Source organism: Longicatena caecimuris (genome assembly GCF_004341945.1).
GTDB lineage: Bacteria > Bacillota_I > Bacilli_A > Erysipelotrichales > Erysipelotrichaceae > Longicatena > Longicatena caecimuris.
The window spans coordinates 115,344-173,014 of record NZ_SMBP01000003.1 but is presented as its reverse complement, the minus strand read 5'-3'; the positions used below and the strand labels follow the sequence as shown (position 1 = coordinate 173,014).

Genomic DNA, 57,671 nt, shown 5'->3' with positions numbered 1-57,671 from the left:
TCATGCTTTTTCAAACCATCAATGACCTTTTGAAAAGTTTCCCATCCCTCATGAAAGGATGTAATATGCGCATGATCGGCATAGCTGAAATACAAAGAAGTTCGTTCATTGCGAAATGCAATCGTTTCTGCATAATTCAGTTGGATGACGTTGTCTTTTACCGTATCATCAATATGAATATCATAAGACATACCATCGTCAAAATACAGTTTTACATCTTCCTTGCCAATGGTGATTTCATCACTCAATGAATTTTGTTCAATTTCCTCGCTACTTGCATCAACAAAACGAAAATCACGTAATTCAAAGATTAACGTAGTGACACCCGCAGCTAATAATGTCATCCCAATGATAAAGGATACTAGAAAACGTTTCATTTCATTACCCCCTTTTCCATAATACACGATACATGGCAGTAAGGAAGGCACTTACTAAAATAATACCACCGATAACGATGAAGTAAGCGCCAAACAAGGTCAGTCCTTCTAAACTTAAGATGACCATTGCGCCAAGGGCACAACATAATCCCACCATGATACCGATGACTGGTATCATCATCAAACAGAAGAAAATTTTCATAAGCACAGAAACCAGACTGCCAACGCCTTCACCTATACTATCACTTTCCCGATGAACGGATTGATATTGATCTTGTTCAAATTCAGCTTGTTCTTTGTCCTCTTGTTTCTGATAAGGATGTTCTTGATACTGTTCTTTCTGATAACTAGCATCTTTTGTTTCATCATAGATGGTGTCTTGGGCATGTGAGCGATTCATTTTATGCACACTATCTTTAAAATCATCAAAGACTGATTTACTATTAGGATTTTTTTGACGGTAACGTTGTACACGTTTGCCAATCAGATTAACGAAAACAACAATAAACAGTACAATATAAGCAATACTGATGATCAATTCCCAAATATGTGCTAATACATTACCTATTCCAAAGCCGATCAATGAATGTAAGAGTTCATAACCTAAACTTGATACCAACGCAAACGGAATACGTAAAATAAGCAATAAAATTAAAATCGTTAATATTTCAAAAACCAAACGCACAACATCTTCAACATCTAAGGATGTAAATGATCCTAAGAAACGTTGGAAGCCTTCAAACAAATCATCCATAAAGCTGTTAAACTTATGATCAAAACTGTTATTCACTTGTTTGGTATTGATTTTATAAGCATCCAGAATTTCATTCACCAATTCATCAATATCCCCAAAATCTTCAATTGCCTCAGCTTCCGTTTTCCCTTCCTGTACCTTCATTTCAATATGCGTGCGATATTCATCTATGATATCTCTGCGTTCGCGTTCATTAATGACCTGTAGTTTACGGTCTAAAATGCGAAGAAACTCATCTTTCGTCATACGTTTCACTCTCCTTAATAAAGTTATTCACGGTTTCATGGAAGGCATTCCACTCTTTAAGCAATAATCTTCCACGTTCTTTTCCTAAGCTTGTGATGCGATAATATTTGCGCGGAGGTCCTTCGCTCGATTCTACCAGATATGTTTCAAAGTAATGTTCATTGGTCAAACGTTTTAACAAAGGATAGATTGTTCCTTCATTAACATCTATTACCTTGCTGACCTCAGATACCAATTCATAGCCATACATGTCTTTTTTATAAACCGACAATAAGACGATCAGTTCCAATACCCCTTTCTTAAACTGGGTGTTCACTGGCATCACCTCCTACTATTATGATATACCTACTACTTGGTATTGTCAAATACTAAATTTAATTTAATACTAAGTATTACCTATAAGCAAAGAACTATGACAATAGTGAGTACACATATTTAAAAAGAAAAAAAGGAAGTAAGAAATCATTGATGGATGATTTTAAACTTCCTATTTGTCTGTGATTGAGTAAAATCGTTACAATTTTCTAAGAACTTTACTTTTTACTAAAATACCAGCATGCTTCTATTTGATCATCAAAAGTTTCAAAATCCCAAAGGACATTGCTGCGAATAATGCTGTTAGGATCCTTTACTTTGATTTTTCCTTTTTCAATACCGCTTAACACAATGTAATGCCCATTTGTTGTGAACACACCTTTTCCCATACTACAGTTAATAGGATATCCTTATCTTAAACGTAAATAAATACTACCTTTATCCGTACCCATAACATGTGCCTTCACTCCAAAAGCACTACCGCCTTCACTAATCAAATCCCAACTACTGCCAATGCCATTCACATAATAATGATGTTTTTGGGCATACTGGGCAACCGTATACGGCGTGATATCCGTTCTACTCGTTAAACCTGCTATCACCATCGTTAAAGCAGTATCTTCATGAGGTTTCTCATACTGCACTGCCTTTCTGCTTCTTATGTAAAAATTAATGTTGCGGTATTTGCCTAAAATAATTTTACCTTTTTTCATCTTGTAATACAAGTCTAGCCTTTTTTATACCTAAACTACCATATTCAATAAAAAAACAACAGATATGCTTACCTGCTGCTTATTGTGTATTGGTACTACCAAAGCCTCCATTACGTTTTGCTGCGACCTCATCATCCTCTGTAATACCAAATGGCAAGAAGATTCCCTGTAAAAATCCTTCTCCTTGTTTCATATACAAGGTTTTATCTTCCTTAGCATCATTGGTTATTTTCGCGAAAATATGTCCTTCATTATCTGAATAAAAATAATCGCTATCTACGATACCAACGGTATTGTTTAATTGCAGACGATATTTAAACCCCAGCGAACTTCTTGGATATAAAGATAAAACCCATCCTTCCTGCATTTCAGCACGTATTCCTGTTGGAATCTTAATCGTTTCCCTAGGATGTAGGGTGAAACTGATAGGAGCATAAAAATCATAGCCGGCAGAACCTGCTGTTGCTCGTTGTGGCAGCCTTAACGTGTCATAGATATTCTGAATTTCAACACTGTTACTGCCAGCAAAGGTGTCTTTCCAGTCCTTTTCAAATTGTTGAAAGCTTACTTTATGAAATTTCGCAATTCTTTGCATAGTCCTCTCACCTCATATTTTTACGTCTTAAATTATAACATACCTTGCGCTTGCTGTCAGTCAAAAAAGCATTCTAGCGCCTTGTTTGATAACGCAAAATGATACAATTTTATGATACTATATGATTCAAAAATTCAAAATAATCATTTGCTTCCTCATGGATATTGGCTTCTTTTGTAGCTTTCACCGCAATCCATGTGCTTTCATAATCAAGGATAATGAGAGGCAAGCGCTATCTTTAAATCCTTTGATCGTTATAATACTTCACGCAAAAAAGTCGTTTCTGCTACAAAACAGCAACGACTTTTATATTTTAGGTAGCCAAGCCATCCTCTCTATGAAGCAATACACGCTCTTTCTCTTCTTGGTATTGAACAGTATATAGTTTATGATAGTGCCCTCGCAGTGCCATCAATTCCGCATGGGTGCCCTGCTCAATAATGCGACCATGGGACAAGACAACAATGATGTCCGCATGCACAATGGTCGATAAACGATGGGCAACAACAAAACTGGTGCGCTTTTCTAATAGCTTTGTAATCGCATGTTGGATAGCTTTTTCACTTTCTGTGTCAATAGAACTAGTGGCTTCATCAAGAATAACAATACTTGGATTAGCCAAAATAGCTCTGGCAAAACTAATCAATTGCTTTTGTCCGGTCGATAATAAATCGCCGCCTTCCCCCACCTGACTTTCATAGCCTTTTTCCATCTTCATGATAAATTCATGGGCATGGATTTGTTTTGCAACAGCAATCACTTCGGCATCGCTTGCTTCCGGTCGGCCATAGCGAATATTATCGGCAATCGTTCCTGAGAATAAATTCGGTGTCTGCAGCACATATCCGATATGAGAATGCAGCCAGCCAACGCTGCGGTCGCGATAATCATGACCATCAATAGCAATATAGCCTTCTTTCGGTTCATAAAAACGACAAAGCAAATTCACAATCGTACTTTTCCCCGAACCGGTTTCCCCGACAAGGGCTACCATCTGCCCTTGTTTTACCTCTAAATTAAAGTCCTTTAAGATGGGCTCATTTGGAAGATAAGCAAAACTCACATGATGAAAAGCTACATCTCCTAACAATGGTTCATACGCTTCTTTATGCTCATCCAACAACGTTCCATAAATCTTTCTGACGCTTTCTTTATCCTGTATCGCAATTGGTTCTTCTAACAAGGCAACGACACGTTCCGCACTGGCTTGTGCCATTTGAATTTCTGCCAAGACTCTGGCAATTTGTTTCAACGGATCAAAAAATAATTGAGCATAATTGATAAACATCGCTAAGGTACCAAACTGAATCGTATGCAATAAAACTTGCTGTCCACCGATATAAAGCAGCATAGCGATCACTAAAGCACTGCATAAATATACGACAGGTTGAAAGATAGCATTGATACGCAAGGCAGACATGCTGTAACGTTTCATATCCGCTGTCTTTGTTTGAAATTCGCGAAAGTTCTGTTCTTCAATTGCCAAGGTCTTCGTTGTCTGCGCACCGTTAATGCCTTCGGCAAAAGCGGCTGTTATCTTGGAATTCGCTTTTCTAGACAATCGCTGTGCCTTTAATATCCTTCTTTGAAAATATAGTGATATTAGCCATAATAGCGGCACCATGATCAATACCGCTAAGGCCATTTGCCAATTCACGATCAGCATGACGATACTAATACCAATCATCACAAAAATGCCCCATACCACATCGACAAAAGCCCAAGCTAACGTTTCAGCCAAACGGGCCGTATCGGAAGTAATTCTTGCCATCAGCCAGCCATTGGCTGTTTTATCAAAATAAGAAAAGGTTTGGTTTTGCAGCTTTTCAAAACAAAGCAGGCGCAACTGCTTTCCATAATCACTTTCAACTCTTGCCGCAAATCGAAAGAAGAGATAAACTAACAGACATTGCAGGATGATCATGGCGGCATAGATTGCTATAAAATTGCCTAAACCTGCGGCACTATGTGCATCATCGACATACGTATTGATGGCATGACGATTTAACATGGGCATGATGACATCGCTGATAGCCAAGGCGATATTAAATAGGATTAAGAAAACTAAATGTTTTTTATGCTTCCATAAGAGCTGAAACACATATTTCCATGTATGCGCATCAAACACATCACTTTTGAATTCTTGTTCTTTCATCTCCATCGCTTTCACCTCCTTCATTTTGCAATTCATAAATACGTTTATAAAGACCTTCTTGTTGGATGAGTTGGGCATGCGTTCCCTGCTGTGTGATTTGACCATCCTCCAACACAATGATGAAATCTGCTTTTTTTGCAGAAGAAATACGATGGGTAATCATCAGCATAGTGAGTTCCTGCTGATAATCATCCAGAGCTTCTTGAATCATGCGATCGGTTTGTGTATCCAAAGCAGAAAGCGAATCATCGAGGATGATGATGGGACTTTTTGCCAACAAGCAGCGGGCAATGGCAACACGTTGTTTCTGTCCCCCGGATAAGGTAACACCTTTTTCCCCTACCATGGTTTCATAGCCTTCATCAAACTGTTCGATATCCTTATGGATACTTGCCATACTGGCAGCCTTATGCACATCACTGTGGCTTGCTTTTTCTGATGCCACATGAATATTTTCATAGATTGTTTTGGAAAACAAGAATGGCTCCTGTAAAACAATCTGAACATGACGACGCAGCCAGTTCTTAGAAATTTCCCTTAATTCCACACCATCAATGCGAATGCTTCCTTCATGGTATGCATAGATACCACTTAATAGCTGCACCAAGGAAGATTTACCGCTTCCCGTAGGTCCCATGATGGCAACCCGACTGCCTTTTGGTATTGTAAAACTGATATCCTTTAAGGTATCCTGCGCGCCATCTGCATAGCGAAAGCTTACATGCTCAAATTGAATGTTACCATGAATTTCGGGCGTATAACCACTGACAAGATCTTCACATGGCTCCTCCAATACTTCCTGCACACGTTTCACAGAAACACTCACCTTACCTAAATCAGATAAGATACGTCCAAGCTGTCGAAGTGGCCAAACAATGGTAGATTCATACATTAAAAAGACAAAGAACGTACCGGTCGTGATTTCTCCTTGCAAAGCCATGAAGATACCTCCAGCAATCATCAAAAGGATCTGCAGCTGTCCTAACAAATCGGTACTGCTCCAAAATAATGCAAGTGCATGCATCAAATCAAAATATTTTTTGGCGAATGCTTCATTGCTGGATGAAAATTTAGCAATCTCTCGTTTTTCCTGATGAAATGCTTTTACAACACGAACACCATTGAGATTTTCCTGCAATACTGTCGTCATTGTACTTTCCGCCAAATCACACTCTAAAAAGATCTTCTTAGCTTTTGAAAAGAAGATATAACTGGCTAACAGAATAAAAGGAATTAAACAAATCGACAATAAGGTTAGTTTTACACTGCGGCGAAATAAGATCAACGCAGCAATGGTCGCATTTAAAATAGCAAACAACATCTCGGATAGCTGGGTCGCAAAAAAGCGGCGAATGGTTTCAATATCAGAAGTGCTGCGCTGTATCAAGTCACCGCTGTCACGGCTTTTATGATAGGCAAAAGGCAGTTTTTGCAAATGATCATACATGGCGTTACGAATATTTAAAGCCAGTGTTTCTGCCACGTTGCCACTATGCAAACTGCGTCGATTGATGGCAAGCGCAACAATGATGTAAGCTGCCACGATCATACAAGACCAAATCCATAAATTATCCTGCAACACCTGCATACCCCCATAAGCATCAACTAGATTTTGCAGAAACGCATTGTCAAATGGTACTCCCTGAATCACATTATCTACTACAAAGGATATTAGCAAAGGTGCTAGCAACATACACAATGCATACAATGCCACATCCACTACCAATAACAATAGTTGATAACGATAAGGACGCATATACGTCCATAAAAATTTTATAGTTTTCATTTTCTCACCCCTTCGTGTACAAAAAAACAGGCGTCATGTGCCTGTCATGGTTAAAGGTTTCTTGTTAAATATCCATATTGTGCTGCTTTGCATATGCCTGCAAAGCCGTCGCAATCTGATCTGGACATGAGGTCGCCTTCATGCCACAGCGCACTCCATGGAAAGCCTCCATAACTTCACTGATCTTTTTATCTTTCAAAATGCGGGAAATTCCCAGTAAATTGCCGGCACAGCCACCAACGATCTTAACGTCACGAATAATATCGCCATCCATGGTAAATGTCATTTGCTGTGAGCATACTCCCTTTGGTCTATATACAAATGTTTCCATCTTTATGTCCTCCTTTTTTACCTTTGTAATCGTATTAACACTTGATTAGCAAGCAATGCCATACATAAGCCGGTTGGTATACCAAGCAAAATTAAGACAGGCAGAATGGCCTGCATAAAAAATTGCTGATATATATACGTAATCGCGATGACTTGTCCAATAGCATGAAAACTACTGCCGGCGACACTGACACCATAAATGCTCATCGGTGTATACCGCTTTGCGATAATGCATGCAACACAGCTTAATAACGTTCCACACAGGGACAACCAAAAACCTGTCCCAAATAGCACACCTCGCAATAAAGATGCCAATAAAACACGCATCAGATTTACTTCCAACATGACTTTTTCATCAAACAAGTACAAGGCTATCAAACCAACGATATTCGCTAAGCCCAGCTTAAAACCTGGAATAGGAACAGGAATGGGTATCATCGATTCAATCATGTGAAATAAGATGCTGATAGCAATCAACATGGTAATAGTCGTCATTTTCTTAGTTTTGCTCATCATTGAATCACCGTATCTATGTCTGCTTCCTCATCAGATGCAGAACGTATCTCTACAACAATATTATTCGGCAGACAGACGATTGGACGATTAACGTCATCCACCCATCCTTGGATAGAACAAAGATGATAAGGGGATGTTTCTTTTTCCACCCGCACTTTTTCATCCTTTACTTCTACCTTTACAGGTCCTAATGTACCTTTTACTTCATATACATGATCTAATGACAAACGTTTTTGTAATACCACTTTATCTTTATAACTGACGACGACTTCTTTCACGCTGCCTTGATTCTGATAGGCATACCATAACGAAGGGACATACAACAAGCATGAAATTACTACGATGAGTCCAATAAATATCTTATCTGCTTTGTTCATAAATTCCTCCATTATTTTATATTATACTCATAAGATTTCACATTTGCAATCGCTTTTTGTACAGCTGTTTATGATTATCATCGTATAGATTGCCCTTAATAGACAGTACCATTCTAAATAACGCTTAAAAATGATGCAGAATATGTAGGTAGAACATGGATAAAAAAGAAAATCACTTATTATATATCAAATCATCCTATGAAATTCCTTTTATTGAATTCCTTTATCACATATTCAATAAATTAAAACCATCCAGTAATGAATATAAAGACACAGCTTCCTATTACGTGTATGAAAACTCTTATTTTAATGACTATCCTTATGCCGGGAATATAATCTAAATAGTGAAACAGTAACTTTAAATTCGGGCGATGTCATCGTTATTGCGAATGCCAGAATCAATAAGAAATAAACTTCCATGCTTGAAAAAAGTGATGCCCTATACGAATATAGGAGCATCACTTTTTATTTAGCATTTGCCTTAGCATCGGCGATTGCTTTTACAAACCCTTCAACACTAATGGTGCAGCCGCTGATAACATCTGCGTTAGCTGCTTTTCCATTATCTTTTAATTCCAACTTTTCAATACCATGTTTAGCTACGTAGTTTTCAAAGAATTTCACTTGTTCATTCCATTCTTTGCCAATACCGCTTGCTGTTTTCATATGATAGTCAGCGCCAAGTTCTTTTTTTGTCTTGTCTTTGTCTTTCGCGGTTTCATCAATGGAAACCTTACTGATTTTACCATCTTTTAAAGTTACTTTAGCCGTTGTCGTTTCCCCGTTTGCATTTGTATAAGTTCCTGTTCCCTCTTTCTGCTCGCTTTTGGCACAACCGCTCAACAGCATGCATACACCAAGCAGTAACACTGTTATTTTTTTCATTCTTTCGCATCCTTTCTGCTTAATTTTAGTGTTACCGCTTTTTGTGCAACCATACATCCTGCCATATGCGCTACTACCATAAAACTATAAACCTAGGCATTGTTTTAGTTTACGCTTAAAGATAACATTATGAATTCGTTAAAAAAACAGATAGTCCAGTTTTATGAGAACTGTACTATCTGTCGGTTGTTTATTTCTTTGCTGCAGCTTCTGCATCTTTAGCTGCTTGCATCAGATTTGTGATGTTGATGGTGCATCCTGCCAATACATCGTCATTTTTAGGGTAGCCTTGATCTGTTAATTCGACCTTATCGATACCGTTTTTAACAATGTACTTTTCCAAGAATTCTACCTGTTTATTCCATTCTTTTTTGATTTTGCTGTGTGGCTTCATGTTGTAGTTAGCACCAAGCTCTTTTTTTGATTTGCCATCCTTTGTCTCATCTAATGTAATAGACTCAACTGCATCGCCTTTTACTGTGATTTTAGCACTTGCATAATCACCTTTGGCATCTTTTGCTGTTTCGGCAGATCCCGTTTTTGCTTCTTCGCTGCTACCGCACGCCGTCAGCATAAACAATGCTGCCAGTAATACTGTCAGTTTTTTCATGTTCATTATCTCCTTTTCTCTTTCTGGTAAATCGTTCATTACGACTTAGAAGAAATATTCCCTCTTTACCAAAGATATTTTAACAAAGGTAAGGATATACGTCAATTGATTTACTAACATTTTCACAAGCAAAAATTACCATTTTCTTGTATGTCGTGATGACCCTGTGATTTTATCTTTTGCAAATTGCTTGCCGCAGTTATTTAAAACTCCATAATCGCATGGATTGCTCGCTTCCAGCCGTTTAAATGAGCAATGCGGTTTTCTTCCTCCATCATCGGTTCAAAAATGCTGGCAACTTGAAATTGCTTACGGATATCATCCTGATGTTTCCAAACACCGACGGCTAAACCTGCCAGATAAGCCGCTCCTAATGCGGTCGTTTCACTGATGGTTGAACGAATTACTTGCGTATTTAGAATATCACTTTGAAATTGTAAGAGGAAATCATTACGACTAGCACCGCCATCTACCTGCATCTTTTTAATGGCTAAACCACTGTCCTCTTGCATAGCAAATACGACATCACTGGTTTGATAAGCTAAAGATTCTATGGTAGCACGTATGATATGCTCTTGCTTTGTGCCTCTGGTTAATCCTAAGATGCCCCCTTTTACCTGTGGCTTCCAATAAGGCGCACCTAACCCGGTAAAGGAAGGCACTACATAAACACCATCACAATCATTTACTTGCTTGGCTCTGCTTTCACTTTCACTGCTGCTGGAAATGATAGCCAAACCATCTCTTAGCCACTGAATAGCAGCTCCGGCCACAAACACGCTACCTTCTAAAACATAAGCGGTTTGCCCCTTAATACGCCAGCCTACACATGTTAACAGGCCATGTTGAGAGTGGATAATTTTCTCCTTCGTATTCATAAGCAGGAAACATCCGGTACCATACGTATTCTTCACATTACCCGCATCAAAACAAGTCTGACCAAACAAAGCTGCCTGCTGATCGCCAACCAAAGCCGCAATCGGAATCGGATGATCAAACAATCCACTGGTATAGCTATAGACTTCACTGGTATCATGAATTTCCGGTAACATGCATCTTGGAATGTTCCACAGTTTTAACAATTCTTCATCATAATCCAAAGTTTTTAAATTCATTAACATCGTTCGTGATGCATTCGACACATCACTCATATGCTTTGCCCCTTGGCTCAGTTTCCACAACAACCATGTATCCATCGTCCCAAACAGCAGTTCACCACGTTCTGCCCTTTCCTGAGCCCCCGCAACATGATCTAAGATAAAACGAATCTTACTGGCAGAAAAATACGGATCTAATAATAATCCCGTCTTTTCCTTGATCATTTCTTCTAAGCCTTGGGCTTTGAATGCTTCACAATAGGAATCGCTTTGCCGAGATTGCCATACAATGGCAAAATAGATGGGCTGTCCGCTTTCCTTATCCCAGACAACGGTTGTTTCTCTTTGATTTGTGATACCGATTGCCGCAATTTGCGTATCTTTGATACCTGTTTTTGCCAATACCTCAAACATGACCCCTACCGTACTTGCCCAAATATCATTCGCATTCTGTTCTACCCAACCAGGATGAGGATAGTAATTTTCCAATTCCTTTTGAGCAATTCCAATGATATTGCTTTGCTGATCAAAAAGGATGGCTCTGGTACTGGTTGTTCCTTGGTCAATTGCCATAATATAATTTTGCATAACCTTGCCTCCTGCATTCGTACCTTTATTATAGCATTGCATGTAACCGTTTTCCATTCCTGATTATAAAAAGCGATCTAATCAAAAAACCGCTTTTGTAAGTTTAGATACTTTCCTGCCGTATCGTTTCGATGATATTATCTTTTTCACCACGATGGATAGAGAAAAGCATGATCATCGTCAATAAAAGGAATAACGCCAAAATGGTTATTGCGACACCTAGCCATGGGATATATAGCTTATTCTCAAAACTTAGAGAAAAAGTTTTCGATAAGACAACCATGATTATAAACGCAATTGGCAGACCATACAAACAGGTCTTGATCCCATAGAAAATACTTTCATAACCAATCATGCGATGAAATTGTTTTTTCGTAACACCTATTGATTTTAGCATTGCAAATTCTCTTTTACGCAGCTGCATGCTAGTCGCGATCGTATTCATAATATTAGTGATGGAAATTAAGATCAATAAGCCGACAAAACCATAAAGAAACAAGGATACCAACAAGTTCAAACTTTTTGTTTTTTCATTCTCTTTAGCTATATTTTTTACAGACATATTCATTGTTTGCTGTTTGATTAGCTCATCTTGTAATTCATTTGGATGCGTGCTTTGATAAAAAATTTCACAGAAATCCAATATCACCCCATCTTTTTTATCAAGCGCGACATGTAATGCATTCACCGTGTCAAAGGACGTAATCAAATAGCTTGTCGGATATGCATTTGCCGCCTCCAGAAAGGTCGGTGTCTGCTGTGTCACCTTTTCAATATACACCGGATGTTCAAAGGTCTGTACCGGTAAACTTTCCGGTATTTCATCCGCATCTTTACCCTCATAGGCTTCATAAGGATCTCCCTTTTTTTGAAAACTGCCAGGAAATAAACTGCCTTTTTTCACTTGAAACCAATTGACATGTTTTAGCGCATAGGCATCTTTTAGTGGAGCATTCACTAAGATCATCCCTTGATGCGCTTTTAGTTTTTTCATATCAACACCGACTTGTTTACAATACGCTTTTAATTCTTCATCCTGTAATCCGTAAATTTCAAGGTGTGAAAGGTTGCTTTCTTTAAAATTGGTATCAATATCGGCAATTTTTTCATATTTTTGTAACACCTTTTTTGCTTCTTTGCTAAGATAGCTGCCATCTTTTACATTTAAACCACTGTGTAATACGATTGTCGCATGGTCTGCATACCGCATGTTTTTATAGGAAGCCAGAGCTGCTTCCTCATATGGTTGATAAGGCGATTCATCATCCGTATTGTTTTGAATGCTTAAACGAACATCAGCATTGGTTTGCATGTGCATCAAGATCGTGGATTGCACAAGTCCCATCAAGGTGATGGCACTAAGAAATAAAACCATACAAATGATAAACGATAACAACGTTGCACGATAACGGAAAGGATTGCGCTTCATGTTTTTCATTGCAAGAGTACCTTCAAAGCCAAACAATCTTTGTGTGATACGGCTTACTTTAACATCCTTTTTACGTATGCGTACATCACTATTCTGACGTATTGCCGTAACTGCCGAAATATGGGAAGCTCTCCTTGCCGGTAACCAGGATGAAAAAAGCAATAGTACAATGGTAAACATAACGATTATTAACAGAATCTGCCAGTTCACCACAACTTTTAAATCCAGATCAGAAGAACTGGATGAACGTATGAGGCCGTCAAACAAATGAAAGGCAATAGCATCCCCGCCGATTCCTAAGCATAAACCAATCGGTAAGGCAATACATCCGATGACGAAAGCCTCAAAGCGTACTGAGCGTTTTTTCTGTTTTCGCGTCGCTCCAACGCTGGATAACATACCTAAATATCTGGTTCTCTCACTTAATGATATGGCAAATGCATTATAAATCAGAGAGCCTCCGCCTAATAAGATCAAAGTGGCCATGATACTGCCTGCAATCAACATCGTTTTCATAAACTCTGAATCGGTAATTTCATAAAACTGCAGCAGGTCATAATTGGTATTGCTACCATATTCTGTATGCAGTTGGCTTTGAATGCGTGCTATTTTATCCTCTTTATGCCGCAAAGAGTCCAAGCAGAGATAGGCGGATAAGTTATTCTTATGCAAAGCTTCTTGTTGTGTATCATAGGCCACAATGGTGTTCATATAGCCTACATCATCCCACCAGCTTTTGATTACACCGCTAATGCGATAGTCTTGTTGCTGTTTGGTTTGCCATTGCTGCTTTGGATAATCGCCAATGCGTAAAGTAATAGGATCACCAATCGCTTTCTCATATTTTTTAAGAAATTGCTCACTGACTAAAATTTCATGTGCATTGCTAGGATAGCTTCCTTGAATCAATGCATTGCCTTTTAACGCTAAGTCTTTTTCTTTTACACCATTTATCTGAATGGTAGTCTGCATTTCTGCATTGTCATCCTTTGTTCCATATCGTGCTTTATCCGCATAGGTAATGACAACTTGTGCAACATCTTGATTTGCTTGCAGCCTTTGAACATCCGATGAAGATATCTCATTAAAGCTATAATGATAAAAGCCATTGCGTGCGATTACACCTTCGATCATGGCACTGCGATATGAAGTCATCATGGTCGCAATTGCGGATAGCATCGCGATACAAAGCACAACTCCGAAGATGGTAATTCTAGTTCTACTGCGATTGCGCCGCATGCTTTCCAAAGTGACGCGATATTCTACCTTCATCGCCGTATCACCTCGTCTTTGACAATCTTACCATCCTCTATTTGCAAGATGCGATCTGCCTGCAGGGCAATACTTTCATCATGCGTAATCATGATCAGCGTCTGTTTTTGTTCTCGATGTAGCTGTTTTAACAACCCGACAATTTCTTCGCTGTTCTTACGATCGAGATTTCCTGTTGGCTCATCCGCTAAAACGACAGCCGGTGATGCCATGATGGCACGGCAGATAGATACGCGCTGCTGCTGTCCTCCTGATAATTGATTGGGCAAATAATTTAAACGATCCTGCAAACCGAGTTGCTGTACCAATTTCTGAAAGTAATCTTCATTTACTTTTCGCTGATCCAACAACAAAGGCAAGGTGATATTTTCTTTCACATTCAATACCGGAATCAGGTTATAAAACTGATAGATGAGGCCAATCTGACGACGTCGAAAAATAGCCAATCCATCTTCATCCATCTGATACATCGCATTACCATCTAAGATTACCTGACCACTTGTCGGACGATCCACACCGCCAAGAATATGCAGCAGCGTAGACTTACCTGAGCCACTTGGGCCAACAATTGCCACAAATTCTCCTTTTTCTACCGTAAAAGAAACATCATCCAATGCCTTTACCTGCGTTTCTTTCGCCCCATAAATTTTACTTACATGCTCTACCTTTAACAATTCCATATGTATTTCCTCCTACGCTTAAGTATAAGCGAAAGAAATGACAGCTTCATGACAATATGTCTTACAATTCTGTCACGAAACTGCCTGCTTTTATTTATAAAAACGAATCAAAAACTGTGTGCCTTTTCCTACTTCACTTTCTGCTTCAATCGTCGCATGATTATGCATAAGAATAGCTTTAGCTAAAGATAAGCCTATGCCCACACTGTCTTGACCGGCATTTTCCCCTTTGTAAAACCGTTCAAAGATATGCGCTAAATCACATGTAGCAATGCCACAGCCATCATCCTCGATCACAAGGAAGGTATAAAGAGGTGTATCCTTGCAGCTGATGCAGATATGACCGTTTTCAGAAGTATGCTCCATACAGTTTTTCACGATATTTACAATGGCTTCCTTAATCCAATTGCGATCAACAGCAAAATGAATATCCGTTGCACACTCTATCGTATAAGTGATGTTTTTTAGCTCCATGCCTATTAAAAGTGGTTCTATGCTTTCTTCAAGCAACGTATGGGCAACAACATCCACTGGTTCAAAGATAATCGCATTCGCATCAATCTTTGAAAGCTTAAGTAAGGTCGCAATCAGCCATTCGATTCGCTGCAGCTGATGCTGCATCTGTTGCTGGAACTGTTTACGCTTAATCAATGGCAGATCTTCTTGTGCTAATAAATCGTTCATGACGATCATTGAGGTTAAAGGTGTCTTTAGCTGATGCGAAATATTACTTAAGGTATCCGCCAGAAATGTCTTATCTTTCTCTAGCAATTCCTTTTGTTGTTTCAAGATACTGGTAATCTTATAAATATCACTTTTTAATATGCTAAGCTCTCCTTCTTCATAATCGCGTATATCCAACAGCTCATTGCCTTCATATACTGCCTGCAGATATGTGGATAATGCTGTGATATGTGCATAGCGCTGTTTTTGATACCATAAGAAAATAGCTAGAAAACCACCGGCTTGGAAAAACAAGAGAAGCAAGATTGGAATGTTCCAAAGTAAGCTTAAAACATACAATAATAAGCTGTATAAAACACAGCTCAACACGCTTCTTCGTATTTCTTTATTGCGTAATAGTTTCATGATCCTTTCTCCATCCGATACCCGCGTCCTCTGATTGTTTTAATAATTTCCGGTTCTGCGGCATCTTTTTCCAACTTTTCACGTAAACGTTTGATATATACACTCAACGTATTATCATTCACAAAATCACCGGCGACATCCCATATGCCTTCCAATAGCTGACTACGCGATAAGACTTGTCCCTGATGATTAACAAACACCATCAATAAGCGATATTCCAACGCTGTTAAGAATACTTCACTGCCTTTACGATATACTTTCCCTTCTCTGATGTGGATTTCCAGATGCTGTATCTGCACAATGTCTAAAGCATCCTTTTGATAACGGCGTAAAACTGACTTTATGCGGCTTAACAATTCTTTGATGCGAAATGGCTTTGTGACATAATCATCCCCGCCAAGATCTAAGCCCATCACAACATTGACTTCATCATCTAAAGCAGTTAAGAAAATAACAGGTACATCATGTAGATGCTTGGCTTGTTTACATATGGTATAGCCATCACCATCCGGCAAACTGACATCTAGTAATAATAGGTCAAATACTTGTGCTTCCAGCAAGCCCAAGGCGGCTTTTTGAGAAACGCAATGTATGACCTCATAGCCTTCTTTTTCTAAAGAATACACTAGACCTAAGGCAATTGCCTGATCATCTTCAACAAATAAAATTTTCATAAGACACCCTGCTTTCTACTTGATGGTAGGACACTGATAACATAACGTTCTTTCATTTCTTCTATTATACAAAAAAAAGCATCCTTTCGTCTATGTGAAACAAAAGGATGACGAAACTGTCACAATCTTATGCCGCTTCCCAATTGCGAGAAAGAATCGGATCCGTTTTGCGAATACGCAGATAGAGCAAGTAGGCCACGATAGCTGCTGTAGTTTCGGCAAGAATGAAACATACCCAAATACCATATAAACCAAACCAATTCGCAAAAAGGAAAGCTAATGGCAAGGTGATGATCAATTGACGCAATAAGAAGATAATCAATGATTGTAAGCCTAATCCCATAGCCTGAAACAAGGTTGGTAAAATAAAACCGAAGGTTGCCGGTATAAAACTGATACCGATGATACGTAAGGCAGGAACACCGATATTCATCATTTCCGCATTGGCATCAAACAAACCTAATAGTTGGGTTGGGAAGATTTCAAAGAGCAGACAGCCGCATAGCATGATGATTCCGGTCACTGAAATAGCATATTTCAACGCTTCATGCAGACGTTGATGATACCCTGCTCCATAATTGTACCCCATCAATGGCATAGCCCCTTGCGTTAAGCCACTTGCCGGCATGAATACAAAGGTTTGCAGCTTGAAATAAATGCCAAACACAGCAACAGCAGCATTAGAGAAACTAACCAATATCGTATTTAATCCCATCACCAAAAAGCTATTTAATGCATTCATGCACGCATTTGGAACACCTACGGCTAAGATCTTTTTGATACAATCCATATGGAAATGGAAATGCTTCACATCGACTTTGACATCATGTTCTCTGCTTAATAACACAAAAAATGACATTGCCATAGAAGTAATCTGGGCAATGACGGTAGCAATCGCTGCCCCTTGAACGCCCAATGCCGGAAAACCAAACCAGCCAAAGATCATAATTGGGTCTAAAATAATATTGATAATAGCCCCAATTGCCTGAATCGCCATCGGAAAGATCATCTTTCCGGTAGATTGAAATACCTTTTCAATACAAATATGGAAGAAACAGCCAAAACAAAAGAAGACACAAATATATGTATACGCACAGGCTTCCTCATATATTAAGGCATCGCTTGTAAACTTCTTAAAAAAGGCCGGTATTCCAAAAATACCCAATAGGATAAACAACAACGATCCTACCAATGCCAGTAACAAGCCATGCAGCACAGCGCTGTTTGCCTCATCCTGTTTCTTTTCTCCCAACTTTCTGGCAATATATGAATTTACACCGACACCAATACCTACTGCACAGGCAATGATAAGGGTCTGGATAGGAAAGGCTAAAGATACCGCGGTAAGGGCATGCTCACCGATTTGCGCCACAAACATACTATCCACAATGTTATATAAAGCTTGGATCAGCATGCTGAGCATGGGTGGAAAGGCCATGGACATCAATAATGGAAATACGGGACGTATGCCCATTTTATTAGTTTCTTGTACTTGCATATAAAACACCTGCTTTCTCATAAAAAAGCCTCCATATGACTGATTTAGTTACATGAAATCAGTGAAAAATGGAGGCTGTTAAAACCTATGAACTTGTTTGTATGTGATGATTCTCATCACAACCTTGCTTATTTTACTATACTCTTTGCAAAATGGCAAGATTTATTTCAAATGAACGCTAGGAATCATACATCCAGTTCTTTGATATAGCTGATTTCCTGAAACAGCTTCATCAAGACATCCGCATCATAATTTTTAGGATAATTTACCACAAAATCTACATGATAACAATCATCCTTCTCCTCGACCTTAGCATTCAATATTTCCATATGCAGTTGTTGCAAACGCTTCTGCAAGTCTTCAATATTCTTTTTATCCTTTTCAATCACAAAGCATACATCATCTTTATAAGTCTCACGCAGCCATTTATGATTGGAATGCAACGTAATTTGAATTAACAAGATTACAAAAGCGGTTAGGATTCCCAATAGATATAAGCCACTTCCAATCGCCATACCGATAGCACTGATTGCCCATATGCCAGCTGCAGTCGTAAGTCCGGAAATGGTATTTTTACGCATAAAAATCATCCCGGCACCTAAAAAGCCTACCCCGGTGACAATTTGTGCCGCGATACGCGATGGATCTAAAGCAACGCCTTCTTTTCCTAACAGATCGCCAAAGCCATACTTCGATACAATCATAATCAAAGCGGCTCCCATGGCGACGATCATATGTGTACGAATGCCTGCTTCTTTATTACGGCTTTTGCGTTCATAGCCAATCATCGCCCCACATACACCGGCTAATAAAATACGTAGTAGAAATTCGCCTTGTTGCCATAAAAATGCCTGCATAGAAATACCTCCTTTTCCTTATCTTATCACTATATTATACACCTATTTCCATAGAAAAAGGAACGCTTGTTGTTATAAATTTGCATACACGTGAGTTAATTTATGATAGATGCATTCAGTTGTCAATAATAAACTTATGATTGTATCCATACCGTTATCTTACAACGTTACACATTCATTTATTATATCTAGTTCCACCGCTGTTTCGTAAACCTTCCTTGTTTATTTGGCATTTACTTCTTCAATCCCCCCCTATTTTACGATATGCATGTAATCAAATCTATATCGCATTCTCATGCAAAAGCTGACGCAATCGATAGATCCCCTCATCCATATCTTTTTCCGCAATAGCCGCAAAGGAAATCACAAGTTCTTGACAGGAATTTATATTAAAAGCTATCCCTTTTTTTTCACCCTCGACAAGAATTTCTGCATAGTTCAACTCATAAGGAAAGCGTAGCACATATTGTAAGGAAGCTTCTTCTAATATACAACTAGCCTCTGGTAAATAGGTATGCAGTAAGTCAAACATATGCTGACTTTTCTTTTCATACCTTTTTTTTAATCGTCTGATATGGCGTTCCAAATGACCATCCGTGATATAACGTGCCAATGCCAATTGTTCAATTTTACTGGACGTCGGCGCATAATTGTCTTTTCTGCTAATATAACGCTGTTTGATATCTTGTGTCATAACCAGATAACTGATACGTAACGATGGCAAAAGCAAACGTGAAAACGAGCCGATATAAAATATACGCTCTCCCATATCAAAACCTTGCATTGCACTTGTTACCTTGGTTGCGTAACGTAATTCTCCATTATGATCATCCTCAATGATGAATGCGTTTGCCTGTTTTGCCCAGCGCAATAGCTCCTCCTTATTCTTTTTAGATAACGGCTGATGATTTTTTCCCAATGACCCCGCATTTATATACAATACCTGTACATGATGCTTACGCAATTCAGCAATGGAGATCCCATCTTCCTCCAAGGATAAATACACAATTGGAAAACCATAGCTTTTAAATACTTCTTCAGCCTGGGAAAAGCCACTCTTCTCCATACCGACGATCATCTGTTTATCAAGCAAGCCACATAACAAAAATAATAAAGATTGAAAACTGGCACCGATCAAGATAGCATCCACATCACATAAGACACCTCGCATAGAATATGCATATTTTTGTAAAGCTTCGCGCAGTGAAACTTCGCCTTGGGCATCACCATATGTCGTAATCACCTGATGCAGTTCCAAAACTTCTTTCAGATATTTTTTCCATAAAGTCATATCAAAAGCATCATGATCCATGCTTTGACTACGAAAGTCATACCGTATACGATAGGTGGGATTCCTTTGAACATTTTGTAATAAAGATAATCGCATACGCACATGTTCTTCATCTACATCCACATAATATCCAGCTTGCGGTCTGGAACTGATATAGCCTTCATCTAATAATAATTGATAAGCTCGCTCAACACTTGTTTTCGATACTTTAAACAATTGCTCACAGCTACGTATGCTAGGCAAACGATCTCCCTTTTTCAGATAACCCTGCATAATATCCTTTCGCAATTTCAAATAGATTTGTTTATATAAAGCCATTCCTTTTTGTCGTTCAAATGTGCTTGTTTGCATTTCCATATATATCACCCATTTTAGTATAACATGAACTGACCTTTATTTTTTATGTATTTTTGTCTATTTTTATCATGACAGATTTTTGTTAGAATACTGACAAGTAAGAAAGAGGGGTATATTATATGAACAAAAAAACATTAACAACGCAGCAAATTGTATTATATGCATTAGGTATGGCCATCGTCTTTGTTTCCACGATGTTTATTAAGATACCTAATGGGATTGATGGTTATTTTAATTTAGGTGATGGATTCATCTTGTTATTTTCTAGTATTGTCTCACCGCTTGGCGGCTTTTTGATCGGTGGATTAGGCAGTGCTTTAGCAGATGTTGCAGGTGGGTATGCATATTATTTCATTCCTACTTTATTAATCAAAGGATTGGAAGGCTGTATGGTTGCTTACTTGTTCCAAAAGTATGGTAACAAAATAAAATGGATTGCTTATTTCCTTGGATGTATGATCATGGTTATTGGTTATTTTTTCGCAAAATGGTATTTAAAAGGAAGTATGATTATCGCTTTGAGTGGCATAGCCGAAAATATTTTACAGAGTGGTGTCGGTTACGTGATTGCCATCGTTGCCTTACCACTGATACAGCGCCAATTCTATCGCCAACGGAAATTAAAGAAAGCGTAATGATCATGGATAATAAGAAAGTAAAAGAACTGGTATTGGCGGCATTAGGCATCGCTTTGGTCTTTCTGGCTACCTATTTGATAAAAGTTCCGAATGGTATTCAGGGATATTTCAATCTTGGAGATGGTTTTATCTTATTATTTTCATCCTTATTAAATCCTTTTTATGCCTTTCTTATAGGTGGTATTGGAAGTGGTTTGGCGGATATTGCCGGAGGTTATGGTATTTATTTCATTCCCACACTTTTTATCAAAGGAATAGAGGCTGTACTGGTATCCCTGTTGCTTCACAAGGTCACAAAACCACTCTTACGCTATGGTATATATGCATTGGCCGGCGTATGGATGGTCATAGGCTATTTTATGGCAGATGCTTTTATAAATGATAGTTGGCAATTATCACTCACCGGTGTGCCTAGCAATATCATACAGGCTATCGTTGGCATTGTCATCGTTATGGTTACCTTACCACTATTAAAATCCTATCAGATAAATACCTAACTAAAAGAGATGTTCTTATGGAATGATCTATCCCTGTCTACTTGACAAGGGGCAAATCAAAGAACATCTTTTTTAGTTATTGCTATCATCCACATGTAAGAAACATCCTTTGTGATGATCATGAACAACACCGACAGCCTGCAAATACGAATAGATGATCGTGCTGCCGACAAACTTCATCCCACGCTTCTTCAAATCCTTAGAAATGCTATCAGATAAAGGAGTTGTGACCGGCATTTCTTTATCTTGCAAGTATTGTACCTGATGATTGGTAAATCCCCATAAATACTCTGAAAACGTACCATATTCTTTCTGTATCGCTAAAAACACCTTAGCATTTTGAATTGCTGCACAAATCTTGCGACGATTTCTCACAATGCCTTTATTCTGCATCAATTCTGTTATTTTATCTTCATCATAAGCAGCTATGCAAGCTACATCAAAATAATTAAAAGCTTTTCTAAAATGTTCGCGTTTTTTTAGAATCGTAAGCCACGATAATCCTGCCTGAAACCCTTCCAATATCAGCATTTCAAATAATTTTTGATCCTCATAAACGGGAACGCCCCATTCGTTATCATGATAGTTTTGATAGATAGCTTCTGCATTTTCTGCCCACGTACAACGATGAATGGTTTCCTTATCCAATCTGCATCACCTTTCTTTCTCTCATTTTATCAAAAGTCATAAAGAAGGGAAAGCTCTTTTTAATCTTTATAACAGCCTCATAAAACCACATGTTTTAAATACTATCATGCACCATTGCTGTCTAAAAAAGATAACCTATCTGTTAAGATAGATTATCTCATTGTTACCTTTATGGTTTCACCTTGACACAATTGCCGTCAGGTCCTGGTGTTGTGTTTAAGTATTCTGCAATGGCTGCCTTCTGATCAGCTTTACATGGTTTACATGTACCAACCACAGTAATTTCACCATTTACCAAAGCCTCGGCAAGACCACTACATCCAGCATAACCGCAACTTCCACAGTTGTAGTTAGGCAACATGCTGCTGACCTTTTCTACGCGCTCATCTACTTCAACACTCAAAAATCTATCTGCGATTCCAAGTCCCAAACCAAGAATTGCACCAAGTACCAACATCATTAAAACAGCTGTTAACATGGTTATTCCCCTTTCCTATTTATCATGCGCAGGGTTGTTGCAGCAGGCTACATCATGGCAGCCTTCACACTCTGCTTTTAAGTTTTCACAGCCTTTAGGAAGCGGTGTTTTATGATTCAAATAGAAAACTAATGCATAAATACCTCCTAAAATAGCTAAGTAAATAACTGCGCTCGCCATATGCTATACCAGACCCATCAAGCCACTGAAAGCCAAAGCCATAATGGCAGCTACAATCAGGGCAATTGGGTTACCTTTCCAGGAAAGCGGTGTATCACAGGCATCCAGACGTTCACGAATGGTAGAGAAAATATACAATACCAATGTAAAGCCTAAAGGAATGGCAATGGAATACGTCAGCATTTCAGCGAAGTTATATCCATTGGTAATATTATTTAAGGTAACATTCAATACGACACAGTTTGTCGTAATCAAAGGCAGATAGACACCTAATGCCTTGTATAAGGAAGGACTCGTCTTCTTAATGATCATTTCAACCAACTGTACTAAAGCTGCGATAACCAGAATGAAGGTAATCAAATCCATATACTGTAAACCACATTTATCTAATACGCCGTAATATAACGCATACGTAACCAAGGAAGCCGCGACGATAACGAAAGTAACGGCAGCCCCCATACCAATAGCTGAACTGCTTTTTTTGGATACCCCCATGAATGGGCACATACCTAAAAACTGATTCAGCACAACGTTGTTAATCAAAACAAACGTTACGAACATGACGAATAAATTACTCCAATCCATAAATTATTTCGCCTCCTTTTCCAGTTTTTTAGCTTTGTTCTCTTTATGTGCCTTATAAGCTGCCAATCCAGCCGCCAAGCAGGCAAATGTACAGAAAGCCCCAAATGGCTGAGAGAACATGGAAATGGCAAAATCATCTGGGATGATACGCAGAGTGAAGATATTCTGCGCCGCATTAAATGGGTTATCAAAAGAAATCACACCTGTAGCTAAAATCTGACGAATGGCAGACATGATGATGATAGAAACCGTATAGCCAAGTCCCATACCTAAACCATCTAACGCAGAATCTAATACCTTATTCTTGCTGGCAAATGCCTCAGCACGACCTAAGATAATACAGTTTACAACGATCAGTGGAATAAATACTCCAAGTGCGGTATCCAGACTTGGTGCATATGCTTTAATCAGCATCTGAATAACTTTAACTAAAGTCGCGATGATAACGATATACACTGGGATACGAATTTCTGATGGTGTAATGTTACGAATCAAGGAAATAATGACATTGGACATGATCAATACGGCAATAACAGCTACTCCCATACCAATGGCATTGTTCAACGTTGTCGTAATAGCTAATGTAGAGCATAAACCTAAATACAATGAGAAAACAGGATTTTCACGGATGAAACCTGCTGTAAAATTTTCTTTACGATTCATTCTTCATCCACCTCCTATTTCAAATGGTCAGCCTGATATTTGGCTGCTTCCTTAATACCTTCAATGACCGGTTTACTTGAAACGGTTGCACCGGTAATGGTATCTTCATCAATTTCGCTGCCAAGAGCATCAGCACCCTGCAGTTTTTCACGGAATGGTTTTTCTGTAACCTTGCTTCCCAGTCCCTGGGTATCGCCGTTTGATATAGCCACATAATCAACAACCTTACCATCCTTATCTAACGCGACAAGGAAGGAAGTACCATCTTTATAACCGGTAACCTTCATTTTGAAGATATATCCTTTTCCTTCTACTTTAAAGACTTTCTGAATCGTCTTAGAAACATTTTCTTTTTCAACAACGAACGCACTGTCAGGAACATCATCATAGATAACCTTTAAGGTATCGCGTTCTGCTTTCAGTTCATTTTCCGCGATGACTGGAGCTGTCATAGAGTTGGCAAATCCTAAAGCTCCTCCGGCTAATGCAGCAATCAGAGCTAGGAATACCGTAAGATGTAAAATTTTCTTCATACGATTACCTCCTAGTAGCCCAGAGCCTTACGCACTTCTTCAACTGCACGGACAGTTGATTTTGATGAGAACGTAGCTCCTGTAACTGCATCATTAACTTCTACTTCTATATTGTCACTTAATTTCTGCTCTTTAAATTGTGATAAGAATGCTTCATTTAAAATCTTATCACCGACATATTCCGTATCAACTACCTCTGTAGGTGTCACAGATACGATCGTATGATCTTTGGTGTTTACCACAATATCAAATTTATTAAATTTTGATGCATCTTCGGTAGACGCATATCCCTGTGCTTCCACCTTATAAGTCGCAGTGCCATCACCATTGTCTTTGGTAGCCGTAATCTTAGCTTCAAATTTATTCACATCTTTATCTTCAGTTTTTAAGAATACCTTAGGTGCCGGTTCTTTCGCCTCAATGACATTTCCAGCTAATAAGACGCTTCCTAAACCAACCACGCCAACAACACCGCTGATGATCCATGCCTTTTTACGTAAAGCCAATTGCTTGCCTTCCAGACTCTTTTCGATCATTGGTGTTAACATGTTCATTAATAAGATAGAATATAAACATCCTTCTGGTAAATTCGCCTTAATACGAATTAATACCGTAAAGATTGCAGCACCTAACGCAAAGATACAACGTCCCTGCGCACTGGTTGGTGAAGTAACCGGATCCGTCAACATGAAGATAGCCCCAAAGACGACACCACCAGTTAACACATGTACTAACGGATACCAAATGAAACCAGGCAATCCTTCATAACTACCTACCCCACGCAACAATGCGACGCAAGCAGTCAAGAGGAAGATACTTCCCAGATATACCACAGGTACACGCCAGTCGATCACTTTACGAATTGCCAAAATGACACCAACTAATAAAATAACCAATGCACTTGTTTCACCGATGGCCCCAGGATACCAACCGGTAAATAATTTACCTAAGCCACCGACTTCACTCATCATTTCCTGAATCATCTCAGGATTAACAACAAGCCAGTTATAATTGGTCGCAATTAATGTCGTTGGTGTTGCACCTGTTACAACATCCGTGGTCGCTCCCATGAAAGTCGCAAACACGATAGCTCTACCAAAAGCTGCCGGATTAAAAATATTGTTACCGAAGCCGCCGAATAACAGCTTGCCAAAGAAAATGGCAATAAATGTCGAAACTCCTAAGGCATATGGACGAATACTGATCGGACACATCAATGTCAAAATGATCGCGGTGATCCATCCAAAAGAAGAACCTAAGAATTGCTTGATATAAGCAAAATCAAACTTAGCATCTTTCTTGGTAAAGAATGCAAAGGCAATCTCTGTTACTAAGGCTACCACTAAGGAAACAACCATTAGTTTCACTGCCTGTAAAGCATATTCCATACCATAAACACTGTTATAATAAACTAGGGAAAAGCCGAAGACAACCAGCAGTCCCAGCATCAACTCTAACATGATCTGTTTGGTACTCTGACTCTGACGTAAGTTAGGCGATGCGTTAAACGTAAATTTCATCTCTTTACCCTCCTTACTTCTTCGCCATCATAAGCTGGCGTTTTGCTTTCCGTACGTTTTCTGTTACATCCAAGCGAGATGGACAGATGAAGGTACATAAACCGCATTCGATACAATCCATCGCACATAGTTTTTCCATGGCATTTTTATCCTTTGTCTTAACCGCTTGGGCAATACGCACTGGCTGTAAACCTGCCGGGCAATGATCACTACACTTTCCACAACGCAAACATGCCACACTGTCATATGGTTTATTTGCCAAAATCGTAATAGCGTTCATATTGCGATCGATCACAAACTTATCATTAACGATCGTTTTTCCCATCATTGGACCACCAGCAATCAGTTTCACATCATCACATGTATAACCACCGCAAGCTTCAACAATTTCATTCACTGGAACACCAACCGGTACGGTTACATTCTGTGGATGTTTGATAGCATTACCAGACACTGTCAATGTCTTTGTGATAATGGCTTCCCCATGCAACAAGGCATTACCGAAAGCAATTGCGGTTGTGGCATTGTTGACGATAGCGCCAACTTCACCAGGCAATTTTTCATATTCCTTATGCATAATTTCACGCACTAACACGCGTTCCCAGCCCATAGGATATACATCTGGAACAGCAACAACACTCACACCGTCCAAACCTTTTACAGCTTCCTCACAAAAAGAAATCAAATCCGGATGTGTTTTCTTAATGGCAATTACGGCTTCCTTTGCCATCGCCATTTTCTTCATTGCCAGAATTCCTGTCACCAGTTCTTCTTTGTGCGCCTGTATCATCTTATAATCTGCTGTAATGAATGGCTCACATTCCACAGCATTAATGATCAGTTTTTCAACATCCTTCGCAAATTTGTATTTGATGTAAGCAGGGAATCCTGCCCCACCAAGTCCAATAATACCAGCATTCATCATGAAATCGATTAAAGCTGTACGATCCGCTGTTTCATAATCCAACGGTTCAAAGGACTGTTCTTTTTTGTACTCTCCATCATTTTCAATCACCAGATGATTCACCGGTTTTAATGAAGAATGCATACGTTTCTCAATACCCTTCACAGTACCGGAAACACTTGAATAAATAGGAACAACATTACGTTCATTGCATACAGCAAGCTTTGTACCTACTAAGACTTTATCGCCTTCCTGTACAAGCATTTCCAGATTGGTGCTGGCACCGGACAGCATGGGAATGTATACACAATTTCCAGCCTTAATTTCCAGAATGTCAACATGCTCTGTCAACTCTTTGTGACCCTGTATGTGCTGACGCATTGGACCTTTAAACAATGACATCATCGTCACCTAACCTTTCTTTAAGCCTTTCCTAATTTTCTATGTAAATTCAGATAATTCATCTAAATCACATACCGAGATTATTATAACATTTTCAAATAGGTACATAAAGAAATTTTTCGTTTTTTTCATCGGATTCCTGATGTTTCCAGCTGATGGAATATAGTGTGAATTCCTTCCTCTGGTTATGGCAGTTCATTTATAAGATCACCACCCATGTATTAATTAAAAGCAATCTTAGAAAACGCTTCTTCTCATTTCGTTCTTTTTATCTCCTATAAAAGTATTGCCTGTTTGTTTATTTCGTTTTACAATTATCTTATATTATGAAAGAGGATGACGTTTATGAAACTGCAAAACGTATTTCAAGATACGATCGTATTAGGCTTTGTTGTACCTTTGGCAATTACCCCCTTAGGCTTGATTTACTTGAATGATCATGGTGTGTGGAATATCACCATCAATTGGAAAAACAGCAATTGTGTCAATAAAACGATCACAGCCGCTCAATTGTTAGAGCTCTTCCAACAGCATGCATCTTGTTATGCAAATCAAAAAGAACATTTTGAAGAAAAGCGACAACAGATGATGGAGAAAATAAAAATGCTCGACGCTTCTACCGTCATTGAATTCGCATAACGCCAAAAAAGCAAAGCATCATTAAATAACAGAGAGTATGAAAATCATCTATACAATTTCGGATGATTTTCATACTTTTTTTATTATTTATTCATTTCGCAGTTATCTTAGAATTTCGTTTTTATGATTTTTACACAACACCTACTGTCATAACAAAAGAAACGCTTTTCCTGTCCTTTGCATACGTTATTCTTTTCTTAAATTCCTTCATCTTATCTTAAAAATCCAATATCTTGGGCCTTGGTACACATGTTCATTTCATAAAACATTTCCTTTCATCAAATGATTCCTCAAATAATCAAAACATCTCTTATAATTAGCTAATCCCCGCATCTTCTGACGTCATCGCGGCATACGCATTTCCTCATTTGCAATGAGTCCATCTTCTGTTTTGAAATGAAGCGATATTATACACATTTTTATCCCTAATGGCTTATTTTAAGGATGCTAACAAAGGAAGCTTGCTTTTAGTGGATAATACCAAATGATAATGGTATAATAACTCTCGGTGATAAGAATGAGAAAAATCCAATTATGCTTATGCTGCCTGTTAACAATCCTGATCAGTAATGGATGCAGCAGTAAAAAAGATACTGTAACACTAGAAAAATATTCCATGACTTCTACAAGCTTAGGCTTTGATACGGTAGTCATGTTTACAGCCTATGCAAAAGATGAACATACGTATAAACAATATGAGCAGATTCTTCAAGATGAATTCAAACGCTACGATAAGCTATTTGATAAATATCATAATTATGATGGCATTAACAATATTAAGACAATCAATGATCATGCCGGTGACAAGCCAATTAAAGTGGACGCCCCTATTATGGAGCTGTTAAAACAATCAAAAAAATACGATGCCCTTAGCAATCATCAGTTTTCCGTTACGATGGGAGCTGTCTTAGATTTATGGCACGATGCGCGCGAAGCCGCTGAAAAAAATCCAAAGAAAGCAACCATCCCTTCTAAGAAAGCCTTGCAACAGGCAAACACCTATACGGGATGGGAACATGTTGAACTGGATGAAAAAGCAAGCACAGTCTATATTAACAATTCACATACACAGCTTGATGTTGGCGCAATTGCCAAAGGATATGCTGTTGAAAAAGTAGCACAAAAGCTAGAAAAAGCCGGTTTAAAGCATGCCATCATCAATGGCGGTGGCAATGTTCGCTTAATTGGCGCAAAACCAGATGGAAGTGCCTGGAATGTTGGCCTGCAAATCCCCAATTATGATACTTTATCGAGCGCTTCTTTAGCATCTATTTCCATTAATGAATCTTCATCTTTTGTGACTAGCGGTGATTATCAACGCTATTATACATACAAAGGACAAATCATGCATCATATTATTGACCCTAGTACGCTTATGCCTGCAAAACATTGCCGCAGTGTAACTGTTATCACCAAGGATGGTGGTATTGCCGACATGTTATCGACGACCCTATATACGGTATCTCATGCAGAAGGCGAAAAAATTTTGGCAAAGATTCGTAAAGAAAAAGGCATTTCTGTTGAAGCCATTTGGGTTTATGATGATACCATTGCCCCTGAAGATGATACAGCAACCATATCTTCTCATGGATATCAGCTAGTAATGAGTGAAGGTGCTGAAAAGATGTTGAAAAAATAGCATGCGTTCAATTTATCACACAAATGGAATAGTGACTATTTGATACATTCCTTTTTATTTGCGGAAAACGTGGTACAATAATAGTATAAAGAAAACGTTTAAAAAAACGTTTGAAGGAGGTGTGAATGATGAAAGATGAAAGAGTCATTCAAATGCATTCACACAAAGGGTTTATCGCTGCACTTGATCAAAGCGGCGGAAGTACACCAAAAGCCCTTCGTTTATATGGCGTCGATGCATCACAATACCACAGTGATGAAGAAATGTTTAATTGTATTCACGCTATGCGTACACGTATCATGACTTCTCCAGCTTTTACGAATGCTCATATCTTAGCTGCCATCCTTTTTGAAAATACGATGGATCGTCAAATTGAAGGGAAGTATACGGCAGATTATTTATGGGAAGAAAAGCATATCTTGCCAATCCTTAAGGTTGATAAAGGATTGCAAACAGAAAGTGATGGCGTTCAACTAATGAAGCCAATTCCTAATTTAGAAGAATTACTGCAACGGGCAAAACAACGTCATATCTTCGGCACTAAGATGCGAAGTGTCATCCATCACGCGAATGCAGATGGTATTCAAAGAATCGTTGAACAGCAATTCGCCTTAGGCAAACAAATTGCCGCACATGGTTTTATCCCTATTTTAGAACCGGAAGTTGATATTTATAGCGAAGATAAGGCAGCTTGTGAAAAACGTTTAAAAGAAGAGATTAAAAAGCAATTGTTAACTTTGGATAATGAACAAATCATGTTTAAATTAACATTGCCAAGTCAAGATGATTTCTATAAAGATTTATTAACGGATACGCATATTGTGCGAATTGTGGCCTTATCCGGTGGTTACAGCCGTGAACAAGCGAATGCATTATTGGCAAAAAATCATGGTATCATAGCAAGCTTTTCCAGAGCCTTAACACAAGGTCTGCAGATTACCCAAACCCAAGAAGCGTTTGACGCTTTATTAAAAGCTTCCATTGTTTCCATTTATGAGGCAAGTATAACTTAGATTTAAAAAAAAACGGTCAAAACCGTTTTTTTTATTCGCTTAATGTTTATTTAACAATACGTGTCCAACCATACGTATCTTTTACATTTCCCCATTGAATACCTGTCAAGGTATCGTATAATTTCTGAGTCAGTTCCCCCGTTTTAAAATCATTGATTGTTACGGTCTCACCCTTATAATAAAGTTCTCCTACTGGTGAAATAACAGCAGCCGTTCCTGTACCAAACGCTTCCTCTAGCTTACCCTTTCTTCCCGCTTCCATTAACTCATCAATAGATAAGTGACGCTCTTCTACTTCATATCCCCAATCTTTTAAGATATGTAAAATAGAATCACGTGTAACTCCCGGCAATACTGTTCCATCACATGGTGCGGTAATGATCTTATTATCAATTTTGAACATGACATTCATGGTTCCAACTTCTTCCACATATTTACGTTCTACACCATCTAGCCACAATACCTGTGTATAGCCTAATTTTTCTGCTTTTACCTGTGCTGCAATACTAGCGGCATAATTACCTCCACATTTTGTAAAGCCTGTGCCTCCCTTAGTTGCTCGCACATATTCATCTTCTACATAGATTTTTACCGGATTTACACCTTCCGGATAATAAGCACCTACTGGTGATAAAATAATCACAAACTTATAGGCACTGCTTGGATGCACACCAACAGCTGCTTCTGTAGCAAACATGAATGGACGGATATATAATGAGGTTCCCTCTGCAGTAGGAATCCAATCTGCTTCATGAGCTACTAATTTTTCAATCGCCTCGACAAACATTTCTTCCGGTAGAATTTCCATACATAAACGACGATTTGAGTTCGCAAAACGTCGTGCATTCATTTCCGGGCGAAATAAAAGTACGTTTCCATCCTTACTTTTATAAGCTTTCAAACCTTCAAAAGTTTCCTGTGCATAATGTAAAACCAGAGTTGCCGGATCCAAACAAATAGGCGCATAGGGTTCAATTTTAGCATTGTGCCAACCTTTATTTACTGTCCAATCCATTGTGAACATATAATCCGTAAAGTATTTACCAAAGCCAAGGTTTTGATCCCAAGCGGGTTTTTCCTTTAATGTTTTTGCCTGTACGTATTCAATTTCCATAATGACTGCCTCCCTTATATGATTATGTTTAGGTTACACCTATTTTGGGAATCCGTCAACCACCTTTTCATCGTTTTCATAAAATATAATCATTTTTTACATATCTTTTTCATTTATCATCATATTATTGTTCCTGATACGTATTAGAAACTTTTTATGTTCTGCCTTCTTCCTACATATGACTACCATCCATTCAAAAAAACAGACATCTTCATATGGATGTCTGCATGACTATCACCATGGATAAGCCGTATGGCGAAAACGTTCTAATAAAAAAGCAAATAATTTTTCTGTCGAAATAATCAATTGCATGCGATCATGCCACTTAAAAATCTGCTTGATTGCTATATCACTGTCTGCTAAAGCCTTAGGAACCTCCATAGCTTCACCATCTTCAAACAAATAGGGTATGGTATGCACATTCACAAAATAATAATGCTGTTTTGTTTCTACCATGATCATACAGCTAAGCGATGTATCAACCGGTACTTCCAATATATCATATAAATCAAGAACTGGATAACTTCTTCCCTGATAATGGGTCATGCCACAAACTCCTTGTGGTGCACAAGGCAATGGTGTAATCACACCATCTTGTAATATTTCAATAATATTGTCTGAGGCTATGCCATAATGTGTCTCTTGAATATCAAAACCGATATATTGCATATTATTCCCTGCCTTTCCAAGCATTTTTTAATAAAGTTTCCGCACGAAGATCATAACAAATATGTCCATCTCCTAACAAACTATAGCCACTGATACCTGTATGCTGCTGATACGTATCTTGTAATACGCCTGGAAGTGGCTTATCGACGATATTTCGCGTTTCGATGACTTCATCAACGGCCAATACCGCCTTCATCCCTTGACTATTTAAGATGATAAGGGTCTTATTCTTACGCTCTTGCATGGTTTTATCCCCCACTTGTTGATAAAGTTCATCAAGAAATAATACAGGCAGACTCATCTCCTTATAACGATAATACACATGTTGGCCTTGTACGCTAAAAACATTAGTATCCCAAGGACAGAAATGTTCAATTGCATGAATAGGAATTGCATAAACAATCGTATGACAGCGAATGATCAGTGCCGGTATGATGGAAAGTGTCAAAGGCAGATAAAGGATAAAAGATGTTCCTTTCCCTGCTTCACTTTGTATTGCTAATCGACCGTTACTGGAATTAATCATCTGTTTCACCACATCCAAACCTACACCGCGGCCACTGATTTCACTGATTTCTTCTTTTGTTGAAAAGCCTGGCATCAATAGAAACTGATATAATTCCTGATCACTTATTTGTGCATCTTTTGCTAATAATCCCTTTGCTATCGCTTTTTCGCGTATCCTTTGAGCATTTAATCCTCGCCCATCATCTTTTACCTGAATTTTTACTTCACCATTGCTTTGCTCAACGTTCAAGATAATTTCGCACTGCGACGATTTCTTATTGCGTAAACGCTCTTCTTTACTTTCCAGACCATGGTCAACCGCATTGCGTAATAAATGCATCAACGGTTCAAAAAGACGATCAACAATTTCTTTATCAAATTCCGTATCTTCTCCCTCAACCTTAAATACCACATCTTTTCCCTCTTTCACTGCCACATCGTGTACCACACGTGATAATTTAGGTACTAAAATGGCCATTGGGACAAGCCGTATAGACATAACGACCTCTTCTAAATGATCATATAACTTATCAAAGGTTTGTTTATAAAAATCTACCATAGCATCATTACCAGTTGTCTGCATATACACTTTTAAAGTTTCTCTGGCAATCATCATTTCACCAATCAGATTTTGTAATTCGTCTAATTTATCGGTTTTTACAGATAAAAATGTTTCTTTCTGTTCTTTTAATGTACCAACTTTTTTATTCATCTTTTTCTCATCATGGGCAAATGGGGTGTCTTTTAATGCTTTCTGCTTACAACTTTGAACAAATAAAGCATTCTGTGCCACCTTCATCGCCTGTTCAGGATGGTCGCTTGTAATTGCCAGATAAAATCCATGTTGTTGGATATAAGATGCCGCATCCTTATTGTTTTCTAATTCTTCAGGATATGTTTGCAATTGTTGACATAGTGGTTTTAATTGTAAGACCATCATATAGGCTCTTACATTTTCCATCATACAACCTTCTTCGTATAAAAGATGTAAATAAAACGTATTCGCACCGACCGCTTTTTCAGGTTCAGGGATTGGCTTTTGTATTTGTTTAGGTATCTTACTAGTCTCTGCATCTTCTTTATGTTGCAGTGCATTCATCAGCTCTTCAATACGCTTGATAAAAAAAGATGGATCCGCTGGCTGATAAGATTCCTGCTTCATGATATCCAATTGCTGATGCATAAAATCAGATACATCATACAAAAGGGTGAATAATGTATCTTCATGAGACTGTAGGCGTTGTGGATCATCACGTAAAATGCCAAACACATCTTCTAAACGATGCATACAATTGGCAATCTCAGTCAAATTCATCATCGCAGATGAGCTTTTCGTCGTATGCATGACACGAAAAATGGCATGTATGTCCTCTTTCGTTAATGCGTGATCTTGTTGATGTGTCAATAGGATACGATCCAGTTGTTCAAAAAGATCATTGGATTCATATATATATACATCCAGCATATCTAACAGACTGTCATCGAAAAAACTCATAATACTTCGCCTGCCTTCAGATCTTTCATATGCTCATAACAGATAAAACAATTTTTTCCATGACGTTTTCCATAATATAAAGCTTTATCTGCCATCTCAACGTTTTCTGAGAAGGTCAATGCATGATCATAACAGGTGATGCCTTGTGTGAGCGTACAGTGAAAATCTTCTCCATTACTATGAAAAGGAAGATGTTCTACAGCATAACGGATCTGTTCCGCCACCTCTGTACAGTCTTGTTGCGTTACACCTTTAAACACGATGAGGAATTCTTCACCGCCCCAGCGTATCACTTCCCATTTCGCAGCTGTTGCAGCAAGCGTACTGGCAATACCAATTAAAACCATATCGCCGATTTCATGACCGAAATAATCATTTACATATTTAAAATCATCAATATCGGCAATGATTAACATCATCGGTATATTGATATCCAATGTATTCTTTAATTTTTGATCGACATAATTGCGATTTAATAATCCGGTTAATGCATCGCGAAATGCCAAATTATGCAATACACTCGCCTTCTCTTCCATTTTCTGTAACTCATCTTCTTTATGTTTCGTACGCAACTGCGACATAATGCGAATCAGTAGCTCGTCGGCATCAAATGGTTTTTTGATATAATCGCTTGCCCCAAGGGTCATACCTGTCAATACCGCATCATGATCATCACGGGATGTTAAGAAGATAATTTTGGTATTTTGAGGTGCTCTTTTTTGAATCTCTTCATATAGCGTGAAGCCATTTGTATCCGGTAATTCTACATCCAGTAAAATGAGATCGGGTTGAAAATCCATGACTGTTTGCATCGCCTGTTTCCCATCATGGGCAATTTTTAATTCCATTGTTTCCGATTTTAAAATCCGTTCCACCTGACTGGTGATCATGATACTGTCATCAACTACCAGAATCTTCCCATTCTTTTCCATACGCGTTTCTCCTTATATTTCTATATTGATATTTCTTGCGGACTTCACTTTGACAAGGCCATCACTACAATAAAACCAGATAGAGCGACCATAGTTTTTTTCGACATCTTCCCCTTTGATAGGGATTGCTAATTTTTGTAAGATCTGGCGAACCGCATTCACATTGCGTTTGCCAATATTCGTACTGATTTCACTGGCGAACATACATGCTCCTCCTGCAACTTTCGCATACATGCGTGATCGCACTGCCCCTTTTATCTGCATCTTTGTACATAAAGCTGTAATCCCTGTATCCGCATAACGATAAACATCTGGCTTATCAGGTATTAACTTGCTATCCGGCAACAAGATATGAACCATACCACCGATTTTGGCGACAGGATCATATAAGCAAATACCCACACAGGAACCAAGTGCATAGGAAATTAAAACATCATCTTCTTTGCCTATTGCTGCAGCGCCAATTCCTATGACCTTCTTTTGCATTAGGAAACTCCCAATCTTTCCAACAAGTGTTCAATAGAGGAAAGCTCTGGTAGAAATAATACATGACTGACAAAATCACATGCATTAATACGGAAACAATTTTCAATAAACAATAGCTCATCGCCCATTTGTGCAAAATGTATCATTGGTACACTTAGCAAGGAGCCTGCCATGTCTGTGCATGAGGATGGAACCGATACATGTATCTGCATGCCTGTCATAGAAGCAATGGCATTTATATAAGAACAGCACATGATATTACCAATTTCACAAATAGCACTTTGTGACATTTCATCAGGTTCACGAAGATCAATCGTACTTTTACCTAATACACCTTCTAATAATTGACGGGTGAATGTCTCATTTAACAAAAACATAAAGATTCCATTCATATCGCCACTTGTTTCAATTAAAATGCCTACCTTTACCGTCTGTGCGCCACCTAATAATTCCTGAGCATCCTGATAAGGAACAATACGTACAGCAGGTGTTTGTAAATGAATTGTCTGATGAATCATAGACGATAACGCGGTTAATGCGTTTCCTGTTCCGATATTACCAATTTCTTGCAAGGCATCGCGTGCCGGGGCATTAAGATCTGAATAATTTTTCAGCATACATCATCACACAGCTTCCTGCACGATCTTATGCACAACTTCAATAACATCATTTGCATTAAAAGGCTTAACGATAAAGCTGATAGCGCCAATACGGATAGCTTCCACTACCATAGCTTCCTGAGCCATAGCCGAACACATGACAACCGGTAATTTCGCCTTTTTTTCTTTTATTATTTTTAATGCTTCGATACCTCCCATATTGGGCATCGTAATATCCATTAATACCAAATCAAACTCCTGTTCATCAATAAAAGTTATTGCCTCTACACCATCTTTGGCTTCTACGATATCATAGGTATAAGCCGTATCCTTCGTAAGGATGTTTTTCAACATGGTTCGCATAAATATAGCATCATCTACAATAAGTATTCTTTTTGTCATAAATTTTCTACCTTCCTTATCCATATTCTTATATTTCAAAATCATTAACTAATTCACGAAGCACCTGTGCCTGCGCTGCCAATTCTTCACTGGCTGCTGCACTTTCTTCTGATGTAGCTGAATTGCCTTGAACGATTTCAGATATTTGTTCAATACTTTGACGTACTTGGCTAATCGCCTTTGATTGTTGCACGCTGACATCACTGATACGCTCGACATTAGCCGTTACTTGTTGTGCATTTTCTACGACATTTTGTAATGTTATAGATGTTTTATCCATCATTTTACTACCGCTTTCGATCGATAGACTTGTCTTACGAATCAATTCACTGGTCAACTTACTAGCTTCTGTTGTTTTCGCTGAAAGATTACGAATTTCTGCCGCAACCACTGAGAAACCTTTCCCTGCTTCTCCTGCTCTGGCAGCCTCAACCGCAGCATTTAAAGCTAATAAATTGGTTTGGAATGCAATATCTTCAATTTCTTTTACGATCATTGTGATATTGCTGGAATTTTCATTAATTTCATGATTTGCCTTTAACATATTTTCCATTTGTTCATGACTTTCCATGATCTGATTCTTCAAATTATTCGCATATTCACTAACAACGATAGCATCATCAGCATTGCTTTTTACACTTTGTGATAATTCATTGATATTGGCAGCCAATTCCTGAATAGAGCCTGCTTGATCACTGGCTCCTTGAGAAAGAATTTGTGCCCCATTCGATACTTGCTGAGCACCCCCAGATACTAATTCAGCACTGGTGCTGATTTTCATAATGGCATTGCTTAACAGCTCTGATATCTCATCCAAAGCCGTACCAAGTTCAATAAAGTTCCCTTTGAATTTAACATTACTGCGATAATTTAATTTGCCATTGCCCAGCATTCGCATACTTTTGGCAATCTCATCACTATAATACGATAAAGTTTTCACTGTTTCTCGCATGCTGTCAGCCAATTCGCCAAGTTCATTTCCACTTTCATATTGTATCTCTGTTCTTAAATTGCCTTCTGATAATTCGCGTGCTGCTTTCTTTATTTCAATGATTGGATGGGAGATATTACGGTATACCCAAATCCACATGGCAATAAGGAAGATCACCATGATAACTGAAGTAAGAGCGATAAAGATCATCATTCTCGAAATGGTTGATTTTCCATCACTATAGGCTTGAGCAGCATCTTTTTTCACTTTCGCCTCTAAACTTGATAATTCATTTCGCATTTTTATGGAACTAGCTTCATATTTATTCTGATAAAGCTTTGATGCTTCATCATATTTTTCCTGTTCAATTAAATCTAAAACCTTATCTCGATTATTTTTTAATTCATTTAATGCCGATGTTAACTTACTGACTTCTGCATCCGAAACTAAGGCATCATCCATCATGTCCATCTGCCCTAAATTTTCTTCAACAACCGCAACACTTTCCATAATTTCTTTCTTTAATGCGGCCTGTTCTTCTTTGTCGTGATATGTCAAAGATTTGGTTACGGCAAGCACCATTTCCATATTCTTAATGCGGGTAGACATACTTGCCTTTACCACTTCAAATGATTTTTCATAAAAATCTGTATAATTATCGGAAATCGTTGCCGCACTATATAAAGCTGTAACAATAATACTCAAAAACATGATTACAGTGATACCAAATGTCAGAATCAGTTGTTTTGATATTTTCATACTTCTTAACTTTTGCATTTGTCATCCTCCTAGATATGATATATAAAATCTCGTTTTGTCTCAATATACACACTTCCATCATCTAAATGAAAGTGCAATGTTCTTCCAAAGGTATCCCCGACATCCGCAGCCACAACAGGTATATGCAGCTGCATCAGTACATCATAGGCCATTTTGATGTTTCGATGACCGATATCATCTTCATGCTGTTGATTCTTTCCCTGAAACAAGCTTGCTCCCCCTATCAGTTTCGCAATCAAAGGCTGGTGACTTTCAGAAATAGATGTCACTTGATCATATAGCTGCTGGATACCGACATCCACATAACAACTACGCTCATCCTTTGTGCATTTAGGTAACAGACATTCTACAAAACCGCCACAACGGTCATAGGAATCATATAGGCAAATACCTAAAGAAGAGCCAAGTGCTTTAGCAGTGATGATACTATTACGATCACCAACTACGATTTCTCCGGCTTTTGCCAAGATTTCTTTCATCTACTCACCTCCAATGATGCGCATAGCTTATCAACACTGTTTCCCTTAACAAGAAAAATCAGCTCATTAGGTGTTTCACAGGATGACACCCAGAAACTTCGGGAAATGCGAAGCGCCTGATGTTGATCCTGTACGGCCATTGTTAAGACTTCATTCAAGATGGAGCCCTTCATATCCATGGTAATGCTTGGCTGCTGAATGCGGATAGCATATTTTAAATACGAGGCAATTCCTTCCATAAACGCACTCGCCATAATGCTAGCTGTTTCCTCTAACATTTTTAATTCCTGTTCTTGGAGTTGATATGCACACACATCCCGTTGCATCACCTTTTTTAAATAGGTTTGGGCAAAGGTCTGATTGAGTAAAAACAACAACATTCCTTCCATATCACCGTCAAATGGCAATAGAATACTGATCATATGTTCTTCCACTCTTAGATCATTTGTTTTTAAATCCAATTGTGTCATTTTATCCACTTTGCTAACTGATAAATATACCTGTGTATCCATCAGCAAGGCAAGAGATGCTGCGGCATTACCACCGCTGATATTTCCAAACTCTTTCAAAGTTTCTAAAAGATAACTGTTGTTTTCCACTTTCTCACCCCTTTTCTTATGCAAAGTATTTACACTTTTCGATAAATGGAATGCCCACAATATTCCATATCCTGAGGTATCTCCATCAAAACTTCCGCATGCCCTAACACAAGGTATCCATGCACTGCCAAATTCTTGCATAAATTTCTTACTGTCTGCCGTCTAGCTGCCTCATCAAAATAAATCATGACATTTCGACACATGATCATCTGATATTTCACTGTGTGAAAAGGTTCTAAGACATTATGGAATTGAAAACTCACCTGCGCCTGCAATTTCGGCGATATCGTGAAGTTTTCATTGTTTTCATCCATATGCAAATAACGTTTTTGCCAGCTTTCCGGTATTTCTTTTAATGCCCTGATAGGGTAAGTAGCATTTCTTGCTTCTTGTAATACCGCATTGTTAATATCACAACCAACCATCGCAATTGAAGGCAATACATGCAACAAGCGATATTCTTCTAGCATCATCAATAAGGTATAACATTCTTGCCCACTGGAACACCCCGCCACTAAAATGCGTAACTCATTAAGATCTTTATCCAAATTGGGCAAAACATCTGTTTCAATATAGTGATAATGCGCCATCTCCCGACAGAAATACGTATAATTCGTCGTCAGCTGATTGATCATCGTATATTGCAATTCTTTGCTTTTATCCTTGACCATTGCATCTAAAAATTCTTGAAATGAATGCATACCGCGCTTTTTTACTTCTGCTATCATGCGATATTCTATTAATACACGTTTCTTCTTAAGATCAATTCCATAGTTCTCCTGCATTACACGGCAGAAATTTTCAAATTCTTTATCCGTCATCTGAATCATAACAACTCATCCTCTTTTGTAATAGTATATCTTCAATCAAATAAATCTCTTTTTCCTTTTTATATGCCCAAGTATCCTTCAGTGTTGTTGAAGGCTGCCAACAAGTATCCGCTAGCTCCATTGGTTCCAATAATGTATCAACCATCAGGGCAATCGTAGAATTATTCATGATCATATAATATGTTGCCTTTGTTTCCGTATGGAAAAATAATGTTTCAATATCCAGAAGTGCATACCAGGCACCATCTTCATATAAGATTTGTTGACTATAACGTTTGGCCAACGGTATGGGGAATGTCTGATGATTTGACGCAACAATTTTATACACATATTCTTGAGAAATCGCATATTCATGAGAAGCACAGGAAAAATGTAAATAGGTGCCCATATCACAACTCCTCCATTTCAAACGGTGTCCACAAAATGTTATCCAATTCTTCCATTGGTAACGGTTTTGAGAAATAAAAGCCTTGTGCTTCCTCACAACCGATTTCTTGTAAGAAGCGAATATGTTCAATCGTTTCAATGCCTTCGCTGATGACATTGATATTTAACTGTTGGGCCATATGGATCACATTGGAAATAATAATTTTTTCCCGCTGATCCATTACCTTTTGGAAAAACTCTCGATCTAGCTTAATGATATCCACCGGCAGCTTTTTCAAAATGCTTAAAGACGAAAAACCGGTACCGAAATCATCCATAGACAATTTAAAACCTGCCTGTTTTAACGCAATGGCTTTTTTCATGACATCATCGATATCCTCCAGCATGACACTTTCTGTTATTTCTAATTCAATCAAGTTACGGGGAATATCAAAATATTGACAAACATTGACAATTTTATTAACGATATCAGGATCACGCAAATGAACCCCTGATATATTGACGGCAATGGACAAAGGCTCAATACCTGCATCGATCCATGTATTGATTTGCATGCAGGCCTGTTTTAATACAAACATATCTAATTCGTCAATATACCCATGTTTTTCAAAAAGCGATATGAATGTATCTGGACCAATAATTTCATTACCGCGTTTCCAGCGTATCAAAGCCTCTAAGCCATAACAGCGACGTGTTGGAATGTGCACCTTTGGCTGATAATACACAATAAATTCATTGTTGTGAAAAGCCGCAATAATGTCTTGAATGAAATGATGTTCCTTGCGATGACTTGCTTCGTCTGCATCGTCAAAGAAGGCATAACTGCTCTTATGATACATCTTTATTTTTTTTCGTGCACTGTTCGCATGATCAATCATGCTTGGCAATGGCATGTTTTTCTCCTTGATCATATAGACGCCAATCATGCAAATAATCGGAAAAGCCAAATTTTGTGTATCCGCCATACGTTCCATGCGCCGGATAATATCCTCAATTCGCTGTTGTAGCTCAGCTTGTGATTCATAATGTAATAAAACAACAAAGATATCCGCATTCATACGTGCAAAGCTTTCATGTGATTCCATGATCTGACGTAAAATCTGCGCCATCGCTACAAGAATGCGATTGCCATATGTATATCCATAATCGGTATTAATCATTTTAAAGTTCTTAATATCCAATGTTAACAAGGCCATTGCTTCCCCATATACTTGAAGATCCTCAGTTACCTGCTGTTTAAAGCGATCCAATTTCCACGCATCCGTCAAATGATCGTATTGGGATAAGGCTTCACTTTCTTTTTCTAGTCGTTCCTGCTGCAATGCCATAGATAGAATATGTGACAGATAATGAAAGGTTGCCATTTGCTGAGATGTCCACATGCGCACATTTTCTAAGTCTAATAAAGTCAAATAACCGATATAAGCACCATGCTCCACCAGCATATGTTGCATCAATGAATGGACACCACGTAAACGTTGGCGCTCTTCCATAAAAACATCATATTGTTTCAATTCTTCCATGCGATTACATACGATCATCCCATTTTCATCAAAGACTTCTTGATATCGTTCTCCGATAAATGAACTCATTTTCTTTAAATTATCATTCATCACTAAAGACTTTTTTAAAATATGTTCATGTGAGATATGGAATTCACGGTTTCGATCATCTCGCGTCATGATATATACATGGTGTACCTTAAAATAAGCACAGATATGATCTATCACCTGATCAATGCCTTTCTGCATGGTATCATTTTGATATAATATTTCTAACATCTGAAAAATAAAGAAAGCATCTACATCCTTTTGCGATATTTTAAAAGGAGTTATCTCATGAGGATATGGCTTTGTATCTTCATAACGTTCACTTACTTCACCAATATACAGATGCAAATCGTGTGCCCTTGCATACCGCATCGATCCTTCTGCCTTTTCCAACATTTCTTCAAAGGAGCTTTTGCTGTCTGTATAACACACTCCGCAAGTTACCTGCATATCTTTATAAATCTGATTCTTATTTAATAAATGCTCATAATACTGCAATTTTGATAATACCTGTTCTTTATCAAGATAGCCTGGATGGTAAAGAAAGAAGGTCGCATTTCCCACACGTGCGATACACGTCGGATAGGGAAACGCTGCATGTAACAAAAAACCACACAGGCGAAGATCCTCCTTCACTCTTGTGAACGCCATTTTCGTAAAATGATGATGTAATAGAAACAGTGTATCCTGAATTGCATCTGCTTTCCCATATTTAGCAATTTCTTTTTTTACAGCAACAATATTAAGGGTTCTTGTCAATGCATCAATCTTGCTGTTTTCTGCACTATGTTTCATAGGCTCACACTTTCTTGTACATCGTGAAATAATTTTTCCACATCTATAACATAACCGACTTCATGTTCGGCATAGCAAACACAACCACCAAGAAAGCTGTTTTCCTTCGTTCTTACATATTTGGGCAAAGCATGAATTGGTGATGTCAGAGTAATTACATCTCCTACGTTATGAACACGTAACACCATTTGTTGATCATGCTGTTTTAAAACACAACAAATCAATTCTTCTTCTGCAGGTTCTTGTAAGAGCGCAGAAAAAGAATACATACGGATGATTTGATCCTGTAAGTAGTAATTACCATCATGATCCTTTCGTAATTGTAAGTCTTTTTCAATTGCAGCCATGTTTAGACTGTGTAAAGGCAGTAAAAACGTATACGTGTGACTGAACAACTGTACATAGACTTCCGTATTTTCTTTCATAACGATTGTTTACCCCTTATATAACCTACAACATAGGTTTCTATATGATATTATTTTATCACAAATATGTCACTTTTTTTATTTTATTATCAATTATCGCAATTTTCATTCGTAAAATATAACTTTTTATCTATATTTTCGTCTACATCTTATAAAAAAACATCTTATTTGCTTTGGCCATCCTTAAAATCTTATGTTTACCTATGAAATACAATGGTTATAATTCAATAAAATTTTCTCTTATCTATTCGTGTAGTATTTCATTATATGGTATACCAACTTTTCTGAATAGCGTCTTTCTAACCTTACTAAATATGAATCATAGTATGAATCTCTTGTGTCACCCATACAAAAAAAAAGATTTTCAGAAGTAATCCTATTTCTAAAAATCTTTTTAAATCACTTAAATAATTAACGTCTTTTTTCCATTTCTTCTAATTGTTTTTCAACAATTGCATACTGTGCTTTATAGCCTTCTAACTTTTCCTTTTCCGCATTCACTTTGGCCTCAGGCGCTTTATTCACAAAGTTTGGATTGCTCAGCATACCTTCTCCACGTTTGATTTCTCCTTGCAAACGTTTCACTTCTTTGCTTAGTTTAGCAATCTCTTCTTCTACATTGATAATAGCTGCCAAAGGTACATTCAAGGTACCATGCAAGATTGGACGAACTGCCATTTCTTCATCTTTGGCATTGTCTATCCAGGTCGCATGACACATCTTCTGTAAGATGGCATTTCTGTTTGCATCACTTGGCATGAGCACATCGTGTTCATCCTTAATGATAACTTCAATATCCATACTTGGTTTCAGATTGTAATCTACCTTAATAGCACGTACTGCTTCAATCATCGTCAGCAGCTGTTTTACCGCTACCATTTCGTCTTCACTCATGGTAACATCCACTTTAGTTGGCCAGCATTCCAAATTGATGCTTGCTTTTTCATGTGGCAGGCTTAAATAGATTTCTTCACTTACAAATGGCATGAATGGATGTAACATACGTACGATACCACGTAAAACAATGACCAGCGTAGAACGTGCTGCTGTTACCACCGTTGCATCTGCACTCTGTAAACCAGCTTTGGATAATTCAATATACCAGGAACAGAAATCATCCCATACAAAATTGTACAATTCATTACCCACTAACGCAAACTCATATTTTTCCATGTTTTCCGTAACATTTTCCAATACTTCATTAAAGCGTTTTAAAATCCATTTATCAATCATTGACGCATTGCTTACATCGATATCCTCCAAATGGAACGCATCTCCCAACTGCATCAGCGCAAAGCGACTGGCATTCCAAATCTTATTGATAAAGTTCCAGCTTGCTTCGACTTTTTCATCAGAGTAACGCAGATCCTGCCCCGGAGTAGAATTCGTCGTCAAGAAGAAACGCAATGCATCAACACCGAAATGATCAATGACATCCATTGGGTCAATACCATTACCTAGCGACTTGCTCATCTTTCTGCCTTGTGGATCACGTACAAGTCCATGAATCAATACATCCTTGAATGGACGATTCTTCATGCAGTAACGCGTCTGGAAAGCCATTCGGGCAACCCAGAAGAAAATAATGTCATAACCGGTTACTAACAGATCATTTGGGAAATATCGTGCCAGATCATCCGTATTTTCCGGCCAGCCTAAAGTTGAGAACGGCCATAAAGCACTGGAGAACCAAGTATCCAATACATCTTCATCCTGCTTCCAGTTTTCCTGATCCTGCGGATCTTCCATGCCTACATAAATTTCATTGGTTTCTTTATGATACCAGGCAGGAATGCGATGTCCCCACCACAGCTGACGAGAAATACACCAGTCTTCAATATTTTCCAACCATTGATGGAATGTCTTTTCAAAACGTTTTGGATAGAAATTGATACGCTGTTCCGCTATTTCCTGATTTTTTAATACTTCTTGCGCCAATGGTTTCATCTTAACAAACCATTGTTTTGATAAATATGGTTCTACGATTACTCCGGTACGCTCTGAATGTCCAACTTGATGCATATGCTTTTCGATATGATCAACGACACCGGCTGCTTCAAAATCTTCTACTAATGCTTTCCGACAAGCAAAGCGATCCATTCCTGCATACTTACCACACATATCATTCATCGTTCCATTTGGATGCATACAGATTGGCATAGAAAGATTGTATTTTTTCGCCAAGGCAAAGTCATTTGGATCATGCGCTGGCGTACATTTCATGACTGCTGTACCAAAGCTCATATCAATATAATCATCCGCCATGATTGGCAAAGCTTCGCCATTTGCCGGGTTGATGGCATGCAACCCAACGATGTCTTTATAACGCTCATCATCCGGATGAACAAAGATAGCCTGATCGGCAAACATCGTTTCCGGACGAGTTGTCGCAATGATTAATTCTTTTCCCGTTTCAACAACCTTGTATTTGAAATAATACATGGCACCTTCGATTTCTTTATGAATAACTTCAATATTAGATAAAGCTGTCATTGCTTCTGGATCCCAGTTGATAATACGCTCACCCTGATAGATCAAACCATCGTTATACAGATCCACAAATACTTTACGAACAGCATGACTTAACCCATCATCCAACGTAAAGCGCTCTCTTGTATAATCTAAGGACAAGCCCATCTTTGCCCATTGCTTACGAATCGTAGAAGCATATTCCTCTTTCCATTCCCAAGCTCTGTCTAAAAATTTTTCACGCCCGATATCATAACGGGAAATTCCTTCCCCTTTTAATCGTTCATCAACTTTTGCTTGTGTCGCAATACCGGCATGATCCATTCCCGGCAGCCACAGCATATCATAGCCTTGCAAACGTTTATAACGAGCAACAATATCTTGCAGCGTTGTATCCCAGGCATGACCTAAGTGCAGCTTCCCAGTTACATTAGGTGGTGGGATCACGATACAGAAAGGATCTTTTGTTTTATCTCCTGCTGTAAAATAGCCTTGTTCTACCCATGTCTTGTAGTGTTCTTGTTCAACTTTGTGATGATCATATTTCGCATCAAGTGTTTTGTTCATATAGCTTCCTCCATTCTTTTTTCAATATTGCATATAGCATCATATCGTGATAGATGCCATCACTTAACTTCGTTGCTTCTTTACATATTCCTTCTAGACGAAAACCTAAAGCTTCTAAAACCTTGGCACTTCGCTTATTTTCATACGCCACCATTGCGGTTATGCGTCGCAAGCCAAATTGTGTAAAGCCAACTTCCAGCAATGGAAGTAAAGCCTCCCTTATATAGCCATGACCCCAATACTCTGGATGTAAGACATAAGCAAGCTGTGCCGTATCATCCTCCAATGCATGGAAACACACATGACCGATGACCTTTCCCCTTTGTTTATCAAGCACGCACCAAGCTTGCGGTTCTCCTCGGCGTTCATAAGGCAAATAAAACGCTTTAAGAATGTGCAATGTATGTTCTACATCAGGATGTGGGGGAAAGGTAAGAAATTGCGTTACGCAAGCCTGCCGATAATAGTCATAAATATCACAGGCATCCGCTTCCTCCATACCACGCAGATACAGACGAGAGGTTTCTTTTTCTGGCATTGACAATTGCATATGCTCATCTCCCTCCATAAAAAAAACGTCCTGTATAAGGACGTGATGAACGTGGTACCACCTTACTTCGCATACTTTTATATGCCTCTACAGCACGAATAACGATGTGCCAACCCGAATATTCCTACTGCACTTTTCAGAATATCAACTCCAAGACTACCTTCCATGTATCCTCATGCTTTCTTACACCATCCAAAAGCTCTCTGTATTTCCGATAACATGTACTCCTTCTCTTCAGCGTATGTACACTTATTATAAACAAAACTTTTCTGCATTTCAACCGTTTTTTTATAATCAATCTGATAATCTTGTGGATTTATTTTTCAAGTACCGCACTTCTTGTACGACTGCTATCATTATTTCAATCTCATCTGATTTCATCACAATGTTGTCTGTCAGTCTTGCGTATTCTTTCAGACTTCATATGCCTATTCACCATATCTATTCTTGTAAGATATACCAAATATTTGTTGATAATGGTTGCAATCTTTGGGAATTCATTTTCAAGGTCAGAAACAGGACGAATTTGTATCATGTTCAAGCACCCCTTAAAAGGAAAAAGATGATTCCAAATAGAATCATCATGGTAAGATTACTAAAGTTTTGGCCTCAATCGTTTTATTATGATTACATGCACGTAAATCAGCTTCTTTCACCTCATAACGATTGGCAATACTGGCATACGTATCATTGGGTTTTGCGACAATCATGCGATAAGAAGTATACGTGGTATCGGCATCCTCAAATAAATCTTCAAATTCATCAACCGTCGTTTTTTCCGTTTCCGGTTGTTCATTTTCTGGAGTAGTGATAATCTCTTGTGCTTCTTCTTCATCTTGCTTATTGCTGTTCGATGTATCCGGTACTGGTGTTTGTTCTCGTTGTGGAATTGGTGTTGTCGTTACCGGCTGTGGTGTAATTTTTTTCTGTGGTTTCTCTGTTTCTTCTTTTAAGCCGCTAATGTTCATGAGTATTGTTACAAGTATCCCATTTTCATCCATCTCCCCTTCGCATGCTTCCACCTGCATAGCAAAAGGCATTGTGCCCAACTTTTCTCTAGGGGCTAATACATCCATTTGCAATTCTTCTTCAAAAGGTATTATATTGCCATCCATTGTTTCATAACTACCTTGAATATGCAGCGGCCCGGTTGCCCGAATACCATCTTCATCTTGATCATATTGCAGCTGTTCTTTTGCCTGCAGTGTATGCAAACGCTTTATTTCATCTGCATAAAACAGATGCTTTTCAATCTTCATTGTTTTCATTGTCAAATCCTCCTATCACTATGTATGCATCTTTTTCTCTAAATATGCCCATGTGAAAATAAAAACAACTTTCTTCTCTGTACTTTATCTTTTCTATGATAAAATAAATACAACAATAAAAAATAAGGAGTAAAGAATTATGATAAAAATTGAACGTTGCAGCGTTATGAATTTTGAAAACGCCATTCGCGGAGCTCGTAATCCGATGAATAGCTGGAATCGCATGGATTCCTATTATGATGATGAAGGAAACTTTGTGATGGGGCCTAATGATTTATCTTTAGCACAGCGTTTAGCAAAGGCTGGCAGTGACCATCGTAAATTTATTCGCCAGATTTTTGTTTCCGTAGATTTTACCGCACCAATGTACTGGTGGAAAGAATATGACACCTATAAAGTAGCAACGGTTGCCAATTCAACAAGCACCATGCATAAAATTGCCAGTAAGCCTTTTACATTAGATGACTTCTCTTATGAGCATATGAATGAAAAAGCCTTAGCATCTTTGAAAGCAGTCATAGCGGTATTGGAAGAGTTGCGCTTGGAATATTTAGAAACAAAAGATAAAACTGTCTGGTATAGCATGATTCAACTATTGCCAACCAGCTACCACCAACTGCGTACCTGTACCTTGAATTATGAAACGTTAATGAATATATATTATGCCAGAAGAAATCACAAACTGGATGAATGGCATGTTGTATGTGATTGGATTGCTTCTTTACCTTATGCAAAAGAATTGATCTTAGCTGTGGAACAAAAAGAACAATAAACAATAAAAAGGCGAACTTCTCGCCTTTTTATGTGCTTTCATATTTATTTACTACCATTATGTCATGCTCACTGTCTGATCAGATTATGCAAACGTAATGACATGTTTTAAACCAACGGCATGTGCTGCCTTATCCATCGCCTCCATGAAATCATCGATGGGATATGTTGCGGATATGATGCTGTTCAAAGGGATACGTTTATCGTTTACCAATTTGCTGCAAAGTCGATAATCCATGACACTTTGTCTGGTACAGCCATAAATGCTCAATTGCTTGTAATGTACAAGATTCGTATTTAATGATACATTTTCGCGATCTTTAGGAAGACCGCCAAAAAATAACAGCTGCCCATTCATATTCATATACTGCAAGGATTGTGTTTGTGCTGTTGGTGCCGGAGCTGCAATGATGCATACATCTACACCCTTTCCCGTACGCTTGCGTATCTCCTCTTGTAAATCACCTTCCACCAGAATCAAATCAGGAAAGAGTTTCTTCGCCTGTTCCATCCGTTCACGACTGAGATCATTCATGAACACCTTGGCAGCACCAAACAATTTTGCCACCATGATATGCATGATTCCAATCGGTCCAGCGCCGATAATCAAAACATCTTTTCCCGGTGTCATATGCAGACGCTTTTGCCCATTATACACACAACTTAAAGGCTCCACCAAAGCAGCTTCCGCAAAGGAAATCGCATCCTGTAATACCGTGATATTTCCTTGTTGAATGGCGGTTGCCGGAATTTTTACATATTCGGCAAACCCACCATTCATATTAATACCAAAGGCTTGGTAATGCTCACACAGATGTGTTTCACCACTCACACAATGATCACAAGTGCCACATCCCATATTGGGCGCAACAGCTACTCGCTGCCCTACTTCATACGCCGTGACTTGTTTACCGATTTTCTCAATGACCCCGGCAAATTCATGGCCGATAATCAAAGGATGTTCTTTAGACACATGTTGATAACCATTCTTATACATCCGAACATCACTGCCACAAATACTTGCGGCTTTCACCTTTAATAGGATTTCATCATCCCCTATTTCCGGCAGCGGAACTTCTTCTACGCTAATGTCTAGCTTTCCTTTTAATAATGCAGCTTTCATTTTTACTCTCCTATTCTGATTGGTCGTTTTTCAAGTAACGAACGCAATCCTTCACGTACCAGAATCAATGCCATTTTACCATCATGTCCACTAACTCTAGGGGTATCATCTTCACGTATGCAACGAATAAAATCTCTTGCTTCATTAATATAAGCATCTTTAAATAACTTTGTCCAGGAAGGCATGACTTCAGCATGCATGCACTTATCATGAGTGGCGATGCTCACATTGTTGTTTTTCTGTGAACCTACCAATACATTGCCACATGTACCTAATATCTCCGCTCTGGCATCATAGCCATACTGTACATATTGTGCTCCATCAATCATGCCGATAATGCCATTTTCAAATTCCAATAATACAGCCACGGTATCATAATAGTCTGGATATTCTGCTTTTTTTTCGCAGGAGCGAAAATTTCTTCCAATTGCATGGATACTTTTTACTTCGCTGTCGGCATACCAGCGCAACGTATCGAAATCATGGCTGTTAACTTCTCCGATAGGTCCACTGCTTTTTGCTATATCATACATCCATTCTTTGGGCTCACTTGGTCCATGGGTCAGTGATTTAATCATTGTCACTTCACCGATCCTACCAGATGTAATGACTTCTTTTGCTTTCTGAAAGCTCTCATCATAACGCCGCATAAATCCTACTTGTAGCTTTACATGATGTTGTTTACAAGCTGCTATCATCTCATCACATTCTTCCGCTGAAATCGCCATCGGTTTTTCGCAGAACACGTGTTTGCCAGCAGAAGCTGCCGCCAGCACGATTTCTTTATGAGTACCTGTTGGTGTCACCACAATGACCGCATCTATCTCTTTATTCTGTAGTGCCACTTGATAATCCGCATACGTATAAGCAACATGAAGTTCTTCTTGGGCTTTTTTTAAATTTTCTTCACAGGGATCACATATTGCCAACAAACGTGCTCCCACGACGTTTCCCATATAGCTGCGGGCATGGATCATGCCTGCTCTTCCTGTTCCTATTAAACAGACGTTTAGACAATCTTTCATATTATTTTTCCTTCTTCCATAAAGATACCAGCAAGGCGGATACAACCGTACCAACAGCTAATGCCAATACCATCATAAAGACATTGGATGTAGCACCGGGAATTAACAAGACAAAGAATCCTCCATGTGGTACAGCAAGGCCACAATTGAAAACCATCGATAATGCCCCGGTAATCGCAGAACCTACCGTAACAGAGGCAAGAACACGAATTGGATCAGCTACCGCAAAGGGAATCGCTCCTTCGGATATAAAGGATAGACCAAGAATCCATGCTGTTTTTCCTGATTCACGCTCATCGCGTGTATATTTTTTCTTTGCCAACACTGTGGAAGATAAGGCCATAGCAAGTGGAGGTACCATACCAGATAACATTACCGCTGCCATTACCGGACTTGTCTGTCCTTGCGTTAAGGCTGTTAAAGATGCTACACCAAAGAAATATGCTGCTTTTCCAATAGGGCCGGCAAGGTCAATTGCCATCATGGCACCAAGAATAACCCCTAATACAACGGAGCTAGCACCACTCATGCTTGTCAGCCAAGATGTCAAGGTTTCATTCAACCAAGTAAGTGGTTTTCCTACGACAAAGACCATTAAGAAACCGGTAATGATACAGGATAGTACCGGAATGATCAAGACCGGCATCAGACCTTCAAATTTCTCTGGTAATTTTACAAAGGCTTTTTTAACACCTAAAACCGAGTAACCTGCAATAAAGCCTCCTAGCAATGCTCCTAAAAAGCCAGACCCGGAAGAAGATGCCAACATACCGGCAACCATGCCTGGTACAAGTCCTGGACGATCAGAAATAGAGAAAGCCACATAACCGCCAAGTGCTGCCCACATCAATCCCATGGCAGTACCACCGATGGTCTTAAAGGCTTCGGCAATTGCTCCTTCTGAATTAATACCACCAAATGCAAAAGATAATGCAGTCATGATACCACCGGCTACAACAAATGGAATCATATAAGATACACCTGTCATCAAATGAGCGTAAATACCTTTAAAGTTGTTATTACTTTCTTTTTCAACCTTTATGGTTTCTGTTTGTTTAGCACCTCCATAGATAGGAGCTTGCAAAGAATCCTTTAAAACCTGTTGTCCATTTTTGATGGCATCATTGACATCTACTTCATATAAGCGTTTTCCATGGAAACGATCTTTGTTTACAGATGTGCTTGCCGCTATGACAACAGCATCTGCAGCCTCAATATCTTCTTGAGTTAATACATTTTTAGCCCCCACCGACCCCTGCGTTTCAACCTTGATGTTCCATCCGATATCTTTTGCGGCTATTTCTAATGCCTCAGCTGCCATATATGTATGGGCAATTCCGGTTGAACATGATGTAATCGCAATCAGTTTCATAATATCTTCTCCTTTTTCATCTACGATGTTTATTATTCGATAGCTTGATAAAATGTATCTATATCATTTGCCTGTAACAATGCCTCTTGAACTTCCTGATGCATGAGCTTACGCGCCAATGTACTGAGCATATCCAAATGCGTTTCATCTTCATGTTCCGGTATAGCGAGCATGAATACACAATAGACAGGCTTTTCATCAAGTGAATTCCAGGTAATACCCGTTTCACTCTTGCCAAAGGCAATACAGGCATGGGGTACAGTAGCCGATTTCCCGTGCGGTATAGCAATTCCACCTCCTATCCCGGTCGTATATTCCAATTCTCTTTCTTCTACTGCTTTCAGATAAAGTGATAAATTCTTCACTTTCCCTGCTTGATATAGTAGTTCTGCCATTTCCTTTAATGCGGCTTCTTTCTTATCAGCTTGGAGTTGGAAAGTTACACAATCCTTACTGATATATTCTTGTATATTCATCATTGATCTCCTTATTTTTCTGCCAGTTCATCGCATATTTTTATGCCTGAGGAAGTACCTAGACGAGTTGCTCCTGCTTCTATCATGGCTAGTGCAGTTTTCAGATCGCGGATACCACCGGCTGCTTTTACTTGTACCTTATCACCGGCATATTGTTTCATGAGCCTTACATGGGCAATTGTTGCACCAGCACTGCCAAAGCCGGTTGATGTTTTCACAAAATCAGGTTCTTCTTCTTTTGCAATTTTCGCAAGCTCGATGATTTCATCTTCCTCTAAATAACAGGTTTCAAAAATCACTTTGCAACAAACCCCATGTTTGCGAGCAATTCCTACTAAACATTCCATTTCTTTGCGAAGGTAGGCATAATCATGTTCTTTTACTTTGCCGATATTGCATACATAATCAAATTCCTGACATCCATGGCCAATGGCATCTTCAACTTCGGCCGCTTTTACAGCAATCGTGGTTTGCCCTAATGGAAAACCAATAGCAGCTCCACATAATACCGAAGAATTTTCCAACATCTTACGACACATCGCAACTGGATAGGAATTGATTGCTACAGATTTAAACCCATAAGCTTTCGCTTCCTCGCATAGCTGTTGGAAATCTTCTTTTGTCGCATAAGCTTTTAAGTTTGTGTGATCCACCATACCCGCTAATTCTTTTCTTGTTATTTTCATTTAATTCCTCCTATTTTCATTTACTTTCGTTTTACAGGTTCATTATAGCCCTATATTTTTGTTTTGTAAATATATTTATTTACTTTTATTTTTATTTATTTTCGTTTGCTTACTTTTCTATAATCTGCTAAAATATACATAAGGGAAGTGAAATTATGCAGAAGAACCCAAATCCGCTTTTTGCGGAAGAGCGAAAACGCAAAATTATGAATTTCATTAAAACAAACACCCGTTGCAGTGTGAGTGAGCTAGCAAAATTATTTGATATCACCCCTGCAACGATACGCAGTGATCTAAGGGAACTAGAAAAAAACGGCAGTATCATCCGTACACATGGAGGAGCTGTTTTACGTAACAAGATTGAACAGGAAGAAGTATTAGATAATCGCAAAAATGATGATAAGAAGATGAAAATAGCCCAAAGCGCAATTGCTTATGTTCATGATGGTGATACCCTCGCCTTAGATACCGGAACGACAGCCTTGGCATTTGCGAATGCCTTGATTCAATCATCAAAAAAAAATCTGAAGATCATTACTTCAGATTTGATGTTGTTGCATACATTTGAAAAACGTCAGGACTTTGAAATCATATCCATTGGTGGCGAAATTCGTCATGGTTTCCATTTTGCCTGTGGCGATATTGCCATTCGTATGTTGAGCGCTTTCCATGTCGATAAATTTTTCCTTACAACTTCTGCCATTGATCTGGTACAGGGATTGACAACACCGAATGCTGGAACGGCTCATCTAAAAGCAAAGATGATGGCCATTGCCAATGAAACCATCTTACTGGTAGATTCTACGAAATTCAACAAAGTCTGTTTTTGTAAATTCGCTGATTTATCACAGCTTTCACGCATCATTGTCGATGATGCCATCGAACATGAGCAACAAGAGCATTTGCGTAAAACCATTCAAGAGGTTATCTTGGCCTAATATATAATTTCTAAAGCAGGAATTCCCTGCTTTTCTTTTGCTAATTTAAAAGATATCTAAAACTTTAGGGGTCTTAGATTTTAGTTCGTTTTCTTCATTCCCTAAAGTTGCCCCCTAAATTTCTAGCAAAGACCCCTAAAAAATTAGTTACCCAATTCATAAAAGAAAAGACGTGCATTACACACGTCTTAAGATTCAAAGATAGGAATGAGATACTCCCATACCGCCTCCATTCCCGTCTTTTTTTCAGCGGAGAATGGAAATAATGGCTCATGATCATTCAATTGCAATTCTTTACGAATCATCTTTAATTGATTTTTTAATTTGGTTGATGGCAGCTTATCTGTTTTCGTCGCAACAACAGCTACCGGAATTTCATAATATCGTGCAAATTCAAGCATGGTGATATCATCCTCTGTTGGTTTATGCCTTGCGTCCACAAGGATGACTAACCCTTTTTTCTGTTTTCTTTCGGCAAAATAATCTTCCATCATTTCGCCAAATTTTAGCAGCTGTGCTTTTGATATATTAGCATAACCATAGCCTGGTACATCGACAAACATGTATTTATCATCTAGGTTAAAGAAGTTTAAAAGTCTTGTTTTCCCCGGTGTATTTCCTACATAGGCAAGTTTTTTTCTTCCACACATCGTATTGATAAAGCTGCTTTTACCAACATTGCTGCGTCCTGCTAATACGATTTCCGGTAAATCGGTTTCCGGCCAAGATTTTTTATCGGGAGCAGATATAACTAGCTCTGCTTTCTGAAAAGTGATCATTTACTTTACCAAAGCTGCATCTAGTACCTGTGAAACACGTTCCACTGGGATAAAGCTTACGGTTTCCTTAACAGCAGCAGGTACATCATCAAGATCCTTCACATTCGCTTTTGGAATAACTACGGTTGTGATACCACAGCGATGAGCAGCCATCGATTTCTCTTTTAAACCACCGATTGGCAAAACATGACCACGTAAGGTAACTTCACCCGTCATAGCTAAATTCGCTTTTACCGGCGTGTTGCTTAGACTGGATACAAGCGCTGTTGTCAAAGTAACCCCTGCACTTGGTCCATCTTTTGGTACGGCTCCTTCTGGAACATGGATATGAATATCGTTATTTTCAAAGAAGTCTGGTTTGATCTTATACTTTTTAGCATTGGCACGCACATAATCATATGCAATCGTTGCCGATTCTTTCATCACATCACCAAGCTGTCCGGTAATTACCAACTTCCCTTTACCTTCGAAATGATTTACTTCAATCTGTAACACATCACCGCCAAAGGCTGTATACGCAAGCCCTGTCACAGTTCCTACCTGATCCTTTGTTTCACGCTTGCCGTATTCAAATTTTTCATTGCCTAACCATTCATGGATGAGTTTTTTTGTAACCTTGATCGAACGTTTTTTATCCTTAAGAATAGCCAAAACGCTCTTCCGGCATACAGTGGCAATCGTTCTTTCTAACTGACGCACACCACTTTCACGCGTATAATAACGAATCAGATAGCTGATCATATCATCGTCTATTTTCAGCTGGCTGTTCTTTAAACCATTTTCTTTAATCTGCTTTGGTACTAAATGACGTTTCGCAATCTCAATTTTCTCTAATTCCGTATAAGAGGAAAGTTCGATAATTTCTAAACGATCGCGTAAAGCGTTTGGAATATTTTCCAAGTAGTTTGCTGTTGCGATAAATAAAACCTTACTCAAATCATATGGTTCTTCAATGTAATGATCTGAAAACATCGCATTTTGTTCAGGATCCAATACTTCCAACATTGCACTGGCAGGATCTCCTTTATAATCACTTGCCATCTTATCGATTTCATCGATCAAAAAGACAGGATTGATCGTTCCGGCTTTTTTCATCGCTTGAATGAAACGTCCCGGCATACTACCTAAATACGTTCTGCGATGACCGCGAATTTCAGATTCATCTTTAACACCGCCAAGTGAAATTTTTACAAATTTACGATCTAATGCACGCGCAACAGATTTGGCCAAAGATGTTTTACCAACTCCTGGAGGACCAACTAAACAAATAATTGGAGCTTTCAAAGAATTCGTCATCTGTTTCACCGCTAAATATTCTAAGATACGTTCTTTGACTTTTTCTAAGCCATAGTGATCTGCATCTAAGACATCACTGGCAGCTTGCAAATCTTCATTATCTTTGCTTTCCTGCCACCAAGGAAGATCCATCATCCAGTCAATATAAGTTTTGATGACCCCGGTCTCCCCACTGGCTGCTGGCAACATTTCATAACGGCTTAGCTCTTCTTTAATTTTTTCTTTAATGCTTTCCGGATATGGGTTCTCATCTAAACGACGACGAATTTCATCCGCATCCTTATCACTGTCAGGGACATCACCTAACTCTTCTTTAATCGCCCGCATCTTTTCACGCAAATAGTATTCTTTCTGGCTTTCTTCAATACGTGATTTCACTTTATCATTGATCTTATTTTCAATCTGAGAAAGCTCTTTCTCACTTTCGATTTCCTGTAAGATCAAAAACAGACGGTCATTGACACCTGTTGTTTCCAATAATTCTTGGCGTTTTTCCAATGTAAAAGGAAACAATTGTGATATCTGATCCGCTAGCTGAGGA

The 57,671-nt window shown here is 38.6% G+C and carries 60 protein-coding genes and 1 other annotated feature (2 of these 61 cut by a window edge); of the genes, 7 read left to right on the top strand and 53 right to left on the bottom strand.

What is annotated here, in order from left to right:
• The 21 genes from EDD61_RS03220 to pdxR all read right to left on the bottom strand — a co-directional run.
• Positions 1-377, bottom strand: partial view of a hypothetical protein gene (locus EDD61_RS03220; RefSeq protein WP_008688879.1) — the 5' portion only. Its footprint begins 85 nt before the window's first position; the window shows 377 of its 462 coding nt (coding positions 1-377); its start codon is at positions 375-377; its stop codon lies beyond the left edge, outside the window.
• 4 nt (positions 378-381) lie between these two features.
• Complete coding sequence (locus EDD61_RS03215) at positions 382-1,377, bottom strand: DUF1700 domain-containing protein (RefSeq protein ID WP_008688880.1); 996 nt, start codon at positions 1,375-1,377, stop codon at positions 382-384.
• The gene (locus tag EDD61_RS03210; protein ID WP_008979005.1) at positions 1,364-1,693 is read right to left on the bottom strand and encodes a PadR family transcriptional regulator; all 330 of its coding nucleotides are present in this window, start codon (positions 1,691-1,693) and stop codon (positions 1,364-1,366) included. Before EDD61_RS03210 ends, EDD61_RS03215 begins: the two co-directional genes overlap by 14 nt.
• A gap of 217 nt (positions 1,694-1,910) precedes the next feature.
• The gene (locus EDD61_RS14035; protein ID WP_243642683.1) at positions 1,911-2,069 is read right to left on the bottom strand and encodes a hypothetical protein; all 159 of its coding nucleotides are present in this window, start codon (positions 2,067-2,069) and stop codon (positions 1,911-1,913) included.
• A 33-nt stretch (positions 2,070-2,102) separates the two neighbouring features.
• Positions 2,103-2,336 (bottom strand): hypothetical protein, encoded by a 234-nt coding sequence (locus EDD61_RS14030; RefSeq protein ID WP_243642682.1) that lies wholly within the window; start codon positions 2,334-2,336, stop codon positions 2,103-2,105.
• A 148-nt stretch (positions 2,337-2,484) separates the two neighbouring features.
• The gene (locus EDD61_RS03200) at positions 2,485-3,000 is read right to left on the bottom strand and encodes a dCTP deaminase/dUTPase family protein (RefSeq protein ID WP_008688883.1); all 516 of its coding nucleotides are present in this window, start codon (positions 2,998-3,000) and stop codon (positions 2,485-2,487) included.
• Between the two features lie 313 nt (positions 3,001-3,313).
• On the bottom strand, positions 3,314-5,161 hold the full coding sequence (locus EDD61_RS03195; protein ID WP_008688884.1) for an ABC transporter ATP-binding protein: 1,848 nt from the start codon (positions 5,159-5,161) through the stop codon (positions 3,314-3,316).
• On the bottom strand, positions 5,130-6,941 hold the full coding sequence (locus EDD61_RS03190; protein WP_132223951.1) for an ABC transporter ATP-binding protein: 1,812 nt from the start codon (positions 6,939-6,941) through the stop codon (positions 5,130-5,132). The genes EDD61_RS03195 and EDD61_RS03190 overlap by 32 nt, the downstream gene beginning before the upstream one ends.
• Positions 6,942-7,005: 64 nt before the next feature.
• Entirely contained in the window at positions 7,006-7,272 is a 267-nt protein-coding gene (locus EDD61_RS03185) for a TIGR03905 family TSCPD domain-containing protein (protein ID WP_008688889.1), read from the bottom strand.
• Between the two features lie 17 nt (positions 7,273-7,289).
• The gene (locus EDD61_RS03180) at positions 7,290-7,784 is read right to left on the bottom strand and encodes a Gx transporter family protein (protein WP_017144630.1); all 495 of its coding nucleotides are present in this window, start codon (positions 7,782-7,784) and stop codon (positions 7,290-7,292) included.
• Positions 7,784-8,164: a NusG domain II-containing protein gene (locus tag EDD61_RS03175; RefSeq protein ID WP_008688891.1), complete on the bottom strand. Its 381-nt coding sequence runs from the start codon at positions 8,162-8,164 to the stop codon at positions 7,784-7,786. Before EDD61_RS03175 ends, EDD61_RS03180 begins: the two co-directional genes overlap by 1 nt.
• Positions 8,165-8,629: 465 nt before the next feature.
• A complete protein-coding gene (locus EDD61_RS03165; RefSeq protein WP_008688893.1) occupies positions 8,630-9,049 on the bottom strand; it encodes an FMN-binding protein in 420 nt (139 codons plus the stop codon).
• 190 nt (positions 9,050-9,239) lie between these two features.
• Positions 9,240-9,659 carry a hypothetical protein gene (locus tag EDD61_RS03160; RefSeq protein ID WP_008978998.1) on the bottom strand — a complete coding sequence of 140 codons (420 nt, stop codon included), beginning with the start codon at positions 9,657-9,659 and terminating at the stop codon, positions 9,240-9,242.
• 203 nt (positions 9,660-9,862) lie between these two features.
• Complete coding sequence (glpK, locus tag EDD61_RS03155; protein ID WP_132223948.1) at positions 9,863-11,344, bottom strand: glycerol kinase GlpK; 1,482 nt, start codon at positions 11,342-11,344, stop codon at positions 9,863-9,865.
• Positions 11,345-11,447: 103 nt separating this feature from the next.
• On the bottom strand, positions 11,448-14,045 hold the full coding sequence (locus tag EDD61_RS03150; RefSeq protein ID WP_132223945.1) for an ABC transporter permease: 2,598 nt from the start codon (positions 14,043-14,045) through the stop codon (positions 11,448-11,450).
• Complete coding sequence (locus EDD61_RS03145; protein ID WP_132223942.1) at positions 14,042-14,725, bottom strand: ABC transporter ATP-binding protein; 684 nt, start codon at positions 14,723-14,725, stop codon at positions 14,042-14,044. The genes EDD61_RS03150 and EDD61_RS03145 overlap by 4 nt, the downstream gene beginning before the upstream one ends.
• 90 nt (positions 14,726-14,815) lie before the next feature.
• The gene (locus tag EDD61_RS03140) at positions 14,816-15,814 is read right to left on the bottom strand and encodes a sensor histidine kinase (protein WP_132223939.1); all 999 of its coding nucleotides are present in this window, start codon (positions 15,812-15,814) and stop codon (positions 14,816-14,818) included.
• Complete coding sequence (locus EDD61_RS03135; RefSeq protein ID WP_132223936.1) at positions 15,811-16,488, bottom strand: response regulator transcription factor; 678 nt, start codon at positions 16,486-16,488, stop codon at positions 15,811-15,813. The genes EDD61_RS03140 and EDD61_RS03135 overlap by 4 nt, the downstream gene beginning before the upstream one ends.
• Before the next feature lie 127 nt (positions 16,489-16,615).
• A complete protein-coding gene (locus EDD61_RS03130) occupies positions 16,616-18,007 on the bottom strand; it encodes an MATE family efflux transporter (RefSeq protein ID WP_132223933.1) in 1,392 nt (463 codons plus the stop codon).
• A gap of 164 nt (positions 18,008-18,171) precedes the next feature.
• Entirely contained in the window at positions 18,172-18,843 is a 672-nt protein-coding gene (locus tag EDD61_RS03125) for an MgtC/SapB family protein (RefSeq protein ID WP_008688903.1), read from the bottom strand.
• Between the two features lie 280 nt (positions 18,844-19,123).
• Positions 19,124-20,491, bottom strand: coding sequence for a MocR-like pyridoxine biosynthesis transcription factor PdxR (gene pdxR / locus EDD61_RS03120; RefSeq protein WP_008688905.1), 1,368 nt, complete (start codon positions 20,489-20,491; stop codon positions 19,124-19,126).
• Positions 20,492-20,610: 119 nt separating this feature from the next.
• On the opposite strand from pdxR, the gene EDD61_RS03115 reads away from it, so the two are divergent.
• Both EDD61_RS03115 and EDD61_RS03110 read left to right on the top strand, forming a co-directional pair.
• The gene (locus EDD61_RS03115; RefSeq protein WP_008688908.1) at positions 20,611-21,126 is read left to right on the top strand and encodes an ECF transporter S component; all 516 of its coding nucleotides are present in this window, start codon (positions 20,611-20,613) and stop codon (positions 21,124-21,126) included.
• A gap of 5 nt (positions 21,127-21,131) precedes the next feature.
• Complete coding sequence (locus EDD61_RS03110) at positions 21,132-21,626, top strand: ECF transporter S component (RefSeq protein WP_034798014.1); 495 nt, start codon at positions 21,132-21,134, stop codon at positions 21,624-21,626.
• 72 nt (positions 21,627-21,698) lie between these two features.
• Here the strand turns inward: EDD61_RS03110 and EDD61_RS03105 are convergent, their stop codons facing one another.
• From EDD61_RS03105 to EDD61_RS03075, 8 genes are all read right to left on the bottom strand, one after another.
• Positions 21,699-22,274, bottom strand: coding sequence for a DNA-3-methyladenine glycosylase I (locus EDD61_RS03105; protein ID WP_008688910.1), 576 nt, complete (start codon positions 22,272-22,274; stop codon positions 21,699-21,701).
• 169 nt (positions 22,275-22,443) lie between these two features.
• Positions 22,444-22,752 carry a (Fe-S)-binding protein gene (locus EDD61_RS03100; protein WP_008688911.1) on the bottom strand — a complete coding sequence of 103 codons (309 nt, stop codon included), beginning with the start codon at positions 22,750-22,752 and terminating at the stop codon, positions 22,444-22,446.
• Positions 22,753-22,767: 15 nt separating this feature from the next.
• Complete coding sequence (locus tag EDD61_RS13720; protein ID WP_008978987.1) at positions 22,768-22,932, bottom strand: hypothetical protein; 165 nt, start codon at positions 22,930-22,932, stop codon at positions 22,768-22,770.
• A 3-nt stretch (positions 22,933-22,935) separates the two neighbouring features.
• Positions 22,936-23,517 carry an electron transport complex protein RnfA gene (locus EDD61_RS03095; protein WP_008688912.1) on the bottom strand — a complete coding sequence of 194 codons (582 nt, stop codon included), beginning with the start codon at positions 23,515-23,517 and terminating at the stop codon, positions 22,936-22,938.
• A 3-nt stretch (positions 23,518-23,520) separates the two neighbouring features.
• Complete coding sequence (rsxE, locus tag EDD61_RS03090) at positions 23,521-24,180, bottom strand: electron transport complex subunit RsxE (RefSeq protein ID WP_008688913.1); 660 nt, start codon at positions 24,178-24,180, stop codon at positions 23,521-23,523.
• 14 nt (positions 24,181-24,194) lie between these two features.
• Positions 24,195-24,713: an FMN-binding protein gene (locus EDD61_RS03085; RefSeq protein WP_008978985.1), complete on the bottom strand. Its 519-nt coding sequence runs from the start codon at positions 24,711-24,713 to the stop codon at positions 24,195-24,197.
• A gap of 11 nt (positions 24,714-24,724) precedes the next feature.
• Positions 24,725-26,233, bottom strand: a complete 1,509-nt coding sequence (locus EDD61_RS03080) for an RnfABCDGE type electron transport complex subunit D (protein WP_008688915.1) — start codon at positions 26,231-26,233, stop codon at positions 24,725-24,727.
• A gap of 13 nt (positions 26,234-26,246) precedes the next feature.
• Complete coding sequence (locus EDD61_RS03075; RefSeq protein ID WP_132223930.1) at positions 26,247-27,539, bottom strand: RnfABCDGE type electron transport complex subunit C; 1,293 nt, start codon at positions 27,537-27,539, stop codon at positions 26,247-26,249.
• 345 nt (positions 27,540-27,884) lie between these two features.
• Here EDD61_RS03075 and EDD61_RS03070 point away from each other — a divergent pair, with 345 nt between their 5' ends.
• From EDD61_RS03070 to EDD61_RS03060, 3 genes are all read left to right on the top strand, one after another.
• On the top strand, positions 27,885-28,178 hold the full coding sequence (locus tag EDD61_RS03070) for a hypothetical protein (RefSeq protein ID WP_008688917.1): 294 nt from the start codon (positions 27,885-27,887) through the stop codon (positions 28,176-28,178).
• A gap of 517 nt (positions 28,179-28,695) precedes the next feature.
• Positions 28,696-29,817: an FAD:protein FMN transferase gene (locus tag EDD61_RS03065; protein ID WP_132223927.1), complete on the top strand. Its 1,122-nt coding sequence runs from the start codon at positions 28,696-28,698 to the stop codon at positions 29,815-29,817.
• A 128-nt stretch (positions 29,818-29,945) separates the two neighbouring features.
• Entirely contained in the window at positions 29,946-30,830 is an 885-nt protein-coding gene (locus tag EDD61_RS03060; RefSeq protein ID WP_008688921.1) for a fructose bisphosphate aldolase, read from the top strand.
• Between the two features lie 46 nt (positions 30,831-30,876).
• Here the strand turns inward: EDD61_RS03060 and EDD61_RS03055 are convergent, their stop codons facing one another.
• From EDD61_RS03055 to EDD61_RS02975, 17 genes are all read right to left on the bottom strand, one after another.
• Positions 30,877-31,944: a branched-chain amino acid aminotransferase gene (locus EDD61_RS03055; RefSeq protein ID WP_008978981.1), complete on the bottom strand. Its 1,068-nt coding sequence runs from the start codon at positions 31,942-31,944 to the stop codon at positions 30,877-30,879.
• 234 nt (positions 31,945-32,178) lie between these two features.
• On the bottom strand, positions 32,179-32,613 hold the full coding sequence (locus tag EDD61_RS03050; protein WP_008688925.1) for a chemotaxis protein CheW: 435 nt from the start codon (positions 32,611-32,613) through the stop codon (positions 32,179-32,181).
• 1 nt (position 32,614) lies between these two features.
• On the bottom strand, positions 32,615-34,615 hold the full coding sequence (locus tag EDD61_RS03045; RefSeq protein WP_132223924.1) for a chemotaxis protein CheA: 2,001 nt from the start codon (positions 34,613-34,615) through the stop codon (positions 32,615-32,617).
• Positions 34,612-35,547, bottom strand: a complete 936-nt coding sequence (locus tag EDD61_RS03040; RefSeq protein WP_008688928.1) for a GGDEF domain-containing response regulator — start codon at positions 35,545-35,547, stop codon at positions 34,612-34,614. The genes EDD61_RS03045 and EDD61_RS03040 overlap by 4 nt, the downstream gene beginning before the upstream one ends.
• Before the next feature lie 12 nt (positions 35,548-35,559).
• Positions 35,560-36,033, bottom strand: a complete 474-nt coding sequence (locus tag EDD61_RS03035; RefSeq protein WP_132223921.1) for a chemotaxis protein CheD — start codon at positions 36,031-36,033, stop codon at positions 35,560-35,562.
• Positions 36,033-36,650 carry a chemotaxis protein CheC gene (locus EDD61_RS03030; protein ID WP_132223918.1) on the bottom strand — a complete coding sequence of 206 codons (618 nt, stop codon included), beginning with the start codon at positions 36,648-36,650 and terminating at the stop codon, positions 36,033-36,035. Before EDD61_RS03030 ends, EDD61_RS03035 begins: the two co-directional genes overlap by 1 nt.
• A gap of 6 nt (positions 36,651-36,656) precedes the next feature.
• Positions 36,657-37,034, bottom strand: a complete 378-nt coding sequence (locus EDD61_RS03025) for a response regulator (protein WP_132223915.1) — start codon at positions 37,032-37,034, stop codon at positions 36,657-36,659.
• A gap of 28 nt (positions 37,035-37,062) precedes the next feature.
• The gene (locus EDD61_RS03020; RefSeq protein ID WP_132223912.1) at positions 37,063-38,742 is read right to left on the bottom strand and encodes a methyl-accepting chemotaxis protein; all 1,680 of its coding nucleotides are present in this window, start codon (positions 38,740-38,742) and stop codon (positions 37,063-37,065) included.
• A gap of 11 nt (positions 38,743-38,753) precedes the next feature.
• Positions 38,754-39,224: a chemotaxis protein CheD gene (locus tag EDD61_RS03015; RefSeq protein ID WP_008978976.1), complete on the bottom strand. Its 471-nt coding sequence runs from the start codon at positions 39,222-39,224 to the stop codon at positions 38,754-38,756.
• The gene (locus EDD61_RS03010; RefSeq protein ID WP_008688939.1) at positions 39,221-39,823 is read right to left on the bottom strand and encodes a chemotaxis protein CheC; all 603 of its coding nucleotides are present in this window, start codon (positions 39,821-39,823) and stop codon (positions 39,221-39,223) included. The genes EDD61_RS03015 and EDD61_RS03010 overlap by 4 nt, the downstream gene beginning before the upstream one ends.
• A 29-nt stretch (positions 39,824-39,852) precedes the next feature.
• Entirely contained in the window at positions 39,853-40,653 is an 801-nt protein-coding gene (locus tag EDD61_RS03005; RefSeq protein ID WP_008978974.1) for a CheR family methyltransferase, read from the bottom strand.
• Positions 40,634-41,041 (bottom strand): chemotaxis protein CheW, encoded by a 408-nt coding sequence (locus EDD61_RS03000; protein ID WP_008688941.1) that lies wholly within the window; start codon positions 41,039-41,041, stop codon positions 40,634-40,636. The genes EDD61_RS03005 and EDD61_RS03000 overlap by 20 nt, the downstream gene beginning before the upstream one ends.
• Before the next feature lies 1 nt (position 41,042).
• Complete coding sequence (locus EDD61_RS02995; protein ID WP_132223909.1) at positions 41,043-43,385, bottom strand: putative bifunctional diguanylate cyclase/phosphodiesterase; 2,343 nt, start codon at positions 43,383-43,385, stop codon at positions 41,043-41,045.
• Positions 43,382-43,810, bottom strand: coding sequence for a chemotaxis protein CheW (locus tag EDD61_RS02990; RefSeq protein ID WP_020991177.1), 429 nt, complete (start codon positions 43,808-43,810; stop codon positions 43,382-43,384). The genes EDD61_RS02995 and EDD61_RS02990 overlap by 4 nt, the downstream gene beginning before the upstream one ends.
• A gap of 411 nt (positions 43,811-44,221) precedes the next feature.
• Positions 44,222-46,846 carry a valine--tRNA ligase gene (locus tag EDD61_RS02985; RefSeq protein ID WP_132223907.1) on the bottom strand — a complete coding sequence of 875 codons (2,625 nt, stop codon included), beginning with the start codon at positions 46,844-46,846 and terminating at the stop codon, positions 44,222-44,224.
• Positions 46,830-47,396 (bottom strand): GNAT family N-acetyltransferase, encoded by a 567-nt coding sequence (locus EDD61_RS02980; protein ID WP_243642681.1) that lies wholly within the window; start codon positions 47,394-47,396, stop codon positions 46,830-46,832. Before EDD61_RS02980 ends, EDD61_RS02985 begins: the two co-directional genes overlap by 17 nt.
• A gap of 33 nt (positions 47,397-47,429) precedes the next feature.
• Positions 47,430-47,643: a binding site (T-box leader), on the bottom strand.
• A gap of 334 nt (positions 47,644-47,977) precedes the next feature.
• Positions 47,978-48,664, bottom strand: a complete 687-nt coding sequence (locus EDD61_RS02975) for a LysM peptidoglycan-binding domain-containing protein (protein WP_132223901.1) — start codon at positions 48,662-48,664, stop codon at positions 47,978-47,980.
• Positions 48,665-48,803: 139 nt separating this feature from the next.
• On the opposite strand from EDD61_RS02975, the gene EDD61_RS02970 reads away from it, so the two are divergent.
• On the top strand, positions 48,804-49,436 hold the full coding sequence (locus tag EDD61_RS02970; protein WP_008688950.1) for a hypothetical protein: 633 nt from the start codon (positions 48,804-48,806) through the stop codon (positions 49,434-49,436).
• 84 nt (positions 49,437-49,520) lie between these two features.
• Here EDD61_RS02970 and EDD61_RS02965 read toward each other — a convergent pair whose 3' ends face one another.
• The 5 genes from EDD61_RS02965 to deoC are packed head-to-tail and all read right to left on the bottom strand — an operon-like array spanning position 49,521 to position 54,117.
• Positions 49,521-50,558 carry a zinc-dependent dehydrogenase gene (locus tag EDD61_RS02965; RefSeq protein WP_132223898.1) on the bottom strand — a complete coding sequence of 346 codons (1,038 nt, stop codon included), beginning with the start codon at positions 50,556-50,558 and terminating at the stop codon, positions 49,521-49,523.
• 2 nt (positions 50,559-50,560) lie between these two features.
• Entirely contained in the window at positions 50,561-51,583 is a 1,023-nt protein-coding gene (locus EDD61_RS02960; protein WP_008978966.1) for a Gfo/Idh/MocA family oxidoreductase, read from the bottom strand.
• A 1-nt stretch (position 51,584) separates the two neighbouring features.
• Positions 51,585-52,955, bottom strand: a complete 1,371-nt coding sequence (locus EDD61_RS02955; RefSeq protein ID WP_008688956.1) for a PTS fructose transporter subunit IIC — start codon at positions 52,953-52,955, stop codon at positions 51,585-51,587.
• A gap of 32 nt (positions 52,956-52,987) precedes the next feature.
• Complete coding sequence (locus EDD61_RS02950; protein ID WP_132223895.1) at positions 52,988-53,431, bottom strand: PTS sugar transporter subunit IIA; 444 nt, start codon at positions 53,429-53,431, stop codon at positions 52,988-52,990.
• Between the two features lie 11 nt (positions 53,432-53,442).
• On the bottom strand, positions 53,443-54,117 hold the full coding sequence (gene deoC, locus EDD61_RS02945; protein ID WP_132223892.1) for a deoxyribose-phosphate aldolase: 675 nt from the start codon (positions 54,115-54,117) through the stop codon (positions 53,443-53,445).
• 155 nt (positions 54,118-54,272) lie between these two features.
• On the opposite strand from deoC, the gene EDD61_RS02940 reads away from it, so the two are divergent.
• Entirely contained in the window at positions 54,273-55,055 is a 783-nt protein-coding gene (locus EDD61_RS02940) for a DeoR/GlpR family DNA-binding transcription regulator (RefSeq protein ID WP_008688963.1), read from the top strand.
• Positions 55,056-55,243: 188 nt separating this feature from the next.
• Here the strand turns inward: EDD61_RS02940 and yihA are convergent, their stop codons facing one another.
• Positions 55,244-55,834 carry a ribosome biogenesis GTP-binding protein YihA/YsxC gene (gene yihA, locus EDD61_RS02935; protein WP_008688964.1) on the bottom strand — a complete coding sequence of 197 codons (591 nt, stop codon included), beginning with the start codon at positions 55,832-55,834 and terminating at the stop codon, positions 55,244-55,246.
• Positions 55,835-57,671 carry the 3' portion of an endopeptidase La gene (gene lon, locus EDD61_RS02930; RefSeq protein WP_008688966.1) on the bottom strand. The gene runs 488 nt beyond the window's last position, so 1,837 of the gene's 2,325 nt are visible here — the last part of the coding sequence; its start codon lies beyond the right edge, outside the window — the gene reads right to left on this strand; the stop codon is at positions 55,835-55,837.

What these genes read in the sequence shown, in the direction of transcription:
- EDD61_RS03215 (WP_008688880.1), bottom strand. Translation starts at nt 1,377, where the DNA reads ATGACGAAAGATGAGTTTCTTCGCATTTTAGACCGTAAACTACAGGTC.
- EDD61_RS03200 (WP_008688883.1), bottom strand. Translation starts at nt 3,000, where the DNA reads ATGCAAAGAATTGCGAAATTTCATAAAGTAAGCTTTCAACAATTTGAA.
- EDD61_RS03195 (WP_008688884.1), bottom strand. Translation starts at nt 5,161, where the DNA reads ATGGAGATGAAAGAACAAGAATTCAAAAGTGATGTGTTTGATGCGCAT.
- EDD61_RS03190 (WP_132223951.1), bottom strand. Translation starts at nt 6,941, where the DNA reads ATGAAAACTATAAAATTTTTATGGACGTATATGCGTCCTTATCGTTAT.
- EDD61_RS03185 (WP_008688889.1), bottom strand. Translation starts at nt 7,272, where the DNA reads ATGGAAACATTTGTATATAGACCAAAGGGAGTATGCTCACAGCAAATG.
- EDD61_RS03180 (WP_017144630.1), bottom strand. Translation starts at nt 7,784, where the DNA reads ATGAGCAAAACTAAGAAAATGACGACTATTACCATGTTGATTGCTATC.
- EDD61_RS03175 (WP_008688891.1), bottom strand. Translation starts at nt 8,164, where the DNA reads ATGAACAAAGCAGATAAGATATTTATTGGACTCATCGTAGTAATTTCA.
- EDD61_RS03165 (WP_008688893.1), bottom strand. Translation starts at nt 9,049, where the DNA reads ATGAAAAAAATAACAGTGTTACTGCTTGGTGTATGCATGCTGTTGAGC.
- EDD61_RS03160 (WP_008978998.1), bottom strand. Translation starts at nt 9,659, where the DNA reads ATGAAAAAACTGACAGTATTACTGGCAGCATTGTTTATGCTGACGGCG.
- glpK (WP_132223948.1), bottom strand. Translation starts at nt 11,344, where the DNA reads ATGCAAAATTATATTATGGCAATTGACCAAGGAACAACCAGTACCAGA.
- EDD61_RS03150 (WP_132223945.1), bottom strand. Translation starts at nt 14,045, where the DNA reads ATGAAGGTAGAATATCGCGTCACTTTGGAAAGCATGCGGCGCAATCGC.
- EDD61_RS03145 (WP_132223942.1), bottom strand. Translation starts at nt 14,725, where the DNA reads ATGGAATTGTTAAAGGTAGAGCATGTAAGTAAAATTTATGGGGCGAAA.
- EDD61_RS03140 (WP_132223939.1), bottom strand. Translation starts at nt 15,814, where the DNA reads ATGAAACTATTACGCAATAAAGAAATACGAAGAAGCGTGTTGAGCTGT.
- EDD61_RS03135 (WP_132223936.1), bottom strand. Translation starts at nt 16,488, where the DNA reads ATGAAAATTTTATTTGTTGAAGATGATCAGGCAATTGCCTTAGGTCTA.
- EDD61_RS03130 (WP_132223933.1), bottom strand. Translation starts at nt 18,007, where the DNA reads ATGAGAAAGCAGGTGTTTTATATGCAAGTACAAGAAACTAATAAAATG.
- EDD61_RS03125 (WP_008688903.1), bottom strand. Translation starts at nt 18,843, where the DNA reads ATGCAGGCATTTTTATGGCAACAAGGCGAATTTCTACTACGTATTTTA.
- pdxR (WP_008688905.1), bottom strand. Translation starts at nt 20,491, where the DNA reads ATGGAAATGCAAACAAGCACATTTGAACGACAAAAAGGAATGGCTTTA.
- EDD61_RS03115 (WP_008688908.1), top strand. Translation starts at nt 20,611, where the DNA reads ATGAACAAAAAAACATTAACAACGCAGCAAATTGTATTATATGCATTA.
- EDD61_RS03110 (WP_034798014.1), top strand. Translation starts at nt 21,132, where the DNA reads ATGGATAATAAGAAAGTAAAAGAACTGGTATTGGCGGCATTAGGCATC.
- EDD61_RS03100 (WP_008688911.1), bottom strand. Translation starts at nt 22,752, where the DNA reads ATGTTAACAGCTGTTTTAATGATGTTGGTACTTGGTGCAATTCTTGGT.
- EDD61_RS13720 (WP_008978987.1), bottom strand. Translation starts at nt 22,932, where the DNA reads ATGGCGAGCGCAGTTATTTACTTAGCTATTTTAGGAGGTATTTATGCA.
- EDD61_RS03095 (WP_008688912.1), bottom strand. Translation starts at nt 23,517, where the DNA reads ATGGATTGGAGTAATTTATTCGTCATGTTCGTAACGTTTGTTTTGATT.
- rsxE (WP_008688913.1), bottom strand. Translation starts at nt 24,180, where the DNA reads ATGAATCGTAAAGAAAATTTTACAGCAGGTTTCATCCGTGAAAATCCT.
- EDD61_RS03085 (WP_008978985.1), bottom strand. Translation starts at nt 24,713, where the DNA reads ATGAAGAAAATTTTACATCTTACGGTATTCCTAGCTCTGATTGCTGCA.
- EDD61_RS03080 (WP_008688915.1), bottom strand. Translation starts at nt 26,233, where the DNA reads ATGAAATTTACGTTTAACGCATCGCCTAACTTACGTCAGAGTCAGAGT.
- EDD61_RS03075 (WP_132223930.1), bottom strand. Translation starts at nt 27,539, where the DNA reads ATGTCATTGTTTAAAGGTCCAATGCGTCAGCACATACAGGGTCACAAA.
- EDD61_RS03070 (WP_008688917.1), top strand. Translation starts at nt 27,885, where the DNA reads ATGAAACTGCAAAACGTATTTCAAGATACGATCGTATTAGGCTTTGTT.
- EDD61_RS03065 (WP_132223927.1), top strand. Translation starts at nt 28,696, where the DNA reads ATGAGAAAAATCCAATTATGCTTATGCTGCCTGTTAACAATCCTGATC.
- EDD61_RS03060 (WP_008688921.1), top strand. Translation starts at nt 29,946, where the DNA reads ATGAAAGATGAAAGAGTCATTCAAATGCATTCACACAAAGGGTTTATC.
- EDD61_RS03055 (WP_008978981.1), bottom strand. Translation starts at nt 31,944, where the DNA reads ATGGAAATTGAATACGTACAGGCAAAAACATTAAAGGAAAAACCCGCT.
- EDD61_RS03050 (WP_008688925.1), bottom strand. Translation starts at nt 32,613, where the DNA reads ATGCAATATATCGGTTTTGATATTCAAGAGACACATTATGGCATAGCC.
- EDD61_RS03045 (WP_132223924.1), bottom strand. Translation starts at nt 34,615, where the DNA reads ATGAGTTTTTTCGATGACAGTCTGTTAGATATGCTGGATGTATATATA.
- EDD61_RS03040 (WP_008688928.1), bottom strand. Translation starts at nt 35,547, where the DNA reads ATGGAAAAGAATGGGAAGATTCTGGTAGTTGATGACAGTATCATGATC.
- EDD61_RS03035 (WP_132223921.1), bottom strand. Translation starts at nt 36,033, where the DNA reads ATGCAAAAGAAGGTCATAGGAATTGGCGCTGCAGCAATAGGCAAAGAA.
- EDD61_RS03030 (WP_132223918.1), bottom strand. Translation starts at nt 36,650, where the DNA reads ATGCTGAAAAATTATTCAGATCTTAATGCCCCGGCACGCGATGCCTTG.
- EDD61_RS03025 (WP_132223915.1), bottom strand. Translation starts at nt 37,034, where the DNA reads ATGACAAAAAGAATACTTATTGTAGATGATGCTATATTTATGCGAACC.
- EDD61_RS03020 (WP_132223912.1), bottom strand. Translation starts at nt 38,742, where the DNA reads ATGCAAAAGTTAAGAAGTATGAAAATATCAAAACAACTGATTCTGACA.
- EDD61_RS03015 (WP_008978976.1), bottom strand. Translation starts at nt 39,224, where the DNA reads ATGAAAGAAATCTTGGCAAAAGCCGGAGAAATCGTAGTTGGTGATCGT.
- EDD61_RS03005 (WP_008978974.1), bottom strand. Translation starts at nt 40,653, where the DNA reads ATGATTCAGATGACGGATAAAGAATTTGAAAATTTCTGCCGTGTAATG.
- EDD61_RS03000 (WP_008688941.1), bottom strand. Translation starts at nt 41,041, where the DNA reads ATGGGCACCTATTTACATTTTTCCTGTGCTTCTCATGAATATGCGATT.
- EDD61_RS02995 (WP_132223909.1), bottom strand. Translation starts at nt 43,385, where the DNA reads ATGAAACATAGTGCAGAAAACAGCAAGATTGATGCATTGACAAGAACC.
- EDD61_RS02990 (WP_020991177.1), bottom strand. Translation starts at nt 43,810, where the DNA reads ATGAAAGAAAATACGGAAGTCTATGTACAGTTGTTCAGTCACACGTAT.
- EDD61_RS02985 (WP_132223907.1), bottom strand. Translation starts at nt 46,846, where the DNA reads ATGAACAAAACACTTGATGCGAAATATGATCATCACAAAGTTGAACAA.
- EDD61_RS02980 (WP_243642681.1), bottom strand. Translation starts at nt 47,396, where the DNA reads ATGCAATTGTCAATGCCAGAAAAAGAAACCTCTCGTCTGTATCTGCGT.
- EDD61_RS02975 (WP_132223901.1), bottom strand. Translation starts at nt 48,664, where the DNA reads ATGAAAACAATGAAGATTGAAAAGCATCTGTTTTATGCAGATGAAATA.
- EDD61_RS02970 (WP_008688950.1), top strand. Translation starts at nt 48,804, where the DNA reads ATGATAAAAATTGAACGTTGCAGCGTTATGAATTTTGAAAACGCCATT.
- EDD61_RS02965 (WP_132223898.1), bottom strand. Translation starts at nt 50,558, where the DNA reads ATGAAAGCTGCATTATTAAAAGGAAAGCTAGACATTAGCGTAGAAGAA.
- EDD61_RS02960 (WP_008978966.1), bottom strand. Translation starts at nt 51,583, where the DNA reads ATGAAAGATTGTCTAAACGTCTGTTTAATAGGAACAGGAAGAGCAGGC.
- EDD61_RS02955 (WP_008688956.1), bottom strand. Translation starts at nt 52,955, where the DNA reads ATGAAACTGATTGCGATTACATCATGTTCAACCGGAATTGCCCATACA.
- EDD61_RS02950 (WP_132223895.1), bottom strand. Translation starts at nt 53,431, where the DNA reads ATGAATATACAAGAATATATCAGTAAGGATTGTGTAACTTTCCAACTC.
- deoC (WP_132223892.1), bottom strand. Translation starts at nt 54,117, where the DNA reads ATGAAAATAACAAGAAAAGAATTAGCGGGTATGGTGGATCACACAAAC.
- EDD61_RS02940 (WP_008688963.1), top strand. Translation starts at nt 54,273, where the DNA reads ATGCAGAAGAACCCAAATCCGCTTTTTGCGGAAGAGCGAAAACGCAAA.
- yihA (WP_008688964.1), bottom strand. Translation starts at nt 55,834, where the DNA reads ATGATCACTTTTCAGAAAGCAGAGCTAGTTATATCTGCTCCCGATAAA.